This window comes from Neisseria sp. HMSC055H02, assembly GCF_001813335.1.
Classification (GTDB): domain Bacteria; phylum Pseudomonadota; class Gammaproteobacteria; order Burkholderiales; family Neisseriaceae; genus Neisseria; species Neisseria sicca_C.
Window position 1 is genome coordinate 118,938 of record NZ_KV812117.1, and the last position, 42,543, is coordinate 161,480.

The following is a 42,543-nucleotide window of genomic DNA, read 5'->3' on the forward strand; positions in this document are numbered from 1 at the left end:
GTCCTGATTTAAAGTTAATCCACTATACATTCCAGTTCACTATCAATTTATTTTGAACATTTAAGGTCGTCTGAAAAAACTTTACAGAAATAAAAATTGTTATTCATTTAAAAACAGCAATTTCGTCGCATCGGTAACTTCATTGCGATATAATCATAGGCTTTACCAATCCGACAGATTAATAAAATATTCAATCTGCATTAATCTGGAACACCGAGCCAATGATAGAAAAACTGACCTTCGGCCTGTTTACCCAAGAAGATTCGCGCAGCTTCATGCGCTTGATGGCTTACATCCGTCCTTATAAAGTCCGCATCATTTTTGCGTTAATTGCTATCTTTGGCGTCGCCGCCACCGAAAGCTATCTTGCCGCCTTTATTGCCCCCTTGGTCAACCAAGGCTTCGCTCCGCCTTCCGCTCCGCCCGAATTCAACACCTCAGGCGGCATCGTCGCCACGCTGCAAAACTGGAAAGACCAATTTACCTACCTGATTTGGGGTACGCCTAACAAAGTCTGGGTTGTGCCGATATTTTTTATCTTTTTGGTCATTATTCGAGGCATCAGCCGCTATGTCAGCACATATCTCTTGACTTGGGTTTCCGTCATGGCAATCAGTCATCTGCGCCGCGATATGTTTGCCAAGATGCTGCAACTCTCTTCCAAATTCCATCAGGAAACCCCGTCCGGTACGGTGTTGATGAACATGGTGCAAATGGCGGAATCATCCATCAGCAACGCCAGTAATGTCTTTATCGTTTTGACCCGCGATACCATGATTGTCATCGGTTTGGTCTGCGTCCTGCTGTATTTGAACTGGCAGCTCAGCCTGATTGTCGCCCTGATGTTCCCGTTGCTGTCTTTACTGTCCCGCTATTACCGCAACCGTCTGAAAGATATCATTGCCAGTGCGCAGCAAAGTATCGGTACGCTGAACAACGTCGTTAACGAAGTCCACCAAGGACACCGCGTGGTCAAACTCTTCGGCGGTCAGAAGAAAGCGTCCGAACGCTTTGCCGAAGTCAATGACACCATTGTCCGTCTCGGTAAAAAAATCACACAAGCCAGCGCGGCGCGTTCTCCGTTCAGCGAACTGATTGCGTCGTTTGCTTTGGCTGTCGTCATCTTTATCGCCCTTTGGCAGAGTCAGCAAGGCTATACCACCATCGGCGAATTTATGGCGTTTATCGTTGCCATGTTGCAAATGCTCGGTCCGATCAAAAACTTGGCGAACATCAGCATCCCCATGCAGACCATGTTTATCGCTTCGGATGCGGTTTGTCAGTTCCTTGATACCGAGCCTGAACAAGACAAGGGTACCAAACATCTGAAAAACGTTTCAGGTCGTCTGAAATTCGAAAACGTCGATGTCCGCTACCATGAAGACGGTAAAAAAGCCTTGGACGGCTTCAATCTTGACATCCGCCAAGGTGAACGCGTTGCTTTGGTTGGTCGCTCAGGCAGCGGCAAATCCACTGTCGTCAACCTGCTTCCGCGTTTTGTCGAACCAAGCTCGGGCACGGTTTATTTGGATGATGTGAATATTGAAGACATCAAACTCGACAACCTGCGTTCCCAATTCGCCCTTGTTTCCCAAGATGTTTTCCTGTTTGACGACACCCTTTTGGAAAACGTCCGTTACAGCCGTCCCGATGCCACTGAAGAAGAAGTATTGGCAGCCCTCAAAGCCGCGAATTTGCAAGACTTGGTTGAAAGCTCGCCATACGGCTTGAACCAACCGATAGGCGCAAACGGCAATCAGCTCTCCGGCGGTCAGCGTCAACGCGTCGCCATTGCACGCGCCATTTTGAAAGATGCCCCCATCCTGCTTTTGGACGAAGCCACCAGCGCGCTGGACAACGAATCCGAACGCCTCGTCCAACAAGCCCTTGAACGCCTGATGGAAAACCGTACCAGCATCATCGTCGCCCACCGCCTGACCACCGTCGAACAAGCTGACCGTATTATTGTTATGGACGACGGGCATATCGTTGAGCAAGGTTCACACGATGAATTGATGGCGCAAAACGGCTACTATGCCATGCTGCGCAATATGCCGAAGCAGATAGCAAGTTGATTTTCAGACGACCTGCCGGTCAGTTGAAGGACAATTTACCTAAGAGGTCGGCTGAAAATACCGAGCCGAAAGACAAGGAAGGCTGCCGAACAGACAGAAAGCAACTATCCACATGAATCATCAAGCCCAGTCCCCCACCGTCTCCGTGATGATCCCTTACTACAACTGTAAGGAATACATTGTAGAAACCGTCCAGTCCGTCCTTAGCCAAAGCTATCAGAATTTTGAAATCATCATTGTTGATGACGGTTCCGACCTGGAACACGCCGATTATTTGAGGGAGTTTCTGGCGGACAAGCCCGCCATACGTTACGCCGTACAAAACAATCAAGGCGTTGCCGCCGCCCGAAACCATGCGGCGCGGCTGGCGGGGGGCAAATACTTCCTGTTTCTCGATTCAGACGACCTCATCCTGCCGGATTACATCGAAAAATGCGTCGCGGTTTTGGAAAACAATCCCGACTGCAAGCTGGTGTATCCGTTGGCAGAATATTTTGATGCGCAAGAAGATTTGTGGAATCTGCCGGATTATGACGGTTTGGAAAGTCTGTTGAAGGGGAATCGCATCCCTATCATTTCTATGCATCGCGCCGAAGATTTTGCCGCCTTGGGCGGATTTGATGAAAACCTGACAACACATGAAGACTGGGATTTTTGGATACGCCTCTTAAGCAACGGCGGAGAAGTCATCCGTATTCCGGAAGTGTTGTTCCGCTACCGCAAACGCCATGACGGGTCATCGCTGATAGATAAGCTAAATAAAAATCCTGAAATTAATAGATTTAATTGGCAAAAAGTTTGTAACAAACATCAAAGTCTGCTATTAAATAATCAATTGGGATATTTAGATTTGTATAATGAAATAAACAAACTGAAAGAAGGAGCTAAAATGTTGCAGCAAAAAAATGAAGCGAATATAGATAAATTTAATAAATTAGTTCAAGAGAATAAGAATCTCCATTTCCGTATTCAAAAATTACAGAATTATAGTTCTTCATATGTTAATCACACTGCATTATTAATGGAAATTTATAAATCTCCTAGTTATAAAATAATTAGATTATTTAAAAAAATTAACTGGAGGATAAGAAAAAAACCTAAAAAGCAAATCTATTATCCAAATAGTAATATAGACGGTTACTTGGAAGCCATTAAAATATTATCATCCGTAAGTTGGAGTATGTTAGCTCCCCTACATGGTCTCTACAGGATTTTAAAAGGTAAGAGAAATTTTTAATACTAACCAATTAAATATGAAATAATGAACATGAAAAGAGATAATGTAAAACCTATTCGCCCTAGAACAGAAGATTGGAATAATCTTTCAACTCAAAAAAAGAATCAAGAAGCTGCTGTTGATATTATTATTCCTGTATATGGTGCTCCTGATGATACTTTGCGGTGTATTTATAGTGTATTGAAAACAAAAAACCAAACCCCGTTTAATTTGGTTGTTATTGAAGATGCAGGCCCTGTGCCAGAACTTCGAACTATATTGAGAGATTTAAGTGAAAAATTTTCATTTGAATATTATGAAAATAAAGAAAATAAAGGTTTTGTCTTAACTTGTAATTTTGGTTTTCAAATTCATCCTCAAAGGGATTTAATCTTATTAAATTCAGATACTGAAGTCTTTGATGGCTGGGTAGATACTATAGTTAATTGTGCTATACAAAACCCTAAAGCAGGAACTATAACGGCAATGTCAAATAATGCGACTATTTGTAGTTATCCTCTTTTCTGCGAAGATTTTTCTTATTGCTATGAAATACCTGATTCAGAGTTAAATAAATTATTTTTTAGCGAAAATAAATTTAATACTGTGAAAGCTCCTACGGGGGTTGGATTTTGTATGTACGTCCGTCGAAAATGTTTAAATCAGATTGGATATTTTAATTATGAACTATTTGGGAAAGGTTATGGGGAGGAAAATGATTTATGTATTAGAGCCGAGAAGGCGGGTTGGGATAATTTAATCGCAATGGGACTATTTGTTCGGCATTATGGTAGCAGTTCTTTTAGTAATACTCAAAGATTGGAGCGCGTTGAGAATGCTCTTAATGTTATAAATGATGAGCATCCTAAATATTTGAAGGATGTGGAAAGATTTATAAAAGAAGATCCTATATTTGAATATCGTAATAGAATAGATATAAAAAGGCTAAAAAACTACGTTGACAATAAAAATAAAAAATTAATTTTAAATGTGACTCACTCTCTTGGCGGAGGTACGGAAAAGCATGTTCTAGAAATAACAGACAAACTAATATCTGAAGGATTTTCTGTACTGTCTTTGCAGCCTGACATAAAAAATAATATTCTATTGTCAATAGAAAATAAATATCCCTTGCCTAATTTGAAGTTTAAGTTGGAAAGTGTAGAAGAAATATATAATTTTCTGAATGATATGGAATTAGATTTTATACATATACACCATTTAAAAGGATTTTCCAATAATTTTGTAGACAATTTTTTAGAAGCTGCCATTAAAAGCAATATACCATACTATTTTACACTTCATGATTATTATGCTATTTGCCCAAGAATTAATTTAATTGATGATACTGGTTTATTTTGTGGGGAACCTGATAACGAACAATGTAATATTTGTATTCGGTCATGTAATGATTCAATGGGCTATTCAATTGAACGTTGGAGAGGTTGGTATCAAAAAATTTTAGAAAATGCATATAAAATTTTTGTTCCTGACTTAGATGTTAAATGGAGATTTATGAGATATTTTGACAATATGGACTTTGTGGTTCGACCACACTTTGATTCTTGGCAATATGATGAATCCACTTTCAATAATATTCAAAATACCCACAGTAACTCTAAAATAAAAAGAATAGGTATTATTGGTGCAATAGGGTTACATAAAGGATTTTATATTTTGAAGGAAGTTTCAGAAATTTGTTCTCGGTATGGTTTTAATTTGGAATTTATTGTTATTGGCTATACACAGGATGATATTTCTTTAAAAAATCAGAAAAATGTGAAGATACTTGGGAAATATCAAGATGATAAATTAATAGAAATCATTAATAAAGAACATTTAGATGCTATATGGTTTCCTGCAATATGTCCTGAAACATATTCTTATACACTCAGTGCTTGTCTCATCACAGGATTGCCGATTATTGCTTTTGATTTTGGAGCAATTGGTAGAAGGCTAGCCAGTATAGAAAATTATATTCCTGTTCCTTTAGAATGTATGTTAAATCCAGGTAGTATTATCCAATATTTGTTAAAAGAAAAAGAAATTTTAAAAGGAGAAACAGTTGAATATGTATATTCATCTCTTAAAGAAGATTACTATCAGATTTGATTGTTGAGAAATTGAAGCTTGGTTTGCATATCTTGGCCTTTATATGGTGGAACCTATTTGGTATCTTGGAGGGATTTTAATAATGTTAAAAGTTTAGTAAGGATAATTTATTTAGAATTTGAAAATTTAATAAAAATAATTACTTTATCAGCAGTGCAGTTTTTGGGTATTTAAATTGAATGTTAATAAAACCATCATCCTTGCCGTTCCCAATATGTACGAACTCGACAAGTGCATCGAAAAAAACCTGCGTTTTTTGGGGTTCGACGTCGTCAACCTTTGTTACGACGACAGGGATTCTTTTTATCCCAGTATGGCGAGCAGGGTGAAAAACCTATATTACAAATATGTTGCCAAAGACGGCGACTACAAAAAGGTTTTGAAATATAGCCGCTATCGGGATGACATTGCGCGCAAGCTGGGTTCGTTAAACGGAAAAAAAGCGGATTACGCCTTGTGTATCCGTGCCAACATCTATCCCAAAGAAATCATTGCTGCCATTCGTGCGCACAGTGAAATATGTGTCAATTACCAATGGGACGGCATTGGGAGATTCCCCGATATCTTGGAATATTTGGACTATTTTGACCAATGCTGGGTTTTCGACCCGCAAGATATTAAGCAATATCCGGAATGCGGATTCAAAGCCACGACCAACTTCTACTTCGATTTGCCTGTCCCAGAACTGCCGTCAAACGACAGCCTCTACTTCCTCGGCGGCTACGAATTGAGGAGGGAAGGGCAGACCAAGCATTTCATCAGCGAAGCGGAACGCCTCGGGTTGCCTTTGGATTTCCATATTTACTGTAAAGACGACCGTGCCGAGAAAGCCTTCGGTACCAAAGGCATCACATATCTCGACCGCAGCAGCATTCTTAGTTTTGAAAACAATTTAAGCAAGGTACAAAGCTGCGGGGCAGTGGTCGATTTTGCCCAGTTTGACCATTACGGTTTGTCGTTCCGCATTTTCGATGCACTGCATTTCGATAAAAAACTGATTACGACCAACCAAAGCATACGGGATACCGACCTTTATCATCCCGACAATGTGTTTTTATGGGATGGCGGCAGCTTGGACGAATTGCCTAATTTCTTGGCGCGTCCGTATCAGCCGGTCAGTCCGGATATCAAAGAAAAATATTCGTTTACCCAATGGCTCAACCGTATGCTCGGTATCGGCAATTAATGAAGGCGAACCTGTGTCGCAGCCGTTTTAAGAATTTCATCATTGCCTGATTGTATAGTGGTTTAAAGTTAATCCACTATATTTTCAGACGACCCTTCCTCTTTACCGCACGACAATTATGAAAAAGAAAACCGTTATCCTGGCTATGCCGGAGCTGTTTAAAATCCACGAGCTCATCATTGAGAATCTGGAAAAATGCGGCTTCAACGTACTGTCCCTGACTTACGAAGAAAAAGAATTCAAATACAAAAGCATCTTCCAACGCATGCAGAAAATCTGGTACCGCAACGTCCTCGGACGAATGGATTTCAAGAAACGGGTAATGTTCCGTTTGGTGGAAGAGCGGCTGGAAGCGTTGTTGGAACAATATCCCGAGCAGGCGGATTATTGCTTCATGATTTGGCTGGGCGCCTATCCGAAAGAGTTTATTTCCAAGCTGCGCAACCACGCCAAACTGATGGTCTATTACAACTGGGAAGCACTGACTTTCTTGAAAGAAGATTTTGAAAATATCGAATTTTTCGACAAATTTTATTTCTTCGATCCGTTTGATCAAAACAAGCTGCCCGAATACGACCATGTATTGCATCCGACCACAAGTTTCTATTTCGACAGCTTTACGCCGTCTGAAAAAACCGAAAACAAAATCCTCTTTATCGGATCGTACGCAGAAGACCGCAACAGCGACATCCGCGCATTCTGTGACGCCGCACGCGCCATCGGTTTGGATATCGACTTCCGTCTGGCGAGCAAGAAAATCGCCGAAGAGCAAGCAGCACTGGGCATCCCCGAAGTACAGTTCTTCTCGTTTGCCAACGCGTTGTCTTACCGCCAGAATTTAGAAGAAGCCGCCAAATCCTCCGTATTGGTCGACTTCCTCAACCGCAAGCATTACGGCTTGTCTTTGCGGATTTTTGAGGCCATTGGTTTGGATAAAAAACTGATTACCACCAATCCGACCATCGTGCATTACGATTTTTACCATCCCGACAATATGTTCTACTGGGACGGCAGCAATCTCGACGAACTCAAAGACTTCCTGACCCGACCGTTCGTCCCCATCGCGCCGGAATTGAAACGCAAATACAGCTTCAGCAACTGGATAAACTGCGCATTCGATATCGAGCCGAACATACCGATCGGGCTGCCGCATATCGACAGGGATGCCATTCAACAGATATAGCGGAGAAGCAGATTTGCGGGATAGGCGGTACAAATAAAAGGGAAAATATTCACTGAGTGCTTCGGCACTTTCAAAGTCTATTCACAATAAACGATGCAGCGCGGACGCCGATACCGAAAACCGCTACGATTTTTATTTCCTAGGGTCGCATGTTTCCAATCTCTACAGGGACAAAGCCATTTCGACTTTTTCCGAATAAGCCGAAAAGAAAGGCTGGAAAGTCGATTCCACGATATTCCATGTCAACGACGGCAGTTTGAACGAACATTCCGATGTTTATCCCGACAGTATCAAAGCGACAGCAGAGCCGCTCACGTTCGAAGACAACATCAAACGCGAAATGCAAAGCTGCGTCTTGCTGGATTTTAAAGCAGCGGTGCATACGGGTTTATCGTTTCGGACAATCGAGTCGGTCGGCTATCGGAAAAGCTCATTACCACCAATGCCGAAGTTGCCAAATACGATTTTTATCATTCCGACAATATCTATATTTGGGATGGTAAAAGTTTGGACGGTTTGGCAGAATTTGTCGCCAAACCCTACTGCGAACTGTCGCCCGAAATCTACCAAAAATACAGTTTTGGCAACTGGTTGCGCTATATTCTAGACATACCGCCCCATCAAAAAATAACCCTGCCCGAATAAACGGAAAGAGGTCGTCTGAAATTTGACGATATAGCAGATAAAATAGGCAATGCCTGCACTGTTATTCCCGCCTGTGCGGGAATGACAATACGGAGGCTTCTTATTTTGTTTCAGACGACCTCAAAAATTAGATTCATCACACTATTTATGCTATAAGGTCGTCTGAAATGAACAGACTCCATTCCCAAAACAAGGAAGTAAACATGAGCACACAAGATTTAAGCGGCAAAGTCGCATTGGTAACAGGCGCATCGCGCGGTATCGGCGCGGCGATTGCCGACACGCTGGCGGCGGCAGGTGCCAAAGTTATCGGCACGGCGACCAGCGAAAGCGGCGCGGCAGCGATTAGCGGGCGCTTGGCGCAATGGGGCGGTGAAGGCCGTGCATTGAATTCCGCCGAACCCGAAACCATCGAAAACCTGATTGCCGACATCGAAAAAGCGTTCGGCAAGCTGGACATTCTGGTCAACAACGCCGGCATCACCCGCGACAACCTCTTGATGCGTATGAAAGAAGAAGAGTGGGACGACATCATGCAGGTCAACCTCAAATCTGTGTTCCGCGCCTCTAAAGCCGTATTGCGCGGCATGATGAAACAACGCGCCGGCCGCATCATCAACATCACATCCGTCGTTGGCGTGATGGGCAATGCCGGTCAGACCAACTATGCCGCGGCAAAAGCAGGCTTGATCGGTTTCTCCAAATCCATGGCGCGCGAAGTCGGCAGCCGCGGCATTACCGTCAACTGCGTCGCCCCCGGCTTTATCGATACCGACATGACCCGCTCCCTGCCTGAAGAAACCCGCAAAACCTTTGAAGCGCAAACTTCGCTGGGCAAATTCGGCGAAGCGCAAGACATCGCGGATGCGGTCTTGTTCCTCGCTTCCGACCAAGCAAAATACATCACCGGTCAAACGCTGCACGTCAACGGCGGCATGCTGATGCCTTGATTCGGCTTGGAAAATAAAGAAGGGCGTCTGAAAACGGATTTCAGACGACCTTTTGTTTGTTTAGTTTGCTTGCAGCAGTTGCTTGTTGAGTTCCGCCTGTATCAGCAGGCCGTGGGCGAAGTTGCGGCTGTCGGCGAGGATGAGTTTGCCGCCGTAGCGTTTGGCGATGGCGTCGGCGATGGAAAGTCCGAGTCCGGTGCCTTGTTGTTCCGTGCCGAGTATGCGGTAGAAGGCGTCGGTTACGCGGCTGCGTTCGGCGGCGGGGATGCCGGGGCCGTCGTCTTCCACCCAGATAGTGAGGGTGGTCGGGGTCTCGCTGAAACCTATGTCGATGCGGCCGCCTGCGGGGGTGTAGCGGATGGCGTTGTCGGTGAAGGTTTTGATGAGGGTGTAGATTTCGGTGTCGTCGGCTCGGATGCGGATGTCGTTTTCAACGGCGACGCCGATGTCTTGCTGTTTGTTGAGGGCAAGGGGCATGAGTTCTTGCAGCACGCGGCGGAACTGGGCTTGCAGGCTGATGTCGGTCAGGTTGCGTTGGGTTTCGGAGCCTTGGGCGCGGGCGTGGGTCAGGAGCTGCTCGAGCAGGTGGCGGTTGCGCTGTATGCTTTGGAGGATGAGTCCGGTCTGTTCGCGGGCTTCGTCCGATTGGGGCAGCTTGGTGAGCCGTTCTGCCTGAAGGGAGAGGGCGGTCAGGGGGCTGCGCAGTTCGTGGGCGGCATCGGCGATGAAGCGTTGCTGGCGGCGGATGTTTTCGCCTGTGCGTTGCAGCAGTTGGTTGATGGCGGTAACGAAGCCTTGTATTTCGCTGGGCACGCCTTCTCCGTCCAGCGGAGAGAGGTCGTCTGAACGGCGTTGTCCGAGGGAGGCGGAAAGGGTCTTAACGGGACGCATGGCGCGGTAGGTGATCCATACGGTCAGCAGGATCATGAGCGGTAGGGCGATGAGCAGCGGGAGGACGCTTTGGTAGGCGGCGGTGGCGGCGAGGTCGTCGCGGTATTCGGTTTCTTGTAGTACGGCGATTTTGCCTTGCGGGGTTTGGTGGATGTAGGCGCGGTATTCGTCGTCATCATCGTCATCGTCGTCATCAACGCCGCCTTTGATGGTGTGGAATCCTTCGCCGAGTGTGTTGGACAAGGGGACGGTGTCTTCTTGTCCGAATGTTTGGATGAGGATGTGGTTTTCGCTGCCTATTTGTGTGTAGTCGGTGGTTTTGGGGTTGATGTAGGCGGCGGTTTGGCGCAACAGGTCGTCCTGAAGCTCTTCGGCTTCATGGTAGGTTTGGTAATAGGAGAACGCGCCTGCGATGATGGACAAGGGCAGGAACATCAGTATCAGGGCGATGCTGATACGGACTTGCAGGGATTGTTTGAGGGTCTGGATACAGTGATGCATAGTGTGTTTGGCGAGGCTGTTTTAGGTTTTGTTATTAATTATGGCACGGGCGGGCGGATACGCGGTTTAAGGTTTCAGACGACCTCTTTTGCGACCAGCCAGCCTACGCCGCGTACGTTTTGGATGTGTTCTTTGCCGAGCTTTTTACGCAGGGCGTGGATGAGGAAATCGACGGCGTTGCTTTCAACTTCTTCGCCCCAGCCGTAGATTTTGTCTTCAAGATCGCTGCGGGAAAGGATGATGCCGGGGCGCATCATCAGGGCTTGGAGGACGGCAAATTCTTTGTTGCTCAGGAGGACGGGTTTGTCTTCTCCTTTGACTTCGACTTGGTAGGTGGCGGGGTTGAGGGTAAGTGCGCCGTTGGTCAGCAGGGTTTGGCTGTGGCCGCTGTGGCGGCGCAGGACGGCGCGCATACGGGCTTGCAGTTCCGCCATGTCGAAGGGTTTGACGATATAGTCGTCGGCGCCGCCATCCAGTCCGTTGAGGCGGCTGTGGAGGTCGTCGCGGGCGGTTACGATGAGGACGGGGGTTTTGCTGCCTTCGTGTCGGATTTGGGTGAGAACGTCCAATCCGTCTTTGCCGGGCAGTCCGAGGTCGAGCAGCAGCAAGTCGTAGTTCTGCGCCTGAAGGGCGGTAGAAACTTGGCTGCCGTTTTTGACCCAATCGACGGCATAGCCGCTGTCTTTGAGGTTGGCGGCTACGGCTTGGGCAATCATGTTGTCGTCTTCTGCAAGCAATACGCGCATGGTGTTCTCCTTAATTAATGGGAGGATAGCAGGGGAAAATTAGGAAGGGTTTAGCAGGAGGTCGTCTGAAAGGGGCGGCTGGTTTTCAGACGACCTTTTGTTGCTTTTCCGTACTTGATTGGGTTTCCTTCGGCGTGGGTTCTGCCGGGTATGGTGGACATTTTCTTCTAAAGGAATACTGCGTTTGAATGGTCTGCCGATTTTGCCAAAAGGTCGTCTGAAAACCACGATTCCGTTTTCAGACGACCTTTTGTCTTTACAGTAACACAATATCGTATTGTTCCTGCGTGTAGGCGGTTTCGACTGCCAGCGAAATCGGTTTGCCGATAAAGTCGATGAGCATCGCCAGCGATTGCGACTCTTCGTCGAGGAAGAGGTCGATGACGTTGGGCGCGGCGAGGATGCGGAAGGACTGCACGTCGTAACGGCGGGCTTCGCGGACGATTTCGCGCTGGATTTCGTAGCAGATGGTCTGCGGCGTTTTCAGACGACCCCTGCCTTGGCAGGACGGGCAGGGTTCGCAGAGGATTTGGCTGAGATTTTCGCGCGAACGTTTGCGCGTCAGCTCGACCAAACCCAAGCTGGTGAAGCCGTTGAGGGTAACGCGGGTGCGGTCGAAGGCAAGGGCTTTGGCAAGCTCTTGCAACACGGCTTCGCGGTGCGCTTCCTGCGCCATGTCGATGAAGTCGATGATGATGATGCCGCCGAGGTTGCGCAGCCTTAATTCGCGGGCGATGGTGTGGCAGGCTTCGAGGTTGGTGCGGAAGATGGTTTCGTCGAAGTTGCGCGCGCCGACGAAGCCGCCGGTGTTCACGTCTATCGTGGTCATGGCTTCAGTGGACTCGATAATCAGGTAGCTGCCGAAGTTGAGGTTGACGCGCGGTTGCAGGGCGCGGCTGATTTCCTGTTCGACGTTGTGGGTTTCAAACAACGGGCGTTCGCCTTTGAACAGCTCTATCTTGCCCAATGCGCCGTGGACGTATTGCTCGGCGAAACGGGTCATGCGGCGGTGGTTTTCGGTTGAATCGACGAGGATTTTCTGCGTGTCGAGGCTGAACATATCGCGCAACACGCGCAGGCTCAAAGGCAAATCCTGATACAGCAGGGTTTCCGGCGGCTGGGTTTTCGCTTGTTCTTGAATGTGTTCCCACACTTTGGTCAGGTAGTGGATATCGGACAGAAGCTGCTCGTCGGTGGCGTTTTCGGCGTTGGTGCGGATGATGTAGCCGTGGCACGCGTCTTCGAGCAATAGATTAGTCAGGCGTTCGCGCAGGCTGTTGCGTTCGGCATCGTCTTCGATGCGCTGGGAAATGCCGATGTGGTCTTCCTGCGGAAGGTGGACGAGGAAACGCCCCGCTAACGAAATTTGAGTGGAAAGGCGCGCGCCTTTGGTGTTAATCGGGTCTTTGATGACCTGCACCAAAACCGACTGCCCTTCAAACAGCATATGCTCGATGCGCTGGGTTTCATCGGGGTTGCGGCGTTGTTCGAGGACATCGACGATATGCAGAAACGCAGCGCGTTCCAAGCCGATGTCGATGAACGCGCTCTGCATTCCCGGCAATACGCGGCGCACCACGCCCAGATAAATATTGCCGACCAGACTATGACCGCTGTTGCGCTCGATGTGCAGCTCGCAGATATTGTTTTCTTCCAACACCGCCACGCGCGTTTCCTGCGGCGTAATGTTGACGAGCACGGTTTCGGGCGGACGGACGGCGTCCTTCGGGATGGGGATTCCTGAGAGCATGGTTTTATTTCCTGATTTTTAATAAGAAATATAGTAGATTAAATTTGAACCAGACTGATGTTGCCCAAACCTGAAAATAATCGGCTGATTGTGTTGCTGTTCTGACTCAAATTTAATCTACCATCCGCTTGCCGTCGGTTTTGTGGAAAACAAATGGCAAAAGCGGTTCGGATTGCCGTTTATCATACTTTAAAAACGGCGTTTTGGCACATGGGCGGCAGGCAGCCCTCACTCCCCGAAAACAAAGATTCAGGCAAAATAGCCGATTTCAAGTATTGTAAAATAAACCATATGCCCATATAGTGAACCCCATTAGAACTCTGAAAACAATCATGCAAACCGTTACGATGTATACAGGCGCATTCTGCCCCTACTGCACCATGGCCAAAAAGCTGCTGCATTCGCTGGGCGTCGCCGAAATCAACGAAATCCGCGTAGACCGAAGCCCCGAAGCCTTTGCCGAAATGCAGCAGCTTTCCGGGCAGCGCAGCATACCGCAAATTTTCATCGGCGATACCCACGTCGGCGGCTTCACCGATTTGTACGGCCTGCACCGCGAAGGCAGGCTGGATTCTTTATTAAACCCGTAACTTTAAACCCAACTAGGAAAACAAAATGAGCGAAGAATTGCAACCCGTATTCAGCATCGAACGCCTGTTCGTCAAAGACCTGTCTTTGGAAGTGCCCAATGCCCCCCAAATCTTCTTGGAACAAGGCGAGCCTGAAGTCGATATGCGCGTTTCCACCAACAGCGAGAAGCTGGAAGACGGCTACTACAACGTTGACGTAACCGTTACCGTAACCGCCAAACTCAACGCCGAACGCACCATGTTCCTCAACGAAGTGACTCAAAGCGGCATCTTCCGTCTGGAAAATATCCCTGAAGAAGACGTTCAACTGCTCTTAGGCGTAGCCTGCCCGAACATCCTCTTCCCTTACGCACGCGAAGCCATTTCCACCAGCGTAACCCGCGCCGGCTTCCCGCCCGTACTGCTTGCTCCGATCAACTTCGAAGCTATGTACCAGCAACAACAAGAAGGCAACGCATAATCCGCGTTCCCTGTTTGTCAAAAGGTCGTCTGAAAAATGTTTCAGACGACTTTTTTATGATTGTGAAAATGCCCTTCCGAATTTCATCTTGAATGGCATAGACATAAAATCTGTAACGTCATAAAATTCCAAACGTTTATTATTTATCGAATAAAAAGGTTACGATGAAAAAATATATTTTTGGGGTGTATGCTGCTTTGCTCGTGGGTAATGCAATATCTGCCGATTTTACAGGTAGTTGGGGGTATGTTCGTGATATTCCGGATGGTGTTTACGGTAAGTATTTCAATATTAAACAATCATCAAGATATATAATTACGGGCGAATGGCATGAAGGGCGTTCAGACGGTCCCGGTGGTAGCGGTAAGGTAAAGGGGTATGTGAAAAAAGGCGGAAAACTGTATTTGAGTTACTGTTCGGAAGGAGATAATTCTTGGTATACGCCTTGTCCGAAATATGAACAAGACAGGGGCTATTTCGTCAGATGGAATGGTGATCTGGTTGAATATTATCGGCCATATGGAAAAGGGCAGGTATATAAAAAAGGTGAAATATTTAAGCGGCAGCAAGAAAGTGAACAGATTGAAGGTCAGGAGCAGCCTCAAGAGCGACAATCTTTGAGTCAACAAAAATTACTGAAAGAGCAAGAGTCTTTGCATCGGCAGGAGTTGTTGAAGGAACAAGAACTTTTACGCCGACAGGAATTGTTGAAAGAGCAGGAGTTATTGCTGCAACGGAAATCAGGTGGAGAACCAGAGTTGTTAAACGTACAGGAAATATTTAAAGAACAAGGAGGAGAGGACGTATTCAAAGAGCAGGAGACGGCAGAAAGTCAGTGGACAGTTGAAAAACAGGAGTTGCCGCAAGGACAAAAAAATATCGAATAATGGGGATGCTCTAAAAAGGTCGTCTGAAAACTTGGGTTTGGGTTTTCAGACGACCTTTTTTCTTTGCCGCACACTATTTCACAATATTCGACAGCGGCCAGCGCGGTTTGACGTTGAACGCGCCGACGGGCTGCCGCTCCTGCAACCTCATCGCGCCGGCGAAGGCAATCATCGCGCCGTTGTCGGTGCAGTATTCCATAGGCGGAAAACAGACTTTGATTTTTTCTTCCTTAGGCTTGGGTTTGCCTTTTTCAGACGGCTGTTTGACGCTTAAGCGGGAAAATTCGTCGCGCAGCTTCCAGTTTGCCCCGACGCCGCCTGCGACGACCAAAGTTCTGAATCCGGTATCCAACAAGGCTTTTTTGGCTTTGACGGCGAGGACGTCAATCACCGCGTCTTGAAACGCGCGGCAGATGTCGTTGCGCGTTTGCTCGGGAATTTCGCCGCCGTTTTCGGCGCGGACTTTTTCGACGGCGGTCAGAACGGCGGTTTTCAAACCAGAGAAGCTCATCTGCAAATCGTGCGAATGGAGCATGGGGCGCGGGAACGAGAAGGCATCGGGGTTGCCCAGCTTCGCCAGTTCGGACAACTTCGCGCCGCCGGGATACGGCAAACCTAAGAGTTTGGCTGTTTTGTCGAACGCCTCGCCTGCCGCGTCATCGACGCTTTCGCCCATCAGCGTGTAATCGCCGATGCCGCGCACCGCCATAAACTGTGTATGTCCGCCCGAAACCAGCAGGGCGACGAACGGAAATTCGGGTTTGTCGTCCGCCAAAAGCGGGGAGAGCAAATGGCCTTCGAGATGGTGGACGGGAATGACGGGTTTGTTCAAGGCAAACGCCAAAGCGTTGGCGTAGCCCGCACCCGCCAGAAGCGCGCCGCCCAAGCCCGGCCCTTGGGTGTAGGCGACGGCATCGATGTCGTCATAGGAAACGCCCGCTTCCTGCAAACAGCCCTGCGTCAGCGGCACGACACGGCGGATGTGGTCGCGGCTGGCAAGTTCGGGGACAACGCCGCCGTATTCGGCGTGCATCGCCATTTGGGTGTGAAGATGGTGCGCCAACAGGCCGCGTTCGGTATCGTAAAGCGCAACGCCCGTTTCATCGCAGGATGATTCGATTCCAAGTACCAACATGGTTTGAGGTCGTCTGAAAATAAGGATGCGGTATTTTAACGGATTTCAGGTGGGCTTGGCTTGCTTGCGGTTAGGGAATATGCAGTGGTAGAGGCTATATCATATATATATGATACGGAGTTGGGTTTGCTATCCGGTTATACTGAGTATTTTTATTGTCTGGGTTTTTGTTATTTAAATTTGATTATATTAGACATACTAAAGAAGCATCAGGTGGGAGGATTGTCGGCAATTTTGATTTTTAGATTTAATTGATGGAAATATTATTGCTTATATTTTTATATTTTATAATTTTTAATGCTTTAAAATACGTAAAAATTGTTTTTTTGAAATAAAATTGCTGAATAGTTGAGAGAAGGCTTGTTTAAAACAGGTAAAGAAGGTAATCTATGCTCCGATTTATCTGAATTTGAAAGCAATAACAATGACCAAACAACACCCTACCGACGATATTAAGATTAGAGAAGTCAAAGAGCTGCTGCCGCCGATTGCCCATTTGTACGAGCTGCCGATTTCTGATGAAGCGGCGGGGCTGGTACACCGCACGCGGCATGAAATCGCCGATTTGGTTCACGGCAAGGACAACCGCCTGCTGGTGATTATCGGTCCGTGTTCCATCCACGACCCCAAAGCCGCCTTGGAATACGCCGAACGTTTGCTGGTGTTGCGCAAGAAATATGAAAAAGAATTGCTGATTGTGATGCGCGTGTATTTTGAAAAACCGCGTACAACGGTGGGTTGGAAAGGTCTGATTAACGACCCGCACTTGGACGGCACGTTCGACATCAACTACGGCCTGCGTCAGGCGCGCAGATTGCTGCTGACGCTGAACAATATGGGTATGCCCGCTTCGACGGAGTTCCTCGACATGATTACGCCGCAATATTACGCGGACTTGATTTCTTGGGGCGCGATCGGTGCGCGGACGACGGAAAGTCAGGTACACCGCGAACTCGCCAGCGGCCTGTCTTGTCCGGTCGGTTTCAAAAACGGTACGGACGGCAATCTGAAAATCGCCATCGACGCGATTGGCGCGGCAAGTCATCCGCATCACTTCCTGTCTGTAACCAAAGCGGGGCATTCCGCCATTGTGCATACCGGCGGCAATCCCGACTGCCACGTTATCCTGCGCGGCGGCAAAGAGCCGAATTACAGTACCGAACACGTCAAATCGGCGGCGGAGCAATTGATAAAAGCGGGTTTGTCGCCCAAGCTGATGGTCGATTGCAGCCACGCAAACAGCCGTAAAGATTACAGACGGCAGATGGAAGTTGCCCAAGATGTTGCCGCGCAACTGGAAAACGGCGAAGACAATATTATGGGCGTGATGGTGGAAAGCCATTTGGTTGAAGGCAGACAGGACAAGCCCGAGGTTTACGGGCAAAGCATTACCGATGCCTGCATCGGCTGGGATACCACCGAAGAAATGCTCGCGCTTTTGGCTGCGGCAAACCGTAAACGGGTCGCGCCTTAAATCGGTTTGTGTGGCGAAAAAGAGGTCGTCTGAAAAGTCTGTGTGTGGGTAAAAACAGACAGTTTTTCAGACGACTTTTGTTTTTGTTTTGTATAAATTGTTTATTTACAAGAGCTTCAGGGTGGTCTACGGGTAAATTATCGTAGTTTAAACAGTCTTTACTTATCAGAAGACATATTAATGAAACCTTGTGAGATACTGCCTGCGTATTGTTTAACCTACTGATGGAGAATACAACATGAAAAAGGCTTTGACTAAAACCGTTACCTTGATTGCTATCGCCGCTTCTTTGAGTGCATGCGCAGATATGAACCAAACCCAACGCAATACCGCTGCCGGCGCAGTATTGGGTGGTGTAGCAGGTAACCTGATTGGCGGCGATACCGGTGCTACTTTGGGTGGCGCGGCATTGGGCGGGGTTATCGGCAGCCAAGTTCATCGCGGAAATCGCTATCGCTAAGTAGTTCATTAATATCATTATGCAAACCGTTCCGATCGTTTCATTTGTCGGAACGGTTTTTCTTTGATGGGGGCAATGGGAAAAGGTCGTCTGAAACGAGGGTTATCGTGTTTCAGACGACCTTTTAGCAATAAGAAGGATGGATAACTTATTGGCGGATGACTGCTTTTGCGATTTGGTCCGCCATGCGTTTGCTTGCTCCTTTGTGCTTGCCGACAAACTCAAGGGCTTTTTGGGAGCAACGTTCTTTTTCTAATGGGTAGGCAAGCCATGATGTGGTTTTTTCATACCATCTTTCAGCAGAAACAACCTGTTCTGCCGCCCCTGCCCGGATCGCATCTTGGCATACAGTGGTGAAATTGTAGGTTGAACAACCGAATAAGGTCGGAATGCAGCAGGAAATCGGTTCGATAACATTCTGACAACCCGCATCCACAAGGCTGCCGCCGACGAAGGCAATATCCGCAGCCAAATAATAGGCAAACAGTTCTCCCATGCTGTCTCCGACCCATATTTGCGTTTCTTTGTCGACAGGAAGGTTATCACTGCGATGTTGCACACGGTAGCCCATATCTTCCGCAAGGGAAAAGGTCGTCTGAAAACGCTCGGGGTGTCGAGGGATAATCACCAGCAGTGCATCCCCTTTATAGCGTTTCCATGCGTCAAGCAACATTTCCGCTTCATCCTGACCTTTATAGAAACGGGTACTGGCACACACGACGACAGGGCGGTTACCGATCCGTTCTTTAAATGCGGCTGCAAGTGCTTTCATCCCTTCGGGAGGCGATACATCGTACTTGGTGTTGCCGCAGACGTGGACATTAGAAGCTCCAATCAAGTGCAACCGTTCTGCATCTTCGGCAGTTTGGGCAAAGCATCCGCTCAAAATGCGCATAGCAGGCTCAACCAAGCCGCGTATTTTCAAATATCCCCGTTGCGATTTTTCAGACAGGCGGGCGTTGGCAAGAAAAAGCGGCACCTGTTTTTCAGCACACATATGCATCAGGTTCGGCCAAATTTCTGTTTCCATCAAAATACCGAAACGAGGGGCATGGTCGGTTAAAAATTGCCCAACCCATTCTGGTTTGTCGTAAGGAATATAGCGGCATTGCGCATTGGGATATAGGGTTTGCGCCGTATGCCTTCCGGTCGGTGTCATTTGAGTCAGTAATAAAGGGGCATCTGGGAAATGGTTCTGTAATGCTTCGATGAGTGGCTGAGCTGCACGGGTCTCCCCGACAGAAACGGCGTGAATCCAAATCGGATGTTGCAGCGGATTGCTCATTTTTTTGCCGAATCTTTCATCCCAGTGTTCCAAATAGGATGTTGATTTTTCAGCTCTCTTTTTTAGATAACAGCGAATAAACAAAGGAGCGATATGCCAAAGTTGATTGTATAACCAACGTATCATCATAGTGGTATTCCAAGATGTAAGGGGGCGTATGAAAAAAGTATCAGGAGAGATTATAGACGATTCAATCTAAAACAGGACGGGATGAGCAGTCCCAAAGCTAAAAGCTAATGAAAATAGCTGAAAAGAAAGGCTTGTGATTTTGAAATACTTGATATTGTAGTTGGTGGAAATAGGTATGTTTAGATAAGATTGATGAAATCAGTAGGATCATCATCTGTAAAAAAGATGATATTTGTCTAAATACAACACTTTTTTGACATATTTCAGTAGTAAAAAGATGTGTGAAAGTCAGGGTTATAGATATAACAGATGAGAATTTGTGGTTATATGTATGGAAATTATTCTTTAGAAAAAAATAGCCTTCAAAAACTTTATTGGCAAATTTCTGTTTTATTTTAAATTTAAATTGCTTTTTATATGAAAATTAGACACAAAATTGCAGGATATTATATATTTTTCTACTAATTTCAATTGTTAATATGTTCTGAGTTATATATTCATAACGAACAATACTGTTAATAATTAATAATATAGAGAACGCGTTAAGCCATGATAAAAAAAAATAATAAATGAGAAGACAGCTAGTCCAATATAATGCAATTATGTATAGATTAATTGGATTCTAAATCGATCCAGTATATTGATTGTACTGATTTATTTGTTTTAGATGGATTGAATCGGTTACATTTTTTTGTAAGTGTCAGATAAGTGGCATGTATATTAGATAAACGGCAAATATTTGTCAATCATAATATGCAAAACATATATCATTCTGGTTCGGTCTTTTCGATAACTATCATTATGTGTTTTTATCAGGGAGATAAAATATGAAACACAAAGCACACATGAATCGTTTTACCCCGCTCAATAAGGCAATGTCTCTATCGTTTGCTGCTTTCGGTTTGTTTGCAGCATCTGCCGCTTCCGCTGAAAATTACATTAGTATCAGTAGTGATGCTGGTGTTCAACGTCCTAACTATAACAACGATGGCGCAACCGATCGTTTTGGTATGGCTATCGGTGTGAATACAACGGCAACAGGTCATAGCGGTATTTCTATCGGTACCAGTACCACTTCTGCAGGGGAATCTGCCATCGCAGTTGGTTCTTATGCTGAGGCTAATGGTGTTACCGCTGCTGCCTTTGGTCAAGGCGCGAAAGCACTTGGCAATACAACGACTGCTGCCGGTCAAAAAGCTCAAGCAACTGCTCAAGGTGCTACTGCTTTGGGTACTGGTTCTCTAGCTTCTGCAATGTATTCTACTGCTACAGGTGCAGCATCTTCTGCTTCAGGTCAGTCAAGTGTGGCTTATGGGTTGCAGTCTAAAGCTTCTGCTAATTCGGCAGTGGCGATTGGCTCCCGTGCGACAGCTTCTCATGTGGGTTCCGTTGCTTTGGGTGCAGGTTCTACAACTGATGAAGCAGTGGGCACTAATAGTGCAACTGTAAATAACGTATCTTATAGTGGTTTTGCAGGTACTAATCCCCGTTCTACCGTTAGCGTTGGCTATACGGGTGGCGAGCGTACTATCACTAATGTTGCTGCTGGACGTATTAATGCAACCAGTACTGATGCTATTAACGGTAGCCAACTGTATCAAGTTGCTGCACGTTCTCAAGGCAACTCTACTGCAATCACCAATTTACAAAATCAAGTTAATGGTATTGATAACCGCTTGAATGATATGGATAAGGATTTGCGTGCAGGTATCGCCGGTGCGACTGCGATTGCATTCTTACAACGTCCGAATGAAGCAGGTAAGAGCATGGTTTCTGCTGCGGTAGGTGGCTATCGCAATGAGCAGGCTATTGCCGTGGGTTATGCTCATAACTCAGATAACAATAAATGGTCTGTTAAAACCGGTGTCAGTGTCAATACACGTAAAGACGTAAACTGGGGTGGTAGCGTAGGCTATCAATGGTAGGCCTGAGGGAGTGGTCGTTTCAGACGACCCTAGTTGAAGAATGATATCGATATAAAGGATAAAGGAAAAAAAACATGAAATTATCAATCATTTTGCCGGTTATCGCGGCATTGACTTTGGCTGCTTGTGGTAATTTAAGCAAGGTCAGCAAAGAAGGTACTACTGATAACCCTGTATGGCCTGATCCTGCTAAAACTACCTTCCGTCATGATGGTACTCAGCATGGTACTTGGCCGAATTGGGATAATGTCCGTCAAATCGAAGCAGGTATGAATAAAGACCAAATTTACGAATTGATCGGTCGTCCTCATTTCCAAGAAGGCTTATATGGTGTTCGTGAGTGGGATTATTTGTTCAATTACCGTGAAAATGGTGAGCATAAAACTTGTCAATACAAGATTTTGTTTGACAAAGACAAAAATGCCCAATCATTCTTCTGGTTACCAGAAGGTTGCGGTCCTAAAAAGCCTGCTCCTGAAGTAGTTCGTGAAGTGATTATTCGTGAAGTGGCTCCTGCACCTGCTACACGTATCCGCCAATAACAGTAATACTTTAATTTTAAAAATTAAAACCGAGTTTTGTTATTTTGCAAAACTCGGTTTTGTTATTTTGACTGTCTAAATAGTAGCGTAATGGGATTCTGCACAGACAGTGGTTATTCTATAATAATACCTCAAAATTTGGCTAGGAGCGTTTGTGTCATATTTTTCACAATCAAAAGAAAAGTTGGGTGATATTGGAACGTCCCGATATGTTTTAAGCATAATGAATGATAAAATACGCGTACTCTTTGCAAAAAAGAGAAAATAAGAAACGGATAGTAAACGATGAGTATTGGATTATTACGAGTTTTGGTTCAAAGCCAGGCAATCAACAACACCCAAGCAGAGCATTACAATAACATATTGAAAACGGGGCAGGAAATCTTGCCCATGCTTTTTGCGGATAAGATTATCAGCCCAAGGTCTTTGGGCGAGTTGGTTGCGCGGGTTTTTAGTTATCCGCTATTAGATTTGCATTATTATCCACGAAACAACATCGTTATGGATGTCTTAACTGAGGAGCAGATGGTTCAAAATCGCTGTATTCCGATTTTCCGTCGTGGGCGAAAGGTATATTTAGCGGTTTCAGATCCTACTCAAATTCAAAGTTTTCAAAAAATAGCTTTTGCTTCGGGAGTGACAGTTGATTTAGTAGTCGTCCCGGATGATCAGTTGGGTTCTTTGCTTGAGTGGTTGGGACAGCGTTCTACCACCATCTTAAAAGAAATTAGTGAAGAACAAGAAGCTGCCCAGCCCTCTCAGGCGCTTTATATAGACAACGAAGAGGCTGAAGATGGGCCTATTCCACGTTTTATTCACAAGACCTTATCAGATGCGCTAAATGCAGGCGCATCCGATATACATTTCGAATTTTATGAACAAATGGCTCGTGTCCGTTTTCGTGTAGATGGACAGCTAAGGGAAGTGGTTCAACCCCCTGTTGCTGTACGCGGACAGCTGGCTTCACGCATCAAAGTAATGGCGCGTTTGGACATTTCGGAAAAACGCGTACCGCAAGATGGTCGTATTCAGATTGCTTTCCATAAACACGGTCGCCCCATTGATTTTCGTGTAAGTACGTTACCTACGCTTTTTGGTGAAAAAGTGGTAATGCGTATTCTGAATTCTGATGCAGCAACTTTAAATATTGACCAACTGGGATTCGAACCCTTCCAAAAAGAAATGCTGCTTGAGGCCATTCATCGGCCTTATGGCATGGTATTGGTAACAGGTCCGACAGGCTCCGGTAAAACCGTATCACTTTATACTTGCTTGAATATTTTAAATACAGAAGACGTCAATATTTCCACCGCAGAAGACCCGGCCGAGATTAATTTGCCCGGCATCAACCAAGTCAACGTCAATGACAAACAAGGTTTGACTTTTGCTGCGGCGTTGAAATCTTTCTTGCGACAAGACCCTGACATTATCATGGTAGGTGAGATTCGGGACTTGGAAACCGCGGATATTGCCATCAAAGCGGCACAAACCGGACATATGGTGTTTTCAACGTTGCATACCAATAACGCGCCTGCGACCCTATCCCGTATGTTGAACATGGGGGTTGCCCCATTCAACATTGCCAGTTCCGTCAGCTTAATTATGGCGCAACGACTATTGCGTCGTCTGTGTTCGAGCTGTAAGCGTGAGGTTGAACGTCCTCCAGTTCCCGCATTAAAAAAAGCAGGATTTACAGATGAAGATTTAGCAAAGGATTGGAAACTCTACCGTCCTGTCGGTTGTGATAGTTGTCGTGGTAAAGGCTTCAAAGGCCGTGTCGGTGTCTACGAAGTAATGCCGATTACCGAGGAAATGCAACGTGTCATTATGAATAATGGCACGGAAGTTGATATTATGAACATGGCCTATAAAGAAGGCATGGTCGATTTACGCCGTGCAGGCTTATTAAAAGTTATGCAAGGGTTGACTTCATTAGAAGAAGTGATTGCTCACACTAACGATTAAACCATTGAATCGAAGAAACACGGGGACTTTTGTTTTCTTCATTCTTAAACATTAAACCAAGGGGTAACAAAATGGCTCAAGCAGAGCAAAAAAGAGGCTTATTCGCTCAAAAAAATAAAGGCAAACGTTTTACGTTTGAAGGTAAAAATACCAATACGGATCAATTAGTCCGAGGCGAAGTAGTCGCCAAAGACGAAGAAGAAGCGCGTAAAAAGCTCCAACGTCGCGGGATACGCCCTTTACGTATCAGTAAAGTAAAGGCAACTAAAAAGCGTCGTATTACTCAGGAAGACATCACTGTCTTTACCCGTCAACTTGCCACCATGATGAAAGCAGGTCTGCCTTTAATGCAGGCTTTTGAAATTGTCGCACGCGGACACTCCAACCCATCCATGACTGAAATGTTGATGCAAGTCCGTGCAGATGTGGAACAAGGTAGTGCATTAGGTAAATCATTTGCCAAATACCCAAAATATTTCGACCGTTTTTATTGCAATCTGATTGCGGCCGGCGAAGCTGGCGGTGTTTTGGAAAGCCTGTTGGATAAACTTGCTGTATATAAAGAGAAAACGCAAGCCATTAAGAAAAAAGTGAAAACTGCGCTGACGTACCCAATTTCTATTGTTGTTGTTGCAATAGCATTGATCTTCGTAATGATGCGTTGGGTATTACCTGAATTTGGTAAAGTTTATGCTGGAATGGGTGCTGAATTGCCTGGTTTAACCAAAATTGTTATGGATATTTCCAAAATATTCGTGGAATATGGGTGGCTGATGATTGTTATGGTTATTGCCATTTGTTTTGGTGTTTATAAACTACATGAAAAATCACCAAATTTCCAGAAACGTATAGATGCGATGGTTTTACGTTTACCAATTTTTGGTCAAATTGTCCGTAAAGCAACTATTGCTCGCTGGGCTCGTACCACTTCCACCTTGTTTGCAGCAGGCGTACCTTTGGTAGAAGTTTTAGATTCAGTAGCAGGTGCAGCCGGTAATATCCTTTATGAGGAGGCAACACAGGACATTCGTGCGAAAGTTACTCAAGGTCTTTCTTTGACTTCGAGTATGCAAAGTACGGATATGTTCCCCAATATGGTTATTCAAATGGCCGCTATTGGTGAAGAATCCGGTTCCCTTGATGATATGCTGAATAAAGCTGCAGAGTTTTACGAGGATGAAGTTGATAACTCTGTAGCACAATTATCCTCACTGATGGAGCCCATCATTATGGTAGTTTTAGGCTCCATCATCGGAACATTGTTGGTAGCAATGTATCTGCCGCTGTTTAACCTCGGTAACGTAGTAGGTTAATATGTTGGAGTCTTTGGATACATTAGCACCATTTGCTATTCCATTATCTGTCGTTGTTGGTTTGTTGATCGGAAGTTTCCTTAATGTTGTCATTTATCGCGTTCCTGTCATGATGGAACGCGGCTGGACCCAGTTTGCGAAAGAGCATTTGCAACTTGAATTAACGGAAGAAGAGCAGCAACCATTCAATTTGATGAAACCGGATTCACGCTGCCCCAAGTGTCATGCTCCGGTAAAGGCTTGGCAAAATATTCCGATTGTCAGTTATCTGATGCTTGGCGGTAAATGCGGTTCGTGTAAAACGTCCATCAGCATCCGTTATCCCTTAATCGAATTATTGACCGGTATATTGTTTGGCGTAGTGGCGTGGCAATATGGCTGGACGATGGCGGCATTCGGTGGGTTAATATTGACTGCAATATTGATTGCATTGACCTTTATCGATGCGGATACTCAATATTTACCTGACAGCCTGACCCTGCCGTTGATATGGTTAGGCTTGCTGTTTAATTTGAACGGCACATTCGTACCATTGAAATCCGCCGTCTTAGGCGCGGTTTTCGGCTATATGAGCTTATGGCTGTTGTGTTTTATCTATAAGCTTTTGACTGGAAAAATCGGTATGGGTAACGGCGATTTTAAATTGCTGGCCGCACTAGGTGCATGGCTTGGTGTCGGCATTTTACCTGTATTGGTCTTTATGGCAGCGTTAATTGGTCTGATTGGAGCGATTATCGGACGGGTTGCCAAAGGACAATATTTTGCTTTCGGTCCGAGTTTGGCTATTGCCGGCTGGATTATTCTGGTAGCTAACGAGCCGGTACATCGTGCCGTCACTTGGTGGCTGACCGAATCAGGGTTTTAATATGACTTTATGGATAGGTTTGACGGGTGGTATCGGCAGCGGGAAATCTCAAGCAGCAAAAATCTTTTCTGATTTGGGCGTCCCGCACATTGATGCCGACGCCCTGAGCCGAAACCTGACGGCGGATAACGGTATAGCATTACCGGCTATCCGCCGTCTTTTTGGCGACAAGGTTTTTCATACCCAAAACAGTCTGAACCGTGCTGCTTTGAGGGATCTGGTTTTCAGACGACCTCAAGCCAAAAAAGAATTGGAGGAGGTGTTGCTGCCTTTGATTTTAAATGAAATCAAATCGGCAAAAACCCGCTATCCTAACGCAGCATACGGCATCATCGATGTACCTTTGCTGATTGAAAATCCGGAATTTTTAGCGGCTGTCGATAGAGTGTTGGTTATCGACGTTTCTGAAGCAACCCAAATTCTTCGCGTTCAGCAAAGAAGCGGTTTGAATACAGAAGAGATCAAGCGCATTATGAACACTCAGGCCAACCGCAAAACGCGGCTGCTCTATGCAGATGATGTCTTAGAAAATGAAGGGACTTTATCTGAATTGACCAAAAAAATTCAGGACTTGCATAGGTTTTATTTGGGATATTCCGGCAACTCGAAATTTGGTACATCATTGCCCTAACGTGAAATATCTTGAACAAAAGACAAAGCATAAATGATTTGTAAGGAACAAATAATGACTGAAGTAACGATTGTGAAATGTCCGACCTGTCAAACGCCGGTGATATGGAATGAAGAGAGTAAATACCGACCTTTTTGCAGTCAACGCTGCCGATTGATTGATTTAGGCGAATGGGCGCAAGAGAAATATACGGTTGCAGCGGAAGAAGATGATGCTTTATCTGATTCAATGGTCGGAGGCTTACAATAAGCTGTATTTAATACGTTTTTGTGAGGCTATGCAGCCCCGCTTTTTTCTCCTTGGTAGGCATTTGCTTGGTAGGATGCCATTATGGTAATGGCTGTCCAAACTTATGTTTCAGACCAATGTCGGGCATTTTTCATGTCTTGTTCGATTTGTACTTTTAATTCGGCGATACTGTCGAATTTTTTTTCGTCGCGTAATTTGTGCAGAAAACGGACGTTCAGGCGTTGTCCATAAATGTTTTCATTGAAATCAAACAGATGGACTTCAAGTTTTTGGGCGCGGTTGTTGCTGACAGTAGGGTTGAATCCGAAACTTGCCACGCCGCGTTTTGTGGTGAAAGTGCCGTCTACTTCAACGACAAATACCCCGCTTAAGGCGTAATGGTGGGGAGGGAGTTGGATGTTGGCGGTGGGGGCGTTGATGGTGCGGCCGAGTTTTTTACCGTGTTTGACTTTGCCGCTTAAGGTGTAATCGTGTCCCAGCAGTTTTTTGGCATAGTCTAATCGTCCGTCAGAAAGCGCATTACGCACGGCGGTACTGCTGGTACGGATGTCTTCTACGATAACAGATGGGGTACGATCGGTTTGAATATCAGGTTGTGCTGCCAAAAGTTCGAAATCGCCACGGCGACCTGCTCCGAAACGGAAGTCATCTCCAATCAACAGATAACGCGTATTCAACGTCTTGCGTAAAAGCAGATTGATAAAGTCTTGGGCATCCATATCGGCAAATGTTTGGTTAAACCGCAGCACCCAAACTGCATCGACACAGCCGGTTTGTTCAAGCAAATTTAGTTTGGTGCGCAAAGGGCTGATACGGTAGGGCTGTTTTTTACCGGTTTGTCGGGCAAAAAATTCTTTGGGTTGTGGTTCGAAGATAACGACGACAACTGGAAGCCCCCGTGCATCGGCTTCTTGCTTGAGTTTTTGGAGAATGTGTTTGTGTCCGAGGTGCACGCCGTCGAAATTACCGATGGTAACGGCACTTCCCTGAGGGAAGTCGGGCATGCGATGCTGACCGAGCCAGATTTTCATGAGTCATTTATGCGGTTCGTAAACGGACGGGTATTGTAAACGTTCTTGGTGTTTATATAAACCACAGGTCGTCTGAATATGTTTTCAGACGACCTGTGTCGTCTTTACCACCAAAACGGCGGACGGTAAAAAGGGTAGCCCCAAGGGTCGTAATAGTTGTAATAATAGCGTGCTTCTTGGAGTTGCTGCTGGGAGATGTGGTTTTGCCATGCCATTTTGTAGCAGGCTTGGAACATGGGGTCGGAAACTTTATCTATATATTTCAAGCGGAAGGATTTTTGCTGTTCTGTCGTTTGAACGGAGCGGTTGTCCGCCAGCTCGAACTGTTTTTGTATCAATCGGGCGGTTTCGGGGTCACACTGGGCGGCCAAGTGGATTTGCAGGTTTTGTTCTTCCTGTTTTCGAGCCTGTGCGCGTGCGGCGAGTTGCTCCGGCGTGGCAGCGCAGGCAGTCAGGAAGACGAGGGTGGAGAGCGATAAAAAGCGTAATGGGTTCATGATGTTGCCCCTTTAAGGTGATGATAACCAATGTACGCTGACGGCTGGTCGAGTGCAAGGGGTAAATAGGTAAAGGTCGTCTGAAAACGGGTTTCAGACGACCTTTTTGTTTTGCCGCTTGGATGAAAAGGTTGGGTAAACAGTTTAACCTTTATTGAGTATCTGTTTGTTTTCGCCTTCGCGCCGCAGCTCTTTGGGGAGGACGAAGACGATACTTTCTTCCGCGCCTTCGCCTTCGCGTATGGTTTCGTGTCCCCATTGCTGTATGGTTTGCAGGACTTCTCTGACTAAAACTTCGGGTGCGGACGCGCCGGCGGTTACGCCGACTTTGTGTTTGCCTTCGAACCATTCGCGTTGCAGGTAGCCGGCGTTGTCGACCATATAGGCATCGACGCCGCGTTGGGCGGCGACTTCGCGCAGGCGGTTGCTGTTGGAAGAGTTGGGCGAGCCGACGACGATGACGATGTCGCATTCTTCCGCCAATTCTTTGACGGCGGTTTGGCGGTTGGTCGTGGCGTAGCAGATGTCTTCTTTGTGCGGGTTGCGGATGTTGGGGAAACGGGCGTTCAGCGCGGCGATGATGTCTTTGGTTTCATCGACGGACAGGGTGGTTTGGCTGACGTAGGCGAGTTTGTCGGGGTTTTTGACTTGCAGCCCGGCGACGTCTTCAACGGTTTCGACCAGCAGCATCCTGCCGGGCGGAAGCTGTCCCATGGTGCCTTCGACTTCGACGTGGCCTTTGTGTCCGATCATGATGATTTCGCAATCTTGCGCGTCGAGGCGGGCGACTTCTTTGTGGACTTTGGTCACGAGCGGGCAGGTGGCATCAAATACGCGGAACCCGCGTTCGGCGGCTTCCTGCTGAACGGCTTTGGAGACGCCGTGTGCCGAGTAAATCAGGATGGCGCCTTTGGGTACGTCGGCGAGGTCTTCGATGAATACCGCGCCTTTTTCGCGCAGGTTGTCGACGACGAATTTGTTGTGGACGACTTCGTGGCGGACGTAAACCGGTGCGCCGAATTCTTCCAGCGCGCGCTCGACGATGCTGATGGCGCGGTCAACGCCGGCGCAGAAACCGCGCGGGTTGGCAAGGATGATGGTTTTTTGGGTCATATGTATGGTCCGGATTTCAGACGACCTTATGGGTTGTCGGTTGTTGTTTCCTCGGTTGGTTTGGGTTGTTTTTTGTGGAACAGTCCGTCCAAAACCAATAAAACGGCACCGACGCAGATAAAGCTGTCGGCAACATTAAACGCGGGATAATACCAATCCTTCCAGTAAAACAGTAGGAAATCAACGACATGACCATGAATCAAGCGGTCGATGGCATTGCCGAGCGCGCCGCCGATAATCATGGCCGCGCCGATTTTGCCCGAAAGGCGGAACTCGTCGCGCAGGATGGCGCGGGCGAGATAGGCGCTGATGACGAGTGCCAGCCCTAAGAAAAAGAATTTCTGCCAGCCGCCTTGGTCGGCAAGGAAACTGAACGCCGCGCCGGGGTTGTAGGCAAGGGTCAGGTCGAATAAGGAAGGGATGATGTTGAGTCGCTCGCCTTCTTGGAAGTGGGCGAGGATTTCCCATTTGGTCAGTTGGTCAAGCGCGATGCCGGTCAGCGCGATCAGCAGGTAGGCGGTTTTTTTGGAAAGGGAGGAAGACATTTGGTTGAAGCTGCCTGAATAAAAACAAAGCGGCTATTTTACCCGAAAGCGCAAAAGCCGTGTTTCAAAAGGTCTTCTGAAAACCTTTTATTACAGGCAAGGCGCAGGGTTTTGCAGGGTTATCGCAAAACCGCGTAAACGCTGCGCGCAAAAACACTGTCATACGTAAAACAAGGTTTATTTGCTTGATAGGGTGTTGCCTTGCCGATAACATGGCGGCGTTTTTATATGCCTTCCCCGAAAGGATACAGTATGGCTAAAACAAAATCTTTATTGGCAACCGGTATTTTGGCGCTTTTCTCCGCCACCGCCTTCGCAGCCCCGCTTCCTGCCGAAATTTACCTTCCCGCAGGCGCGCATACGGTTAAAGCCGATCGTCAGGGCAACGGCGAATTCGAATACGAAGCCGAGCTGCCCGCACGCGGCAACCCGATTCCGTCTTTGGCGAAAAAAGTCATCGCCCACGCGCGCAGCAAAGGTTTTCAAGTGGTCGAATCTGAAATCAAACACGACGATGCCGATTTGAAATTCAAACGTGGCAGACAAGAATTGGACGTGTCCATCGAAAACAAAGGACACGGTCGCATCGAATACAAAGCTGATTTAGACTTGGACAAACGCTAAATCGACACATACCGCAAAGGTCGTCTGAAAAGAGGTTTCAGACGACCTTTTTGCATGGCGGCGTTAATAATCGTTTATGGTTTTTATAGTGGATTAACTTTAAACCAGTACGGCGTTGCCTCGCCCTTAGCTCAAAGAGAACGATTCTCTAAGGTGCTGAAGCACCAAGTGAATCGGTTCCGTACTATCTGTACTGTCTGCGGCTTCGTCGCCTTGTCCTGATTTAAAATACAACATTTGCTTTATCCGTGAAAACCGCTTAGAAGAAAATACAGGTCGTCTGAAACCTCTTTTCAGACGACCTTTGCATAGGATTGGACAAACGGCATTCAAGCAGCAGGGTAGGGTGGATTCGCGTCGAATCAAAATAAAGCCAAATCATGCCGTATCGTTTTATTTGCCACCGCAATATTTTGTTTTACTGTAAAACACGGTAAAATCCGCGCTCAAAACAATATAAAGCAAAACCATGCCCGAAAGCACCAAAATGCCCGATATGGTTTCGCCTCAAATAAAAAACGCAGATTCATGCACCATTGCAACCCAAACGTCTTACGAAATCATGAAAACACTCTTACTCCTCTCCCTGCTCGCCGTGTCCGCAGCAGAAGCCGCCGATGTGCCGTCCGAGCCTCAAAACCAGCCTGCCCCCGAGTTGCAGGTCAAAACGGCAGAACCTGCCCCCGTCGAAGCAGAAGCGGCCAAACCTGCCGCCGAAACGTCGTCTGAAAAAGTCGTCAACGTCGATGCCAAAACCCTGCTCGACAATCCCCAATTGCTTTCCCGCGCCATGTATTCCGCCGTTGTTTCACGCAACATCGCGGGCATCAAAGTCGTCCTGCCGATTTACGAACAATGGCCGGGACACGATAAAAACATGGCGCTCTACGCACGCGGACTGGTTGCCCAAAACGACGGCAAAATGAAAGAAGCCATCGGGTATTACCGTCAATTTATCGCCGAAACCCCCGATGCCCCCGTCGTCCGCTGGCAGCTTGCCATCGCTTTGTTTGAAGACAAGCAAAACGAAGCAGCCGCCGACCAGTTTGACAAACTCAAAACAGAAGCCAATCTGCCCGAGCCGTTCGTCAAAGGCATCGAATCCTACCGCAAAGCATTGCGCGAGCGCGATTCGTGGAAATTCAATGCCGGCTTGAGCGTTACCCGCGAACAAAACATCAACCAAGCCCCCAGCCGCCGCACATACGGCAACTGGACCTTCCCCGATCCTATCGACGCCACCGCCATCAACTACCAACTCGGCGCAGAGAAAAAATGGTCGCTGCCCAAAGGCTGGTACGTTACGGCAGGCGCGGACAATTACGGCAAAATTTATCCCGAACAAACCAAGTATAACGACGTGACCACTCGCTTCTCAGTGGGCGCAGGCTACGCCGACCAGCGCAACGACATCGGCTTGACCCCGTTCCACGAACGCCGTTTCTACGGCAACGATCCTTACACCTATTCCAGCGGTGCGCGCCTGCACATCAACCGCTGGTGGCAGCCTAAACTGCAAACCTTGAGCGCCGTTGAAATGGGTCGTCTGAAAAACACCCGCCGCGCCCGTTCCGACAACAACAACCGCCTTCTGAGCAATTCCGTCGTCTATTACCGAAACGCCCGCCAATATTGGGTCGGCGGTTTCGACATCTATCAGGAACGCAATAAAGAAGATACAACCGACAACTTCGACCGTTATAGCCTCCGTACCGCATGGGGGCAGGAATGGGGCAAAGGATTGTCCACCATGTTGCGGCTGAGTGCGGCGCAACGCCGTTATCAAACGCCTAGTCTTTTGAGCGGTCAGGAAAACCGTCGCGATAAAGAAGCGGATATTTCGCTCGCCGTGTGGCACCGCGCTTTCCATTTCAAAGGCATTACCCCGCGCCTGACCGTCGCCCATCACAAAACATGGAGCAACGACAAATATAATGAATACGGCAAAACCAGAATGTTTGTCGAGTTCAGCAAAACGTTCTGATTGTGTTTGGTTTGAATAATAAAAGGTCGTCTGAAATTTTTCAGACGACCTTTAACTTTTTTATTTGCGTAAGGGCGGATTGTGTAAATTTTTGGAAGAATAAATCTAAAGTTATATTTCGATAGTTTACATTGTTGTTTACCTAGCATTTTATTTTCAAAAGGATTTTGAAAATATGGTTGGCTGAATAGGGTGTAACAGCTGCTTGAAGATTCGGAAACAGGGTAGGGCGGTCGGTTATTTTGACTGGTTTGGGGCGGGGTTTTCACTTACAATCAAACAAGGTTTACGTATGGCAACATTTCTCCGTTCAATGTCAGGATGGGTCGCAGACGTTTTCTGTTCGACTTCGTGGCATTGTTCGGGCGTGTTTGTTCGGGCTTTTGCCTGTAAGAAAAACAAGGAAAAACAATGCGCCACTTACCAATTTTATCCCTCATCTTATTCCCCACTTTGTCGCACGCCGCCGATTTTGACGGCGCGTCGCTCAGTCTGTTTTGGGGTGCGCCGTTCGCGTTGATTCTTTTGTCTATTGCGTTGGGGCCGCTCTTTTTTGCGCATACTTGGCATCACCATTTTGGCAAGATTACCGCGTTTTGGACGCTGCTGTTTCTAGTTCCGTTTGCCGCTGTGTTCGGTTTCGGCGCGGTCGTTCATACGGTCGCTCATGCGCTGGTTGAGGAATATATTCCGTTTATCCTGCTGCTTTTGGCTTTGTATACGATTTCGGGCGGGATTTTGGTTTGGGGTAAGCTGCACGGTACGCCTGCGTTGAATACCGGATTGTTGGCGGCGGGTACGGTGATGGCTTCCTTTATGGGAACGACCGGTGCGGCAATGTTGATGATTCGTCCGCTGCTGAAGGCAAACCATTATCGCAAGAAAAAGGTGCATGTTGTTGTATTTTTTATCTTTTTGGTGGCAAATATTGGCGGCGGTCTGACGCCGTTGGGCGATCCTCCGTTGTTTCTGGGTTTCTTGAAGGGCGTGGATTTCATGTGGACGGTGAAACACATGTTGATGCCCGTATTGATCAGTACGGTGGTGTTGTTGCTGGTGTTTTATATTATCGACAGCCGCTATCACGCGCGTGAAGCCAATGAGGAGCAGATTCAGCAGGAAGAGGAAGTCGAGGAAGATTTGCGGATTGCCGGTAAATGGAATTTCTTGCTGCTGGCGGGCGTGGTCGGTTCGGTTTTGCTGTCCGGTTTGTGGAAGCCCGACCATCCTGGATTCGAAATCTTGGGCAGCCACTATGCGTTGCAAAATTTGGTGCGCGATGTGATTTTGCTGGTGTTGACCATTGTTTCGCTGCTGATTACGCCTAAGCAGGTTAGGGCGGGTAATGAATTCAATTTCGACCCGATTGCCGAAGTGGGCAAACTGTTTTTAGGTATTTTCATCACGATTTCTCCTGTCTTGGCAATTTTGAAGGCAGGCGAAGCGGGTGCGCTGGGCGCGGTGGTATCGTTGGTGCATGATGCTTCGGGTAATCCGATTAATACGATGTATTTCTGGATGAGCGGTTTGTTGTCCGCCTTTTTGGATAATGCGCCGACTTATTTGGTGTTCTTCAATATGGCGGGCGGCGATGCTCAGGCTCTGATGACGGGGCATTTGTTCCATTCGCTGTTGGCCATATCCATGGGTTCGGTGTTTATGGGTGCGCTCACTTATATCGGTAATGCGCCGAACTTTATGGTTAAGGCGATTGCTGAGCAACGCGGTATCCCGATGCCGACTTTCTTTGGTTATATGATGTGGTCGGTAGGGGTATTGATTCCGCTGTTTATATTGCACACGCTGATTTTCTTTGTTTGGCAGTTGTTCTGATACTTGCCTGCCCTTAAAAGGTCGTCTGAAAACCTGATTCTTGTGATTCGGTTTTCAGACGACCTTTTTGTATTCTGCCGCTTGTTTTGAAGAGATTAATTTTTGGCATCAATATGTTGTGCTTTTATTGAGGACTTATTTCTCGCGGGATATGGGACAGAAGGCTGGAAAAAATCTGCGTAAATCTGACATAAAGCGGGCTGTTCCTGCTAAAATCGAACACTTTACAGTTTTCATTTAATTGTTGTTTTCCGTAAGTAAGGCTTTACTTTCAGACGACCTCTCCCGCGCTTTCCCGTTTCAAACGTCGTCTGAAAAGTTGGATCATTTTATTCTGTTTAACTCATCACAAGTAATGCAAACCTATGATTAAAATCAAAAAAGGCCTAGACCTGCCCATCGCGGGCAGACCGGAGCAAGCCGTTTACGACGGTCCGGCCATTACCGAAGTCGCGTTGCTTGGCGAAGAATATGCCGGTATGCGCCCCTCGATGAAAGTCAAGGAAGGCGATGCCGTCAAAAAAGGCCAAGTGCTGTTTGAAGACAAGAAAAATCCGGGCGTGGTGTTTACTGCGCCGGCTTCCGGCAAAATCGCTGCGATTCACCGCGGCGAAAAACGTGTGCTTCAGTCGGTTGTGATTGCCGTTGAGGGCGATGACGAAATCGAGTTCGAACGCTACGCGCCCGATGCGTCGGCAAACTTAAGCGGCGAAGAGGTGCGCCGCAATCTGATTCAATCCGGTTTGTGGACTGCGCTGCGCACTCGTCCGTTCAGCAAAATCCCCGCCGTCGATGCCGAGCCGTTCGCCATTTTCGTCAATGCGATGGACACCAATCCGCTGGCGGCAGACCCTGTGGTCGTTATCAAAGAAGCCGCCGAGGATTTCAGACGAGGTTTGCTGGTGTTGAGCCGTCTGACCGAACGCAAAATCCATGTTTGTAAAGCAGCCGGTGCGGACGTGCCGTCTGAAAACGCCGCCAACATTGAAACGCACGAATTCGGCGGCCCTCATCCCGCTGGTTTGAGCGGTACGCACATTCATTTCATCGAGCCTGTCGGCGCGAATAAAACCGTTTGGACCATCAATTATCAAGACGTGATTGCCATCGGACGTTTGTTTGTAACAGGTCGTCTGAATGCCGAGCGCGTGGTTGCCTTGGGCGGGCCGCAAGTCAACAAACCACGCCTCTTGCGTACCGTTTTGGGTGCGAAAGTGTCGCAAATCACCGCCGGCGAATTGGTTGACGCGGACAACCGCGTGATTTCCGGTTCGGTATTGAACGGCGCAATTGCACAAGGCGCGCATGATTATTTGGGACGCTACCACAATCAGATTTCCGTTATCGAAGAAGGCCGCAGCAAAGAGCTGTTCGGCTGGGTTGCGCCGCAGCCGGATAAATACTCGATTACGCGTACGACCCTCGGTCATTTCCTGAAAAACAAACTCTTCAAGTTCACGACAGCCGTCAACGGCGGCGACCGCGCTATGGTTCCCATCGGTACTTACGAGCGCGTGATGCCGCTGGACATCCTGCCTACCTTGCTTCTGCGCGATTTAATCGTCGGCGATACCGACAGCGCGCAGGCTTTGGGTTGCTTGGAATTGGACGAAGAAGACCTCGCTTTGTGCAGCTTTGTCTGCCCGGGTAAATACGAATACGGCCCGCTGTTGCGCAAGGTGCTGGAAACCATTGAGAAGGAAGGCTGATTATGGGCTTGAAACATTTTCTGGAAAAAATCGAACCGCACTTCCTGCCGGGCGGCAAGCATGAAAAATGGTATGCCCTCTATGAAGCTGCGGCGACGATTTTCTATACATCCGGCGCGGTAACGCGCAAAGCGGCGCACGTCCGCGACGCGCTTGACTCCAAACGCATGATGATTTTGGTGTGGCTGGCTTTGTTCCCCGCCATGTTTTACGGTATGTACAACGTCGGCGCGCAGGCATTCGGTGCGTTGACGCCTGATTTGCTGCAACAAAGCATCGCCAACGATTGGCATTACGCCCTTGCCAACGCCTTGGGCATCAATATGTCGTCTGAAGCGGGCGTGTTGGGCAAAATGCTGTTCGGCGCGATTTACTTCCTGCCGATTTACGCGACCGTATTTGCCGTCGGCGGTTTCTGGGAAGTTTTGTTCGCCACCGTGCGTAAACATGAAATCAACGAAGGTTTCTTCGTTACTTCGATTTTGTTTGCCTTAATCGTTCCGCCTACGCTGCCGCTGTGGCAGGCTGCCTTGGGTATTACCTTCGGCGTGGTGGTTGCGAAAGAGGTGTTCGGCGGTACGGGTAAAAATTTTATGAACCCCGCACTGGCAGGCCGTGCCTTCTTGTTCTTCGCCTATCCTGCGAATATTACCGGCGACACCGTTTGGACGGCGGTTGACGGCTATTCCGGCGCAACTGCGCTGGCGCAATGGGCGGCAAATGGTTCAGAAGGCCTGAAAAATGCCGTTACCAATCAATCCATCACTTGGATGGATGCGTTTATCGGTAACTTGCCCGGTTCTATCGGCGAAGTATCCACTTTGGCGCTTTTAATCGGCGGCGCGTTTATCGTGTTTGCACGCATCGCTTCTTGGCGCATTATTGCCGGCGTGATGATCGGTATGATTGCCATGTCTTCGCTGTTTAATGTTATCGGTTCGGACACCAATCCGATGTTCAGCATGCCTTGGTACTGGCATCTGGTCGTCGGCGGCTTCGCCATCGGTATGCTGTTTATGGCGACCGACCCTGTTTCCGCTTCATTTACCAATGTCGGCAAATGGTGGTACGGCGCGCTAATCGGCGTGATGTGCGTGTTAATCCGCGTGGTCAATCCGGCTTACCCTGAAGGCATGATGTTGGCGATTCTGTTTGCCAACCTGTTTGCCCCGATTTTCGACTATTTCGTCGCACAAGCGAACATCAAACGCAGAAAGGCGCGCAGCAATGGCTAAGAAATTCGATAAAGACAGCTTCAGCGGCACGCTGATTGTGGTTTTGGCGGTCAGCCTGATTTGCTCGGTCATCGTGGCGGGCGCGGTTGTCGGCTTGAAACCGGTGCAGGAAAAGCAAAAGGTTCAGGATAAGCAAAGCTACATCCTGAGCGTTGCCGGTTTGCTCGATAAGAATACCGACATCAGCAAAACCTTTGCCGACCGCATCGAACAACGCGTGGTCGATTTGGCGACCGGCGAATATGTGAAAGACGCGCCGAAAGATTTCAGCGCGCGCGTTGCCGCCAAAGACCCTGCGCAAAGCATCCAAATCAAACCTGAAGACGATTTGGCAGGCATCAAAAGCCGCGCTAAATACACCGAAGTTTATTTGGTAAAAGGCGATGACGGCAAAGTCAGCCAAATCATCCTGCCTATGCACGGCAACGGTTTGTGGTCAGTCATGTACGGCTTCGTCGCCATCCAACCTGACGGAAACACCATCAACGGCATCACTTACTACGATCAAGGCGAAACTCCGGGCTTGGGCGGCGAAATCGGCAATCCGTTGTGGCAACAAAAATTCGTCGGCAAAAAACTCTTTAACGAACAAGGCAAACTTGCCCTGCACGTCGGCAAAGGCGCGAGTTCCGATAAAGAACACGGCGTAGATGCACTCTCCGGCGCATCGCTGACTTCCAAAGGCGTACAAGGCTCGTTCGACTACTGGTTCGGCGAAAACGGCTATATCCCCTACCTGAACAAATTGAAATCAGCAGGAGCACAATAATGGCTGATATGAAACGCTTGAAACATTTAATGTTTTCACCCTTTATCGATAACAACCCGATTGCCTTGCAGGTTTTGGGTATTTGTTCGGCGCTGGCGGTTACCACCAAACTTCAGACGGCCATCGTGATGGGTATTTCCGTCAGTTTGGTAACCGGTTTTTCCAGCTTCTTCATCTCGCTGGTGCGCAACTACATCCCGAACAGCATCCGCATTATCGTGCAGATGGCGATTGTCGCGTCGCTGGTTACGCTGGTTGACCAATTGTTGCAGGCCTATGCCTACGAATTGTCCAAACAGCTCTCCGTATTCGTCGGTCTGATTATTACCAACTGTATCGTGATGGGTCGTGCCGAAGCCTTCGCCATGAAAGAGCCGCCGCTGGAAAGCTTGGTGGACGGTATCGGTCAGGGCGCGGGTTACGGTATGTTGCTGATTATTATCGCCAGCATCCGTGAATTGATCGGTTCGGGCAAACTCTTTGGTTACACCATTTTCCAAACCGTACAGGATGGCGGCTGGTATCAAACCAACGGCCTCTTTCTGCTGGCACCGAGCGCGTTCTTCATCATCGGCTTTTTGATTTGGGGTTTGCGTACTTGGAAACCCGAACAGGCGGAGAAATAAGACATGGAACACTACTTAAGCCTTTTTGTGAAATCCGTCTTCATTGAAAACATGGCGCTGTCCTTCTTCTTGGGCATGTGTACTTTCTTGGCGGTATCGAAAAAAGTATCCACCGCATTCGGCTTGGGCGTTGCCGTTACCTTCGTACTCGGTCTGTCCGTCCCTGCCAACCAGCTCGTTTACTCGCTGCTCAAAGACGGCGCGATTGTCGAAGGCGTAGATTTGACTTTCCTGAAATTCATCACCTTCATCGGCGTGATTGCAGCTTTGGTGCAGATTTTGGAAATGTTCTTGGACAAATTCTTCCCCGCCCTCTATAACGCGTTGGGTATTTACCTGCCGCTGATTACCGTAAACTGCGCGATTTTCGGTGCCGTTTCGTTTATGGCGCAACGCGAATACAACTTCGGCGAATCCGTCGTGTATGGTTTCGGTGCAGGCTTGGGCTGGATGTTGGCGATTGTCGCTTTGGCGGGCATTACCGAAAAAATGAAATATTCGGACGCACCCAAAGGCCTCAAAGGACTGGGTATCACCTTCATCTCCGCCGGCCTGATGGCGATGGCGTTTATGTCGTTCTCCGGCATCCAGTTATAAGAAAGGATTCGGCATGGAAATTATTTTAGGTATCGTGATGTTTACCGTCATCGTCTTGGCTTTGGCACTGATGATTCTGTTTGCCAAATCCAAGCTGGTGAGCGAGGGCGACATCACCATCAAAGTCAATGATGAAAAAGAGCTGACTATGCCCGCCGGCGGCAAACTGTTGGGTGCACTTGCCAGTCAAGGCATCTTCGTTCCCTCCGCCTGCGGTGGAGGTGGTTCGTGCGGACAATGCCGCGTTGTCGTGAAAAGCGGCGGCGGCGACATTCTGCCGACCGAGTTGTCCCATATCAGCAAACGCGAAGCACGCGAAGGCTGCCGTCTGTCTTGTCAGGTCAACGTCAAAACCGACATGGACATCGAAGTGCCGGAAGAAGTGTTCGGCGTGAAAAAATGGGAATGCACCGTCATCTCCAACGACAATAAAGCCACGTTCATTAAAGAACTCAAGCTTGCCATTCCCGAAGGCGAAGAAGTTCCCTTCCGCGCCGGCGGCTACATCCAAATCGAAGCCCCGCCGCATACCGTCGCCTACAAAGATTTCGACATTCCTAAGGAATATCATGAAGACTGGGACAAATACAATCTGTGGCAATACGTTTCCAAAGTAGACGAGCCGATTTTGCGCGCTTACTCCATGGCTTCATATCCAGAAGAAAAAGGCATCATCATGCTGAACGTGCGTATCGCCACGCCGCCTCCGCGCGTACCCGATGCGCCTCCTGGACAAATGTCGTCTTACATCTGGTCGCTCAAACCTGGCGACAAAGTAACCATCTCTGGCCCGTTCGGCGAATTCTTCGCCAAAGACACCGATGCCGAAATGGTATTCATCGGCGGCGGTGCAGGTATGGCGCCGATGCGCTCCCACATTTTTGACCAGTTGAAACGTTTGAACTCCAAACGCAAAATCACCTTCTGGTACGGCGCACGTTCCAAACGTGAAATGTTCTATGTTGAAGACTTCGACCAACTCGCGGCAGAGTTCCCGAACTTCACATGGCACGTCGCCTTGTCCGACCCGCTGCCGGAAGACAACTGGGACGGTTACACAGGCTTCATCCACAACGTGGTTTACGAAAACCATCTGAAAAACCACGAAGCCCCCGAAGACTGCGAATTCTATATGTGCGGCCCTCCGATCATGAACCAATCCGTCATCAAAATGCTCAAAGACTTGGGCGTGGAAGATGAAAACATCCTCTTGGATGACTTCGGCGGTTAAAATTTGACCTCAAATGCAAAAGGAAGAAACCTCGGTTTTTTCCTTTTTTTGTTTAGATTAAAGATGAAGGTCGTCTGAAAACAGGGAAACGGGTTTCGTTAAAATTTTCAGACGACCTTTGGACTTTTCAGAAAAATAGCATTGTTCTCACTTATTTTGAGAATTATTTTGCTATATTGTTCATGATGAACGATTCAGACGAGCTGCAAGATGTTTGACAATGTTATCTGCTGCTTGACGTTTATCTGTTTCTGGAAATGAAATCTCATTTTCGTCATCAATAATGGTGATTTGATTAGTCGTTTTTCCCATTGACTGGGAAATTTGATTTGCAACCAGCATAGGGATATTTTTTCTGATTCTTTTGACTCTGGCATATTCTAGGACGCGTTCGCTTTCAGCGGCAAACCCGACACAGAAGGGAGTGTTAGGCAAAGAAGCAATGGAAGCGAGAATATCAGGGTTTTCCGTTAATTCGATAACAGGAACTTTACCGGAACCATCTTTTTTTATTTTTTGGGAACTGCTATTTTTCACCTTATAGTCAGCAACAGCTGCAACGGAGATAAATACATCTTGGTTGGTAATATGATTGTGAACAGCGCGGAACATTTCTTCAGCGCTTACGGCTTGTTCTGTATGTAAAAGTCCGGTCGGAATAGTAGTTTGGAGTTGTCCATAAATTAAAGTTACTTTAGCCCCTGCAGCCCTGCATGCCCGTGCTAAAGCTGTACCCATCTGTCCGCTAGAGATGTTTGTAATACCGCGTACAGGGTCGATGGCTTCAAACGTTGCTCCGGCTGTGATTAAAATACGTTTGCCTAATAAGATTTTGGGTATCCATAAGTCGGAAATTAAATCAGCCAAATCAGCTGCTTCAAGCATTCGGCCAAGTCCAATTTCCCCACAGGCCTGTTCGCCATACGCCGGCTGGAAGACAGTAATACCGTCTGAACGTAGTTGTTCGATATTGCGTAGATTGGCAGGATTGTTCCACATCTCTACATTCATGGCGGGAGCAACTGCTAAAGGACATTTCCGTGCGGCAACAAGATTGGTCAGGAGGTTATCCGCAATGCCATAGGAAATTTTTGCAATCGTATTGGCTGTTGCCGGTGCAATGACCAACGCATCTGCCTCACGTGTTAAATTAATATGAGCCATGCCATTTCCTAAGCCATTTTCATGCGTATCTGTTAGAACAGGATTTCCGCTTAAGGCCTGAAAAGTCAGTGGTGAAATAAATTCGGTTGATGCTGTGCTCATTACCACACTGACTGAATGTCCCTGTTTTTTCAACAAGCGTACCAACTCACAAGACTTATAAGCGGCAATACCGCCACTAATACCCAGCAGAATATGTTTACTCATGATTAAAATACATGTTCAAAATATGTTTATACTAACATGGATAAAGAATAAACAAGTAATTTTGAGGAAGACCTATATATGTCAACGAGGTGATGTAATATTCAGGAGGGTAAATATTTTCTGAATGAGCAAGATTGGTAAAACATGATGTGAAATTGAACACCAAAGGTCGTCTGAAAACTATGAACTGCACCCCAAAAGTTGGACATCCCC

Annotated in this window: 37 protein-coding genes and 1 pseudogene; 28 read left to right on the forward strand and 10 right to left on the reverse strand. The window is 47.4% G+C overall.

The features are described from left to right. Nucleotides 1-221 precede the first annotated feature (221 nt). The 7 genes and pseudogenes from msbA to fabG all read left to right on the forward strand — a co-directional run bounded on the left by msbA (nt 222) and on the right by fabG (nt 9,367). The gene (gene msbA / locus HMPREF2907_RS09705) at nt 222-2,075 is read left to right on the forward strand and encodes a lipid A export permease/ATP-binding protein MsbA (RefSeq protein WP_070682537.1); all 1,854 of its coding nucleotides are present in this window, start codon (nt 222-224) and stop codon (nt 2,073-2,075) included. Nucleotides 2,076-2,187: 112 nt separating this feature from the next. Then, on the forward strand, nt 2,188-3,312 hold the full coding sequence (locus tag HMPREF2907_RS09710) for a glycosyltransferase family A protein (RefSeq protein WP_070682539.1): 1,125 nt from the start codon (nt 2,188-2,190) through the stop codon (nt 3,310-3,312). A 30-nt stretch (nt 3,313-3,342) separates the two neighbouring features. After that, on the forward strand, nt 3,343-5,403 hold the full coding sequence (locus tag HMPREF2907_RS09715) for a glycosyltransferase (protein WP_168165213.1): 2,061 nt from the start codon (nt 3,343-3,345) through the stop codon (nt 5,401-5,403). A 175-nt stretch (nt 5,404-5,578) separates the two neighbouring features. Further along, nucleotides 5,579-6,589 carry a WaaS/CpsH family glycosyltransferase gene (locus tag HMPREF2907_RS09720; protein ID WP_239650697.1) on the forward strand — a complete coding sequence of 337 codons (1,011 nt, stop codon included), beginning with the start codon at nt 5,579-5,581 and terminating at the stop codon, nt 6,587-6,589. 118 nt (nt 6,590-6,707) lie between these two features. Beyond that, complete coding sequence (locus HMPREF2907_RS09725) at nt 6,708-7,772, forward strand: WaaS/CpsH family glycosyltransferase (protein ID WP_070682545.1); 1,065 nt, start codon at nt 6,708-6,710, stop codon at nt 7,770-7,772. 109 nt (nt 7,773-7,881) lie between these two features. Beyond that, nucleotides 7,882-8,417, forward strand: a pseudogene (locus HMPREF2907_RS13735) (WaaS/CpsH family glycosyltransferase); the annotation flags it as partial. A gap of 203 nt (nt 8,418-8,620) precedes the next feature. Then, nucleotides 8,621-9,367, forward strand: coding sequence for a 3-oxoacyl-ACP reductase FabG (fabG, locus tag HMPREF2907_RS09735; RefSeq protein WP_070682547.1), 747 nt, complete (start codon nt 8,621-8,623; stop codon nt 9,365-9,367). Between the two features lie 60 nt (nt 9,368-9,427). Here fabG and HMPREF2907_RS09740 read toward each other — a convergent pair whose 3' ends face one another. The 3 genes from HMPREF2907_RS09740 to rng all read right to left on the reverse strand — a co-directional run bounded on the left by HMPREF2907_RS09740 (nt 9,428) and on the right by rng (nt 13,255). Beyond that, a complete protein-coding gene (locus HMPREF2907_RS09740) occupies nt 9,428-10,759 on the reverse strand; it encodes an ATP-binding protein (RefSeq protein WP_070682549.1) in 1,332 nt (443 codons plus the stop codon). A gap of 74 nt (nt 10,760-10,833) precedes the next feature. Beyond that, nucleotides 10,834-11,505 (reverse strand): response regulator, encoded by a 672-nt coding sequence (locus HMPREF2907_RS09745; RefSeq protein ID WP_003741136.1) that lies wholly within the window; start codon nt 11,503-11,505, stop codon nt 10,834-10,836. Between the two features lie 256 nt (nt 11,506-11,761). Next, entirely contained in the window at nt 11,762-13,255 is a 1,494-nt protein-coding gene (rng, locus tag HMPREF2907_RS09750; protein ID WP_070682551.1) for a ribonuclease G, read from the reverse strand. Between the two features lie 332 nt (nt 13,256-13,587). On the opposite strand from rng, the gene grxC reads away from it, so the two are divergent. The 3 genes from grxC to HMPREF2907_RS13610 all read left to right on the forward strand — a co-directional run bounded on the left by grxC (nt 13,588) and on the right by HMPREF2907_RS13610 (nt 15,192). Then, a complete protein-coding gene (gene grxC, locus HMPREF2907_RS09755; protein WP_003741129.1) occupies nt 13,588-13,845 on the forward strand; it encodes a glutaredoxin 3 in 258 nt (85 codons plus the stop codon). Between the two features lie 25 nt (nt 13,846-13,870). Beyond that, nucleotides 13,871-14,305, forward strand: coding sequence for a protein-export chaperone SecB (secB, locus tag HMPREF2907_RS09760; RefSeq protein ID WP_003755109.1), 435 nt, complete (start codon nt 13,871-13,873; stop codon nt 14,303-14,305). A gap of 164 nt (nt 14,306-14,469) precedes the next feature. Further along, the gene (locus tag HMPREF2907_RS13610; RefSeq protein WP_070682553.1) at nt 14,470-15,192 is read left to right on the forward strand and encodes a hypothetical protein; all 723 of its coding nucleotides are present in this window, start codon (nt 14,470-14,472) and stop codon (nt 15,190-15,192) included. 73 nt (nt 15,193-15,265) lie between these two features. On the opposite strand, the gene tsaD is transcribed toward HMPREF2907_RS13610, so the two are convergent. Further along, complete coding sequence (gene tsaD / locus HMPREF2907_RS09770; RefSeq protein WP_070682554.1) at nt 15,266-16,327, reverse strand: tRNA (adenosine(37)-N6)-threonylcarbamoyltransferase complex transferase subunit TsaD; 1,062 nt, start codon at nt 16,325-16,327, stop codon at nt 15,266-15,268. A 424-nt stretch (nt 16,328-16,751) separates the two neighbouring features. Here tsaD and aroG point away from each other — a divergent pair, with 424 nt between their 5' ends. Next, nucleotides 16,752-17,801 (forward strand): 3-deoxy-7-phosphoheptulonate synthase AroG, encoded by a 1,050-nt coding sequence (gene aroG / locus HMPREF2907_RS09775; RefSeq protein ID WP_070682556.1) that lies wholly within the window; start codon nt 16,752-16,754, stop codon nt 17,799-17,801. Between the two features lie 238 nt (nt 17,802-18,039). Then, on the forward strand, nt 18,040-18,261 hold the full coding sequence (locus HMPREF2907_RS09780) for a glycine zipper 2TM domain-containing protein (RefSeq protein ID WP_070682557.1): 222 nt from the start codon (nt 18,040-18,042) through the stop codon (nt 18,259-18,261). Nucleotides 18,262-18,409: 148 nt separating this feature from the next. Here HMPREF2907_RS09780 and waaA read toward each other — a convergent pair whose 3' ends face one another. Next, on the reverse strand, nt 18,410-19,672 hold the full coding sequence (gene waaA, locus HMPREF2907_RS09785) for a lipid IV(A) 3-deoxy-D-manno-octulosonic acid transferase (RefSeq protein ID WP_070682575.1): 1,263 nt from the start codon (nt 19,670-19,672) through the stop codon (nt 18,410-18,412). A gap of 830 nt (nt 19,673-20,502) precedes the next feature. Here waaA and HMPREF2907_RS09790 point away from each other — a divergent pair. From HMPREF2907_RS09790 to yacG, 7 genes are all read left to right on the forward strand, one after another. Beyond that, nucleotides 20,503-21,600: a YadA family autotransporter adhesin gene (locus tag HMPREF2907_RS09790; protein WP_070682559.1), complete on the forward strand. Its 1,098-nt coding sequence runs from the start codon at nt 20,503-20,505 to the stop codon at nt 21,598-21,600. 74 nt (nt 21,601-21,674) lie between these two features. After that, a complete protein-coding gene (locus tag HMPREF2907_RS09795) occupies nt 21,675-22,142 on the forward strand; it encodes an outer membrane protein assembly factor BamE (protein ID WP_070682561.1) in 468 nt (155 codons plus the stop codon). A gap of 285 nt (nt 22,143-22,427) precedes the next feature. Next, nucleotides 22,428-24,107 (forward strand): type IV-A pilus assembly ATPase PilB, encoded by a 1,680-nt coding sequence (gene pilB / locus HMPREF2907_RS09800; protein ID WP_070682562.1) that lies wholly within the window; start codon nt 22,428-22,430, stop codon nt 24,105-24,107. A gap of 71 nt (nt 24,108-24,178) precedes the next feature. Continuing rightward, complete coding sequence (locus HMPREF2907_RS09805) at nt 24,179-25,420, forward strand: type II secretion system F family protein (RefSeq protein WP_039863289.1); 1,242 nt, start codon at nt 24,179-24,181, stop codon at nt 25,418-25,420. Nucleotide 25,421: 1 nt separating this feature from the next. Continuing rightward, on the forward strand, nt 25,422-26,285 hold the full coding sequence (locus HMPREF2907_RS09810) for a prepilin peptidase (protein ID WP_070682563.1): 864 nt from the start codon (nt 25,422-25,424) through the stop codon (nt 26,283-26,285). Between the two features lies 1 nt (nt 26,286). Continuing rightward, the gene (coaE, locus tag HMPREF2907_RS09815; protein ID WP_049226375.1) at nt 26,287-26,916 is read left to right on the forward strand and encodes a dephospho-CoA kinase; all 630 of its coding nucleotides are present in this window, start codon (nt 26,287-26,289) and stop codon (nt 26,914-26,916) included. Nucleotides 26,917-26,970: 54 nt separating this feature from the next. Next, nucleotides 26,971-27,165: a DNA gyrase inhibitor YacG gene (gene yacG / locus HMPREF2907_RS09820; RefSeq protein ID WP_070682564.1), complete on the forward strand. Its 195-nt coding sequence runs from the start codon at nt 26,971-26,973 to the stop codon at nt 27,163-27,165. Between the two features lie 101 nt (nt 27,166-27,266). Here the strand turns inward: yacG and ribF are convergent, their stop codons facing one another. The 4 genes from ribF to lspA form a co-directional block, all read right to left on the reverse strand. Beyond that, nucleotides 27,267-28,196 (reverse strand): bifunctional riboflavin kinase/FAD synthetase, encoded by a 930-nt coding sequence (gene ribF, locus HMPREF2907_RS09825; RefSeq protein WP_070682565.1) that lies wholly within the window; start codon nt 28,194-28,196, stop codon nt 27,267-27,269. Between the two features lie 104 nt (nt 28,197-28,300). Beyond that, a complete protein-coding gene (locus HMPREF2907_RS09830; RefSeq protein ID WP_045074216.1) occupies nt 28,301-28,693 on the reverse strand; it encodes a hypothetical protein in 393 nt (130 codons plus the stop codon). A gap of 144 nt (nt 28,694-28,837) precedes the next feature. After that, nucleotides 28,838-29,806, reverse strand: coding sequence for a 4-hydroxy-3-methylbut-2-enyl diphosphate reductase (gene ispH, locus HMPREF2907_RS09835; RefSeq protein WP_003756592.1), 969 nt, complete (start codon nt 29,804-29,806; stop codon nt 28,838-28,840). Between the two features lie 26 nt (nt 29,807-29,832). Then, a complete protein-coding gene (gene lspA / locus HMPREF2907_RS09840; RefSeq protein ID WP_070682566.1) occupies nt 29,833-30,351 on the reverse strand; it encodes a signal peptidase II in 519 nt (172 codons plus the stop codon). Nucleotides 30,352-30,603: 252 nt separating this feature from the next. On the opposite strand from lspA, the gene HMPREF2907_RS09845 reads away from it, so the two are divergent. From HMPREF2907_RS09845 to nqrF, 9 genes are all read left to right on the forward strand, one after another. Continuing rightward, nucleotides 30,604-30,975: a hypothetical protein gene (locus HMPREF2907_RS09845; RefSeq protein WP_003762680.1), complete on the forward strand. Its 372-nt coding sequence runs from the start codon at nt 30,604-30,606 to the stop codon at nt 30,973-30,975. A 562-nt stretch (nt 30,976-31,537) separates the two neighbouring features. Beyond that, a complete protein-coding gene (locus tag HMPREF2907_RS09850) occupies nt 31,538-32,959 on the forward strand; it encodes a surface lipoprotein assembly modifier (protein ID WP_210388601.1) in 1,422 nt (473 codons plus the stop codon). A 411-nt stretch (nt 32,960-33,370) separates the two neighbouring features. Then, nucleotides 33,371-34,792, forward strand: a complete 1,422-nt coding sequence (locus HMPREF2907_RS09855) for a sodium:proton antiporter (protein WP_070682568.1) — start codon at nt 33,371-33,373, stop codon at nt 34,790-34,792. Nucleotides 34,793-35,157: 365 nt separating this feature from the next. After that, nucleotides 35,158-36,501, forward strand: coding sequence for a Na(+)-translocating NADH-quinone reductase subunit A (locus HMPREF2907_RS09860; RefSeq protein WP_070682569.1), 1,344 nt, complete (start codon nt 35,158-35,160; stop codon nt 36,499-36,501). A 2-nt stretch (nt 36,502-36,503) separates the two neighbouring features. Continuing rightward, nucleotides 36,504-37,736, forward strand: coding sequence for an NADH:ubiquinone reductase (Na(+)-transporting) subunit B (locus HMPREF2907_RS09865; RefSeq protein ID WP_070490881.1), 1,233 nt, complete (start codon nt 36,504-36,506; stop codon nt 37,734-37,736). After that, the gene (locus HMPREF2907_RS09870) at nt 37,729-38,505 is read left to right on the forward strand and encodes a Na(+)-translocating NADH-quinone reductase subunit C (RefSeq protein ID WP_070490879.1); all 777 of its coding nucleotides are present in this window, start codon (nt 37,729-37,731) and stop codon (nt 38,503-38,505) included. The genes HMPREF2907_RS09865 and HMPREF2907_RS09870 overlap by 8 nt, the downstream gene beginning before the upstream one ends. After that, on the forward strand, nt 38,505-39,131 hold the full coding sequence (locus HMPREF2907_RS09875) for an NADH:ubiquinone reductase (Na(+)-transporting) subunit D (RefSeq protein ID WP_003741088.1): 627 nt from the start codon (nt 38,505-38,507) through the stop codon (nt 39,129-39,131). Before HMPREF2907_RS09870 ends, HMPREF2907_RS09875 begins: the two co-directional genes overlap by 1 nt. Before the next feature lie 3 nt (nt 39,132-39,134). After that, on the forward strand, nt 39,135-39,728 hold the full coding sequence (nqrE, locus tag HMPREF2907_RS09880) for an NADH:ubiquinone reductase (Na(+)-transporting) subunit E (RefSeq protein WP_003741087.1): 594 nt from the start codon (nt 39,135-39,137) through the stop codon (nt 39,726-39,728). Between the two features lie 13 nt (nt 39,729-39,741). Next, nucleotides 39,742-40,959, forward strand: a complete 1,218-nt coding sequence (gene nqrF / locus HMPREF2907_RS09885) for an NADH:ubiquinone reductase (Na(+)-transporting) subunit F (RefSeq protein WP_003741084.1) — start codon at nt 39,742-39,744, stop codon at nt 40,957-40,959. A gap of 180 nt (nt 40,960-41,139) precedes the next feature. On the opposite strand, the gene coaBC is transcribed toward nqrF, so the two are convergent. Continuing rightward, complete coding sequence (coaBC, locus tag HMPREF2907_RS09890; RefSeq protein WP_070490875.1) at nt 41,140-42,330, reverse strand: bifunctional phosphopantothenoylcysteine decarboxylase/phosphopantothenate--cysteine ligase CoaBC; 1,191 nt, start codon at nt 42,328-42,330, stop codon at nt 41,140-41,142. Nucleotides 42,331-42,543: the final 213 nt, after the last annotated feature.

Coding starts and splice junctions, on each gene's coding strand:
- msbA (WP_070682537.1), top strand. CDS start 222: ATGATAGAAAAACTGACCTTCGGCCTGTTTACCCAAGAAGATTCGCGC.
- HMPREF2907_RS09710 (WP_070682539.1), top strand. CDS start 2,188: ATGAATCATCAAGCCCAGTCCCCCACCGTCTCCGTGATGATCCCTTAC.
- HMPREF2907_RS09715 (WP_168165213.1), top strand. CDS start 3,343: ATGAAAAGAGATAATGTAAAACCTATTCGCCCTAGAACAGAAGATTGG.
- HMPREF2907_RS09725 (WP_070682545.1), top strand. CDS start 6,708: ATGAAAAAGAAAACCGTTATCCTGGCTATGCCGGAGCTGTTTAAAATC.
- fabG (WP_070682547.1), top strand. CDS start 8,621: ATGAGCACACAAGATTTAAGCGGCAAAGTCGCATTGGTAACAGGCGCA.
- HMPREF2907_RS09740 (WP_070682549.1), bottom strand. CDS start 10,759: ATGCATCACTGTATCCAGACCCTCAAACAATCCCTGCAAGTCCGTATC.
- HMPREF2907_RS09745 (WP_003741136.1), bottom strand. CDS start 11,505: ATGCGCGTATTGCTTGCAGAAGACGACAACATGATTGCCCAAGCCGTA.
- rng (WP_070682551.1), bottom strand. CDS start 13,255: ATGCTCTCAGGAATCCCCATCCCGAAGGACGCCGTCCGTCCGCCCGAA.
- grxC (WP_003741129.1), top strand. CDS start 13,588: ATGCAAACCGTTACGATGTATACAGGCGCATTCTGCCCCTACTGCACC.
- secB (WP_003755109.1), top strand. CDS start 13,871: ATGAGCGAAGAATTGCAACCCGTATTCAGCATCGAACGCCTGTTCGTC.
- HMPREF2907_RS13610 (WP_070682553.1), top strand. CDS start 14,470: ATGAAAAAATATATTTTTGGGGTGTATGCTGCTTTGCTCGTGGGTAAT.
- tsaD (WP_070682554.1), bottom strand. CDS start 16,327: ATGTTGGTACTTGGAATCGAATCATCCTGCGATGAAACGGGCGTTGCG.
- aroG (WP_070682556.1), top strand. CDS start 16,752: ATGACCAAACAACACCCTACCGACGATATTAAGATTAGAGAAGTCAAA.
- HMPREF2907_RS09780 (WP_070682557.1), top strand. CDS start 18,040: ATGAAAAAGGCTTTGACTAAAACCGTTACCTTGATTGCTATCGCCGCT.
- waaA (WP_070682575.1), bottom strand. CDS start 19,672: ATGATACGTTGGTTATACAATCAACTTTGGCATATCGCTCCTTTGTTT.
- HMPREF2907_RS09790 (WP_070682559.1), top strand. CDS start 20,503: ATGAAACACAAAGCACACATGAATCGTTTTACCCCGCTCAATAAGGCA.
- HMPREF2907_RS09795 (WP_070682561.1), top strand. CDS start 21,675: ATGAAATTATCAATCATTTTGCCGGTTATCGCGGCATTGACTTTGGCT.
- pilB (WP_070682562.1), top strand. CDS start 22,428: ATGAGTATTGGATTATTACGAGTTTTGGTTCAAAGCCAGGCAATCAAC.
- HMPREF2907_RS09805 (WP_039863289.1), top strand. CDS start 24,179: ATGGCTCAAGCAGAGCAAAAAAGAGGCTTATTCGCTCAAAAAAATAAA.
- HMPREF2907_RS09810 (WP_070682563.1), top strand. CDS start 25,422: ATGTTGGAGTCTTTGGATACATTAGCACCATTTGCTATTCCATTATCT.
- coaE (WP_049226375.1), top strand. CDS start 26,287: ATGACTTTATGGATAGGTTTGACGGGTGGTATCGGCAGCGGGAAATCT.
- yacG (WP_070682564.1), top strand. CDS start 26,971: ATGACTGAAGTAACGATTGTGAAATGTCCGACCTGTCAAACGCCGGTG.
- ribF (WP_070682565.1), bottom strand. CDS start 28,196: ATGAAAATCTGGCTCGGTCAGCATCGCATGCCCGACTTCCCTCAGGGA.
- HMPREF2907_RS09830 (WP_045074216.1), bottom strand. CDS start 28,693: ATGAACCCATTACGCTTTTTATCGCTCTCCACCCTCGTCTTCCTGACT.
- ispH (WP_003756592.1), bottom strand. CDS start 29,806: ATGACCCAAAAAACCATCATCCTTGCCAACCCGCGCGGTTTCTGCGCC.
- lspA (WP_070682566.1), bottom strand. CDS start 30,351: ATGTCTTCCTCCCTTTCCAAAAAAACCGCCTACCTGCTGATCGCGCTG.
- HMPREF2907_RS09845 (WP_003762680.1), top strand. CDS start 30,604: ATGGCTAAAACAAAATCTTTATTGGCAACCGGTATTTTGGCGCTTTTC.
- HMPREF2907_RS09850 (WP_210388601.1), top strand. CDS start 31,538: ATGAAAACACTCTTACTCCTCTCCCTGCTCGCCGTGTCCGCAGCAGAA.
- HMPREF2907_RS09855 (WP_070682568.1), top strand. CDS start 33,371: ATGCGCCACTTACCAATTTTATCCCTCATCTTATTCCCCACTTTGTCG.
- HMPREF2907_RS09860 (WP_070682569.1), top strand. CDS start 35,158: ATGATTAAAATCAAAAAAGGCCTAGACCTGCCCATCGCGGGCAGACCG.
- HMPREF2907_RS09865 (WP_070490881.1), top strand. CDS start 36,504: ATGGGCTTGAAACATTTTCTGGAAAAAATCGAACCGCACTTCCTGCCG.
- HMPREF2907_RS09870 (WP_070490879.1), top strand. CDS start 37,729: ATGGCTAAGAAATTCGATAAAGACAGCTTCAGCGGCACGCTGATTGTG.
- HMPREF2907_RS09875 (WP_003741088.1), top strand. CDS start 38,505: ATGGCTGATATGAAACGCTTGAAACATTTAATGTTTTCACCCTTTATC.
- nqrE (WP_003741087.1), top strand. CDS start 39,135: ATGGAACACTACTTAAGCCTTTTTGTGAAATCCGTCTTCATTGAAAAC.
- nqrF (WP_003741084.1), top strand. CDS start 39,742: ATGGAAATTATTTTAGGTATCGTGATGTTTACCGTCATCGTCTTGGCT.
- coaBC (WP_070490875.1), bottom strand. CDS start 42,330: ATGAGTAAACATATTCTGCTGGGTATTAGTGGCGGTATTGCCGCTTAT.